The organism is Salinivibrio costicola subsp. alcaliphilus, from assembly GCF_001996185.1.
GTDB classification, from domain to species: domain Bacteria; phylum Pseudomonadota; class Gammaproteobacteria; order Enterobacterales; family Vibrionaceae; genus Salinivibrio; species Salinivibrio costicola.
The window spans coordinates 1-57,671 of sequence record NZ_MUFR01000007.1; the positions used below are offsets into that span (position 1 = coordinate 1).

Sequence of the window (57,671 nt, forward strand, 5' to 3'; positions counted from 1 at the left end):
AATAACGCCCCGTTAGCCCGGATAGCTCAGTCGGTAGAGCAGGGGATTGAAAATCCCCGTGTCGGTGGTTCGATTCCGCCTCCGGGCACCATATAATGAAATAATGGTGTGACACACAGTATTTCGCGATTTGTGTGCCGGCTTAGCTCAGTTGGTAGAGCAACTGACTTGTAATCAGTAGGTCGCCAGTTCGACTCCGGCAGCCGGCACCATTGCCTCGATAGCTCAGTTGGTAGAGCAGGGGATTGAAAATCCCCGTGTCGGTGGTTCGATTCCGCCTCGAGGCACCATTATTCCCCCATAGTTCAGTTGGTAGAACGGCGGACTGTTAATCCGTATGTCACTGGTTCGAGTCCAGTTGGGGGAGCCACTTTTAAAGAAAGCGCTAGTCCGAAGGCTAGCGCTTTTTTGAAGTTTACATGTTATAACATGTAAAACGCCCGGATAGCTCAGTCGGTAGAGCAGGGGATTGAAAATCCCCGTGTCGGTGGTTCGATTCCGCCTCCGGGCACCATATTAGAAATAGCCCTACTCTCTCGAGTGGGGCTTTTTTTATGCTAATCTATGTGCTAATTCTTTCTTCTCATGATTTCTCATCTCATGGAACGAGTGCCGTATCCACATGTCAGCTAGCATCAAACTGTCTACAGACAGACTTCAAGCCGGTCTTTATATCAAACTCCCCTTAAAATGGCGTGAGCACCCTTTTATGCTCAACCGCTTTCAAATCGAGAGTGACGCCCAAGCTAAGCTGATACGCTCTCTACCCACGAGCTTTGTTTATTACTATCCAGATAAAAGTACCGCCGTGCCCTTGCCTGCGCTGGCAGAAAAAAAAGAAAATCCAGATGAAATTGACCCAAACGCGGTCAGCCGAGACAAAGAGGCAATGGAGCGAGAAAAACAACAGCGCATAGAAGAACAGCGTCGCTTTCATGCTCGGATCCAAAAAGTACAGAAACACTATCAGCGTTCAATGGCACAACTACGTGCTATCAATATGAAAGCCTCAAACCGCCCTCAGGCAGCCAACGAGGATGTTCGTATGCTGGTTGATAGCATGATGCTATTTGGCAGTGAATCGAATGTCACCTTGCATCTGATGGATGATCCGACATTGGCGGAAGATATGTATGCGCACTCGCTAAACGTTGCCGTCTTAGCTTTAATGGTGGCACGCAGTCATGGCTATAACAACGATCAGATTCGCTCCCTCATGACAGGCGCGATATTGCATGACATTGGGACCAAAAAAGTCCCCTCTGCGATTGTCCGTAAAAAAGAGCGTTTAACCGACCCTGAAATGAACTACTACCGTCAGCACGTGAACTATGGCGCGGAATTAGTAGCAGACATGGACGAATGCACGCCCGAAGTCGAGGCTATCATTGCTCAACATCATGAATTTGCCGATGGTAGTGGGTTTCCAAAAGGTCTGAATGGTGATGAGATTGAGGAGCCTGCGCAGATTGTTGGCATGGTTAACTTTTTCGATCGCTTATGCCGCCCACAGTTTGGTGCGCCCGCTCGTATGCCCTTTGCGGCTTTGTCTCACTTGTTTAAAGAGAATAAAGCAAAGTTTAATCCGCGTCTGCTAGCGTTATTCGTCAAGATGATGGGCGTCTACCCGCCCGGTACAGTGGTTAAACTCTCTAATGAGGAAGTCGGTATTATTATTTCGGTTAACAGCACCGCACTGCTCAAACCAAATGTGATGATTTATGATCCCGACATTCCGTCGGATCAAGCGACCATTATTGACATGCGTGATAGTGAACTAGAGATAGACACGGCCGTGCCTATCTCTAAACTCCCTGAGGAGGTGAAAGCGTACTTAAAACCAAGGACACGTATTTCGTACTTTATGGATGCAGACAGTTAGTGGTTCGCGGTCTCTGTCTTGTCCGCTTTTTCCGTCGCACGCTGTAAATCGACCATGAAGTTATCAATCAAGCGTGTGGTACCGAGGTAAGCCGCCACCAAAATAACCGCTTGGCGGCTATTATCAGTGATCGTCCCTAGCGAGTCAGCATCGCGGATGTAGAACTCGTCGGGCTGAAGACCCGCAGCACGCAGCTGATCGTGCGCATCCTCAATCAGATCATCCAGATCACGCCGTCCATTACGCATTTGCGCACTCATCCAACGCATCGTTTTTGCGAGCACAGGGGCACGCTGGCGCTCATCCACGGTTAAATTGTTATTGCGAGAGCTCATGGCTAAACCATCGCTTTCACGCACGGTTGGCACACCAATAATATCAATCGGCATCGCCATATCTGTAACCATTTTGCGGATGACAGCAAGCTGCTGGAAATCTTTTTCCCCAAAACACGCTACATTAGGCTGCACGAGGTTGAATAACTTAGTCACCACGGTCGCGACACCACGAAAATGGCCCGGACGAGACGCGCCCTCTAGCATGGATGAGAGTTTTGGTACCTCAACCGCTGTATGTGCCTCAAGGCCGTGAGGATAGAGGGTATCAACGCTTGGCGTAAAGACAAGATCGACACCTTCTTCACGCAACTTGGTTAAGTCATCATCCAAGGTGCGCGGGTAGTTAGCCAGATCGTCAGCGCGATCAAATTGCATGGGATTAACAAATATACTAACCACCACCACATCTCCCTGCTCTCGGGCTTTACGGACTAAGGTTAAGTGGCCTTGATGTAAGTTTCCCATGGTGGGCACAAACGCAATACGCTTGGCCGCTTTTTGCCACTGGCCGACGTGATCGCGCAGTGGCGCAACCTCAGAAATTATCTGCATACTCGGTCTCTCTATTTAAACGTGTGGGCGGGACCGGGAAATTCGCCGCTCGCCACTTCTTGCACGTACTTGGCCACCGCTTCGCGGGCATCACCTGTTTCTGCCAAATAGTTTTTCGAGAATTTGGGCATATAGTTAGCCGATACGCCAAGCATATCGTGCATGACCAAAATCTGACCATCGGTGTCACTGCCGGCTCCAATACCGATGACAGGTACCGAGACGGTGTCGGTAATCCGCTTGGCGAGTGACGCTGGCACGCACTCAAGTAGGATGATTTGTGCACCTGCCTGCTCTAGTGCAACGGCGTCGGCCACCATCTGTTCGGCTTTTTCATCGTCACGCCCTTGCACGCGAAAGCCGCCGAAGATATTCACCGATTGCGGTGTCAGGCCCAGGTGCGCGCAAACCGGCACCGCACGTTCAGTCAACATTTTTACGGTTGGTGCTAACCAGGCACCGCCCTCAATTTTGACCATGTTGGCGCCCGCTTTCATCAATTCAGCGGCATTCGTACACGCCTGCTCGGGGGTTGTACAGCTCATAAATGGCATATCGGCCATTAACAAGCTATTCGGGCTGCCTGCACGCACGCAACGCGTATGATAGGCCAAATCGGCAACGGATACGGATAAGGTATCGCTTTTCCCTTGTAGCACCATACCTAAGGAGTCGCCCACCAGCAAAACAGGGACATCCTGTTGCTCGAACAGCTGAGCAAAGCTCGCATCATAGGCGGTAAGGGATGCAAACTTTTGTCCTTGTTGCTTCCATGTGATCAGATCAGTAATTGTGATTTTTTTCATTGTGTCTCCCAAAGCCTGAAACTGGGGCCCACCGATTAAGCGTGATCGCAGATACGGGTTAAACCGTTACGATCCACGCGCGTCAGGCACGCGGCGAGCGTACTGCCATCCGGCAAGCACAAGTCGGGGGCGATGTCGGCAAGTGGATAAAGCACGAACTCACGTACTTTCATGCCGTAATGTGGCACCGTCAGTCGTGGATGCTCGATAACACGGTCACCATAAAGCAAAATGTCGAGATCTAAGGTTCTTGGGCCCCAACGTTCTGCTTTGCGTTCCCTGCCATAATCAAGCTCAATCGCTTGCGTGGCATCCAATAGTGTCAGAGGGTCAAGGTAGGTGTCCAGCGCAGCCACTGCATTGACATAATCAGGCTGATCCGCTGGCCCCATTGGCCGACTGGTATAAAGAGAAGACACGGCCACCCAAGAACTTTGCGGCAGTGTTTTTAGTGCCGCAATCGCCTGTTGTGCTTTTTTTATCGGCTCACCTAGGTTGCTGCCAATCGCTATATACACTCGGTTCATGCGTCTGAGTTCGACTGCGGTTTGCGCCGACGCGGCGGCCCTTTACGACGGCGTGATTTAGGAGAGCGCGTGTTGCTAACCTTATTGATCGCACGCACCATTTTTTGACGCCCACCCTGATCGGCGCGTTGAAAGTCTCGCCACCACGCACACAATGCTTCCGTGTCATCACCTTCTACCGCACCGCGCATTTCTAGCAAATCAAACGCCGCGCGGAATTTTTTCTCTTCCAACGTTTTGAATGCGCGCGCTCCCGTACGACGGGTCATGCGCATTTGTAATTGCCAGACTTCTCGCACCATCGCGGTAAAACGGCGAGGGATGGCAACGGTTTTTACTTGTTCGTCAACAATATCACTCGCCGCTACCATAAAAGCATCGTAGTAACTTAAACCACTTTCAAACGCCATTTCTTCAGCACGTGTCACCAAGGGATACCAAAGCATCGCCGCAAATAAGAAAGCGGGATTGATGCGCTGATCGTTAGCAACGCGTTTATCCGTTGAACGTAACACCTGCTCAAGCATTTGTTCAGTTTGACTAGTTTGCGCTTCAGTAAAATGGGCCGCGACCGCAGGGAAAAGCTGCTGAAATAAGTTGTACTCACGCAGCATTTGGTAGGTTGCAAGCCCCTGCCCCGCTTGCAGCAGCTTTAAGCTTTCTTCAAACATACGTGCCGCGGGAATGTCTTGTAATAAGGGCGCCAACTCAACCATCGGTGCCGCGGTTGCATCATTAATGGTCATGTCCAGCTTCACCGCAAAACGCACGGCTCGAAGCATACGTACCGGATCTTCTCGATAGCGCGTTTCTGGGTCCCCGATCAGGCGAACAATGCGATTGTTTAGATCGTCCAGTCCACCGGCATAATCACGAATAGAGAAGTCAGCAATGTTGTAATACAGTCCATTAATGGTGAAGTCGCGGCGCTGCGCATCTTCATCAATGGTGCCGTAGACATTATCGCGCAGCAGCATACCGTCTTCAGAACGTGCTGTTTGCTTGTCTTTTTTGTCTGGCTCGCTTTTGCCGTGATGACCTCGAAAAGTTGCCACTTCAATCACATCTCGTCCAAACAAAATATGGGCAAGGCGAAAACGGCGGCCAATCAGACGACAATTACGGAATAACTTTCGCACCTCATCCGGTGTGGCATTGGTGGCGATATCAAAGTCTTTAGGTTCGCGATCCAATAGCAGATCGCGCACCCCTCCGCCAACGAGGTACGCTTCATAGCCCGCTTTATGCAGGCGATAGAGCACTTTCAGCGCATTTTCGCTGATACCTTTGCGCGAAATGCCGTGTGCTTTGCGGGGGATAACTTCCAACTTAAGATCCTCAATTGCTCGTGTTTTACCATCACGATTCAGAACCTTACGGCAAAAGCTGGTCACTCGATTAAAGATAGCTCACCTCATATTTGATTGTTCGGGCCATGAAACAGCGGCATATAATATATCAGGGTGGGCCATTTTAGAATGCTGTCGTCACTTCCGTTTGTTTGGGTAAGTGCGTCAACGACCACGTATTGACCGCAAGATTTAGTAATTCAGTAGGCGTTGCCACCTTTTCCTCTGCGACTGCGTGTAAACCAAGAAACCGCATCGCTGCACGTAACGCAGGCAGCGGGGCTTGATTATCAATAGCTGGCGCACGATTTTGTTTCGATAGTTTTTGCCCCTCCGCATTTAATGCCAACGGGAGGTGCAGGTAGTGCGGCAGTCGCGCGCCTAACAGACGATATAATCCAATATGGCGTCCCGTTGGAACAATTAAATCCGCTCCTCGGACAATGTCTGTGACCCCTTGGTCAATATCGTCTAACACGACGGCAAGATTATACGCATAGAGCCCATCCCGGCGCTTAATAATAAAGTCTTCGTTAGCCAATTGCTGATCAAGAGGCAACGAACCATGCAGTCGATCGTTAAACGCTAACACTTCAACCGGACTTTTTAGCCTCACCGCAGCGTGTTCAGCCGCTTTGTTTTTATCTCGGCACCAACCTGGATAGACGCCACCTGCCTGTTTAATTTGACGCCGTGTACACGTGCAATAATACGCGCGCCCTGACGCGAGCCAAGCATCAATTTGCGCCTGATAGTCACCTAGATGCTGGCTTTGATAACGAACCGCACCATCCCAATATAGGCCGTACGCCTCAAGCGTGCGCAGAATCTCACTGGCCGCGCCCGGCTTTTCTCGTGGCGGATCGATATCTTCAATCCGTACCAGCCATCGGCCATGATGGGCACGAGCATCTAAATAAGAGCCCAGCGCAGCCACCAATGAGCCAAAGTGTAAAGGTCCTGATGGCGACGGCGCAAAACGACCGATATAAGCAGCGTGCGATGTCATGATAAACGAATGAACTCGGGTCTCAGCGCCATGGGCGGATAATGAATAGCGCAAATTGTACGGGGATCTTGCATGAACACAAGCGTCTACAAACACAAAAAGGGAGCCGAAGCTCCCTTTTATTTTATGGGGTGATTACTATTTTGTGGGATGATAGCCGCCCGCGATATTTTTGCGCGCGACTCCCTCAGTGATGATTATCCCGCCATTTGCTTTTCTTTCAGCTCAGCGAGTGTTTTACAATCAATACATAGCTCGGCGGTTGGACGCGCTTCTAAGCGACGAACGCCAATCTCGATGCCACATGAGTCGCAAAAGCCAAAATCATCGTCTTCGATACGCTGGAGTGTCTTATCAATTTTCTTGATCAGCTTACGCTCACGATCTCGGTTACGTAACTCTAGGTTAAATTCCTCTTCCTGCGCTGCACGATCGACAGGATCGGGGAAATTTGCCGCCTCATCTTTCATATGATTCATGGTGCGGTCGACTTCTTCCCTGAGCTGATTACGCCATGCATTGAGGATTTTACGGAAATGCTCGAGCTGTGGCTCGCCCATATATTCCTCTCCAGGTTTCTCCTGGTATGGCTCTAATCCAGCTAAGGCCAGGATGCCCAGCGATTTCTTTTCTTTGCTTTCTGGCATTCAGCTTCTCCTAAAAAAACTTGACATGACACGTGTCTGTCAAATGAGGGCGCTATCTATAGCAGAAAGCCTTTAGGGTGGCAATCTTTGATTTACGCCCCGCAACGCCCAATGTGAACATGCTTACACTTTTGTTGTGTGAGCAACAAAAGGTACGGAATTAACCAGATTTAGCTCACTCGCTGACACCTGAGCTTGATAGCAAATGACTTCAACCCCCGAGGCCAGCGCATAATTGAGCAGCTGGTTATAATCCGGGTCGATATGGGGGGCTCCTGTGACTTTTTCAATCCCCGAGTGCAAAACAACAAACAATAAAACCGCGCGGTGTCCTTGTTCGACCATCGCAATCAGCTCACGGAGGTGTTTTTGTCCTCGCGTCGATACAGCATCAGGGAATGCGCCCCAACCATCACCCTCTAATAAAGTGACACTCTTCACTTCTATATAGCAGTCGGGTTTGTCATCGTCACGTAACAGCAAATCAATACGGCTATTTTCGCTGCCATAGCGTACTTCTGTCTGTAATTGTGCATAACCGGCTAGTTCAGGGATACGGTCAGCTTGCACCGCTTCAACGGCCAAGGTATTGGCACGCGTGGTGTTCACGCAAATCCAATCTCCCTGCTGAGTATGATTGAGCTCCCAACTGTGTGGATACTTACGCTTCGGATTATTTGACGTCGAGTACCACACAGTATCTCCGGGCGTTGCACACCCGGTCATTGCGCCAGTATTGGCACAATGGATAGTCAGGCGCTCGCCATTGTCTAAGGTCACATCGGTCAAAAACCGTTTATAACGACGTACTAAGGTTGCCGACGCTAGTGGTGGGGAAAACTGCATCTGCCGTTCCTGCTGATGATTAACAAAGGCTGAATTGATGCAGGCATTGGTATAACGCCCGCCCCTCATTGTCTCGCGGTATCGATTCATCCGACGCGGAGGAAGACGAAGCATATAAGCCAAAGCGTTGACAGGCAAATGTCTGTGTTGGCAAAGGTGGCAGGTGTAAGGCTTGTTGATGCTTAACGCCACGACGCAAGGTAATATGCGGAGTAAACGCATGACTGTCCGCTTTAGCGTGCCAAACAGGTAAGGTTTGTAAGTGATGGGCTAGATCAAACAATTCCGGCGGGGGTTGGTTGAACGTCACACACGCAATTTTCGGCTGCTCCCATACTTCAACACCTGAGGTAGTGAGAGAAAACGCAGGCAGAGCCAGGTTACTTGCCGCGGTTTGGAGCGCAGGGAGCTTAGTATCAGGGACCTCACCCAAAAACGCCAAGGTGAGATGTAAGTTCTGATCGGGCACCGCGCGCGCCTCACCACAAAGATGATGGTTGTAGCGAACAAGTTGCTCCCGAGCGGCTTGATTGGTTTTCTCGTCCAAACCTAATGCGAAAAATAGTCGCATGGGCTCTCCTTTTACACTCAGTCCGTTAAAATAGCGGCTTTGATTCTGACACAAAGGGCAAATTCTTGTCTCAGCTTCCGATTGATACCGTGATTCCTGACCTTATCGCCGGGCTATCAACGCATCCACAGATCATCGTCTCCGCGCCACCGGGGGCCGGGAAGTCAACACGCTTGCCACTCGCGCTGCTTGAGCAGACAACGCGAGAGGGAAAAATCGTGTTGCTGGAGCCGCGTCGGCTTGCGGCGCGCAATATTGCCCGCTTCCTCGCCCATCATTTGAATGAGCCTATCGGCCAAACGGTCGGGTTAAGAATGCGTGGCGAGACAAAAGTCAGTGCTAACACACGATTAGAAGTCGTGACCGAGGGGGTGATGACCCGCTTACTGCAAACTGACCCCATGCTCGACGGTGTGAACCTGATTTTATTCGACGAGTTTCACGAACGCAGTTTACATGCTGATCTTGCCCTCGCATTAAGCTTAGATTGCCAAGCAGGATTACGTGACGATCTGCGCTTGGTCGTCATGTCCGCCACCTTAGATAATCAAGCCTTATGTCAGTATTTGCCCAACGCACTCACACTCGCCACTGAGGGGCGCAGTTTCCCGATTCATTATCAGTATCACCCGCTTTCACGGCACACACCGTGGGCAAGTGCTGTTGCCAGTGCGAGCTTGGATTTTATGGCTCAGCACAGCGGCTCGGCACTGCTTTTTCTTCCCGGTATGAGCGCAATTCGACAGGTTCATGAGGCCATTAAAGGGCGCCTTGCTAATGACATGGATCTCCACTTACTCCACGGCAGCCTTGATATTTCAGCCCAGCAAGCGGCTATTTATCCCGCACCGGCTGGCATGCGCAAGTTAGTACTCACCACCAACATTGCTGAGACCAGCTTAACCATTGAAGGGATCCAGCTGGTGATTGATGCGGGGCTTGAGCGCATGATCATGCATCAAGCGCAAACGGGCCTTGATAAGCTGGTGACAAGACAAGTCACGCGCAGTGCTGCGATCCAACGAGCGGGCCGCGCAGGTCGCCTCGCACATGGACACTGCTTACGGCTTTATAGTGAAGAGCAATTTCAGCGCTTACCAGTTGCACCGACTGCACCTATTTTGCGTGAAGATTTAACCGATCTTGCCCTCAATGTGATCCAGTGGGGCTGCGACGTCAAAGATTTACATTGGCTTGACGTACCGCCCACCAAACATTGGCAAGCCGCCTGTCTAAGACTGACACAATTAGGGCTGATTGATGCACGCCACGGATTAACCACCTTGGGGCAACACGCAAGCCACTTGGCAGCCAGCCCTCGTACTGCCGCCATGTTGGCACGCGTTGAAAAAGCCGATACCTCGACGCTATCCACCGCGTGCTGGCTGGCGGCGTGGGCCGAAAAACCCATGACCTCGGGGGCCTCACTGGCACTTATCGACCAATTGCGCGTAGCGATGTCCTACAAAGACTATCAGCACCGCGCACAGTCACTAGCCCGTAGTGTTGGCATTGCCTTGCAACCTCAGTTCGATGATACCCTACTGCCGCTACTGGCCGCTAACATTTGGCCAGATAGAGTCGCACTGGCACGCGGAAAATCGGGCCGCTTTATGATGGCCAATGGCCACGGCGTCATCTTGGACAGCCAAGACCCACTCAGCCGCGCCGACGCCATCGTCATCTGTGATGTAATGGCCGGTGATCAGGGGGACAGTCGGGCCTATAGTGCGATTGCTCTCTCACTGACTGCGCTTCAAGATGCGCGTCCCGATTTATTTAGCCATCGCGATGTGGTCGCATGGGATGATAAACGTGGCACGCTGAAAGCAGAAAATCAGCAATGTTTGGGCGAATTAGTCCTCGCTTGCGAACCGCTCGACACGCTGAGTGCCGAGCAGCAAACACAAGGGCTATTGGATGCCGTTCGCCAAAAAGGCATTGATGCATTGAATTGGCAGAGCCCCAGCCAGTCCTTGCTAACGCGTGCACGCTGCGCCCAAGCATGGGGATTGGATATTGCGCTGCCGTCACTCAGCGATACAGACTTACTCGCTTCGCTCGATACCTGGCTGGCCCCTTTTATTCATGACATGTCACGCTGGCAAGCGCTCCAGCAATTGGATCTCAAACCCGTGTTGGAAGCCTGGTTCGGCTTTGCGGTGACCAAGCAATTAAATGCGGCACTGCCCACACATATAACAGTGCCAACCGGGTCGCGTTATCCACTGCGTTATACCCCGGACAGTGCACCGGTACTGGCCGTGAAAATGCAAGAAATGTATGGACAGGCACAAACTCCAATGCTCGCCAACGGCCACGTTGCCGTGCAAGTTGAGCTGCTCTCACCCGCCGGACGTCCATTACAAATTACCCAAGATCTCGCCGGCTTTTGGCAAGGGAGTTATAAAGAGGTGCAAAAGGAAATGAAAGGGCGCTACCCTAAGCACCTTTGGCCGGATGATCCGGCTAACCATGCGCCAACGCGTCAAACCAAACGCCGTTTTAACCAGAGTTAATCGATTGTATGGCCGATAAAAAAACACGTTCACACGCGAGCAATAAAAAACGTTCATCACCGAAGCGTCAGCCGAACAAAGCCGCCGCCAAACCGAGCTGGAACAAACGCTTGTTAAGCCTCGGATTGAAGTGCAGCCTGGTGGGAATCGCCGCCGTTGTCATGCTCGGTATTTATCTGGATGGTAAGATACAAGACCGTTTTAGTAGCGGCCAAATTTGGCAGCTTCCGGGCGTGGTGTATGGCCGGGTGATTAACCTCTCACCAGGTAGCGATGTATCACTCCTTCAACTACGTCAGCAATTGGATGCGCTGAATTACCAAAAAGTACGCACGCCGAAGCGCCCTGGTGAGTATTCGGCCTCACAAACACGGCTTGAAATCATTCGTCGTCCGTTTGATTTTGAAGATGGCCCGGCGCCCGCACGACATGCGATGCTGAGCTTTGGCGATAATCAAGTCAACCAGATTACTGACGTTAGCGCCAACCAATCGCTAGGGCTTTTACGCATCGAGCCGAAATTACTGGGCATGATGGAGTCTGGCATCAATGAGCAACGCCTATTTTTACCCCGAGAGCGTTTCCCAGAGTTTTTAGTCGAGGCGTTACTCACCACAGAAGATCGAGATTTTTATCACCATGAAGGCGTTTCACCCTCGGGGATCTTACGCGCATTCGTGGCTAATATTCGCGCCGGTCGTACCGTACAAGGCGGCTCTACCTTAACGCAACAGCTGGCTAAAAACCTCTTTCTCACCCGCGATCGCACCTTGTGGCGAAAAGCGCAAGAAGCCTACATGGCATTGATCCTCGATTTTCGCTACAGCAAGGATAAACTGTTAGAAGCCTACTTTAACGAAGTCTATCTGGGACAAAATCGCGGCGAACCCGTACATGGTTTTCCGTTAGGCGCGCGACTCTATTTTGGACGTCCGATTAGCGAGTTACGGGTAGACCAACTGGCGCTGCTCGTGGGGATGGTAAAAGGGCCTTCCTACTACAACCCGTTCCGCCACCCTGAACGCGCGAAAAGTCGTCGCGATCTGGTGCTACGACTGATGCTAGAGCAAAATCGACTGTCAAGCGCCGATTACCAAGCGGCAGCCAGCCGTCCGCTTGATATTCAAAAAACGCCTACCCTATCGCGTCCTCAACCGGCTTACTTTGATCAACTCAAAGAAGAAATCCGTCATAAAGTCGGTGATAAATATGCCGCTGGCGCTGGGTTACGTATTTTCACCACCCTTGATCCTGTGTCACAGCAAGCGATTGAGCGGGCGGTGACCGAAAAGGTGAAGGCGCTTAAACATCGCGCAGGAAATCAACTAGAAGCCGCCGCCGTGATCGCAGACAGACGAAGTGGCGAGGTCCGTGCCATGGTGGGTGGCGCTCGCCCGGGCTTTGCAGGCTTTAACCGTGCCTTAAATGCGAAACGCGCTATCGGTTCACTCGCCAAACCTGCGGTTTATTTGACTGCATTAAATCAGCCTGAACGCTTTCAGCTCACCAGTAATATTGACGATAAGCCCATTCGTTTAGAAGGCAGTCAAGGGAGCAGTTGGCAACCTCGCAACTATGATCGCCAATACCGCGGCACCGTGTCGTTACTGACCGCCTTGGCAAAATCCTATAACGTGCCAACGGTCAACCTCGGCATGCAACTGGGGTTAGAAAATGTGGTTAACACCTTTGGTCAATTGGGGGCAAAAACTGACACCATTCCACGCGTTCCCTCTCTGCTTCTGGGGGCATTTAGCATGAGCCCATTTGAGGTCACTCAAGTCTACCAAACACTGGGCAATGCAGGGCAAAGGGCCCCATTAACGGCTCTGAGGGCCGTTACTACCAAAGAAGGTCAAGGTTTGTATCAAAACTGGCCCAAAGCGGAACGTGTTGTGCCTGAGCAAGCCGGTTGGCTGACCTTGTATGCGATGAAGCAAGTGGTGAAACAGGGAACTGGGCGTTTCTTACAGCAACGTCATCGCCATGCAGCACTCGCAGGCAAAACGGGGACAACAGATGATAACCGTGATAGCTGGTTCGTCGGTATCGACGACAAAGAAGTCACCACGGTGTGGTTGGGCCGCGATGATAATCAATCGACAGGGCTCACCGGGGCCTCTGGTGCTTTACGTGTTTATGATGATTATTTAAACCGTCGAGGCGCGACACCCTTGGCACTCCCTTGGCCTGCCGACATCACCACCGTGGCGGTCAGCCAACAAGGTAGCCAATACGCGCTAAATTGTCGCGGTGAGACGTCGCTCCCCGTATGGGACATAAATGGCCAGTTTGCCAAGCGATGTCGCCAGCCGGATCCCGTCGGTTGGCTTAAAGGTTTATTTAATTGACACCTTGTCCACTCGATACGCGTTTGTATACCAAACAGCGAGCAAAAAAACGCCCCAGCCATACTGACTGGGGCGGTGTGGTATTTAGCTACGCAAGCCGGTGCCTTTAGAAATCAAGCGCCAAGCCAGCGCGTATAAGCCGATAATAAACAGTAACAGCACCCCAAATGATGTCATGATCCCCACATCGGATACCCCTAAAAAGCCATAGCGAAACGCGTTAACCATATACACGATAGGGTTCAGCTTAGACACCCCTTGCCAAAACTCAGGCAACAGCGACAGCGAATAAAACACGCCACCGAGATACGTTAGCGGGGTCAGTATAAAGGTCGGGATCAGGCTGATATCGTCAAACGTTTTGGCAAAAATGGCGTTAATCAGGCCTCCTAACGCAAACACGGCAGAGGTCAGCGTCACCGTGGTGACCACGATAAATGGATGCGCGATTTGCAAATCCACGAAGAACAAGGACGTCATCGTCACTAAAGCCCCCACCGCTAAGCCACGGCACATGCCTCCGCCAATATAACCGGCAATAATCACATAGTTAGGGATAGGCGCGACTAACAGCTCCTCGATATTATGCTGAAACTTGGCACTAAAAAAAGAAGACGCCACATTGGAGTAGGAGTTAGTGATCACTGACATCATGATTAAGCCAGGAACGATATACTCCATGTAACTGAAACCTTCCATCTGGCCGATACGCGACCCAATCAAATTACCGAAAATGACAAAGTACAAGCTCATGGTAATCGCGGGCGGGACCAAGGTTTGCACCCAGATCCGAGTAAAACGCGCCACTTCTTTATAAATGAGGGTACGAAATGCAATCCAATACAAGGCATTCATGCGTGCTCCTCCCCATTTTTCTGAATTAAGGTGACAAACAACTCTTCTAAACGGTTGGCCTTATTACGCATGGATAATACTTGCACTCCCTGTTGTGACAACTGCTCAAAGACCGGGGTTAATCCCATTGACTTGCTGACCTCCACCTCCAAGGTATTGGTGTCAGTGGTCTGCCAGTTCACGCCCTCAAGCGCATTGAGCTGATGCCCAGGTTGGAGGTCGAGAATAAAGGTCTCAGCATCTAACTTCGATAACAGCGCCTTCATCGAGGTATCTTCGACCAGCTGCCCCCGATTGATAATGCCAATATTACGGCACAGGGTTTCGGCTTCTTCCAGATAATGGGTGGTGAGAATAATAGTGATCCCTTGACGATTAATCTGGCTTAAAAAGTCCCACATAGAACGGCGCAGCTCAATATCGACGCCTGCGGTTGGCTCGTCCAGGATCAGCAAACGCGGCTCGTGCATCAAGGCACGGGCTATCATCAACCGCCGTTTCATTCCACCCGATAAATTACGCGCGGGCTCATGGCGCTTGTCCCACAAATCCAGTTGTGAGAGATATTTCTTCGCACGCTCTTTGGCTTGCGCTCGCGGCACCCCATAGTAGCCAGCTTGGTTCACCACAATCTGCTGCACTTTCTCAAACTGATTAAAGTTGAACTCTTGTGGCACCAGACCAATTTGCTTTTTCGCCTCCACCTTTTGGGTGTCTAAGTCATAGCCAAAAATACTGACCTGCCCTTGGGTTTTATTGACCAGCGAACTCAGTATGCCAATAGTCGTGGATTTCCCCGCGCCATTTGGCCCGAGTAGCGCATAAAAATCGCCCTCCTCGACCGAGAGCGATACGCCTTTCAATGCCTTCACATTGGACCCGTACGTTTTGACGAGATCCTTGATTTCAATTGCTTTCATAAGCTCCCGTTAAGATAAAATCAGCATCATGCTGTCTGACGCATCAATGTTGCTATGGTAACCGGTATTGGTCTGAGAAACACCGCCACAAAAAAAGGGTTAATCGCACCGAGGGCGGCGATTAACCACGATCCATGCTATCGCGACTTTGCCTTTTGGAAATAAATGCGCGTTGAGAATAAATACGCTTTGGCAGTCAATACGCTTACGCAGGCATGACTTCGACTAATCGATTGGCCGCTTCGAGTGCAGGCTTACGCGAAGCGAAGATGTGCGCGTCACGCACCCAATCGCCAATATGCAGGCGCTGAAGTTGCTCTCGCGTTTCATCATGCGGGCAAAGTAAAAATACCGTGCAATTCGCTTCACGCGCATCTTTGATTGCGTTTTCCAATGCCAGCCCTACCGTCATGTCCAGCATAGGCACATCACTTAAGTCGAGGATCATCACCCGAAACTCACTGATATGAGCGTGCTGACGGGCAATGGCCTTTGAGACACTGAAAATCATCGGGCCAGACAAGTAGAAAAAGAGTACGTGGCCATTACTGGCATCTAAAAGCGCACGCTCTTCATCATTTAACGGCACTTCATCGTCTTCCGCATCACTGATGGCCCGTACCTGTTTTGCCTGCTCGCGACTTAATCGCTCGATCACCAGTAAGTTAGCAATAAAGACACCCAGGCCCACCGCGACAATCAGATCAACAAATACAGTCAACGCCATCACACCGTACATGATACCGGTTTGCTGCAAGCTGATTTTGTGCGCGCGATGTAGAAAGCTCCAATCGAGAATATTAAAACCGACATAAAGCGCAATACCGGCTAGCACAGCCATTGGGATCGGCGCCGTTAATGCCCCCGCCACTAACACGACTGCGGCTAAAATAGCGGCACGGAATATCCCCGATAACGGTGAACGCGCCCCGACTTGCACATTGACCACAGTGCCCATGGTAGCACCGGCCCCCGGCAGTGCGCCAAACAGGCCTGCAATCATATTGGCGACGCCCTGGCCGCGCAATTCACGGTCGGAATTATGTTCTTGGCGAGTCAGCGAGTCGGCAATCACTGCGGTCAGTAAGGTGTCTATGCATCCTAACGTCCCCAGCACCAAAGCATCAATGACCATGGTGGTAAAATGCTCGGCGGTGATATGAGGCACTACCAGCGAGGGTAAACCGGTCGGGATCTCACCAATACGGCGGATGCTCTCGGCATCAAAAAGCAGTACCGACACCAAGGTAATACTGACTAAGGCGACAAGTTGAGCCGGGATAAAACGACGATATTTGGCCGGAAAGTAAAACAAAATACCCAAGGTGAGCGCACCAAGAAAAACTTCTTTAATATCGGCATTGATCACTAAATCCGGTATCGCTGTCAGGGTGCCTAAGACGCCGCCGGACGGTGCCGCTTGCCCTAATAATGGCGCGAGTTGGAGCAAAATCAAGATCACGCCAATCCCCGACATAAAACCGGACACCACGCTATACGGCATCAAGGTTACGTATTTGCCCAGCCGCAAACTGCCAATCAGCACTTGAAACGCGCCCGCCATCATCACCACAGTAAAGCCCATGGCAAGGCCACCTTCGGGATAACGCGACATCATGGCGGTGAGTACCGCGGTCATAATGACTGTCATCGGCCCCGTGGGCTCTGATATCAGCGTCGAAGAGCCACCAAATAGCGACGCGAACAGCCCCACCAAAATCGCTCCCCATAACCCGGCCTCAGCGCCAGCACCGGAGGCAACACCAAAGGCGAGCGCCAGTGGTAATGAGATAATCGCGGTGGTCACCCCGCCGAATAAATCCCCCTTTAATGACAACTGCGCAAATCGTCCTTTATCAAACACGCACTACCTCGACTGCCGTTAAGATTATGATAGAGCGAACAGTATACGAATTTTCTCGTATTAACCTATCCGAGCAGTGGTTGAAAGCGTCACAGCGTGATCCGCTGGACGCGACCGATGTAAAAAAATGTGAATATTGATCTCAGTATATTTCACCCCTCAAGAGTGCGGTATAGTGACGATTGATAACTTTGCCAACAGACTGAGTGAGCATGGCCCAGATAAAAGCGTTATTTGCCAACAATAAAGCCTGGTCAAAAGACATTCGTGATACGGATCCCCAGTTTTTTGCCGACCTAGCGAAAGAGCAGCATCCGGAATATTTGTGGATTGGTTGTGCCGATAGCCGTGTGCCTGCTGAGCGACTAACAGGATTAGACTCTGGCGAGCTGTTTGTGCATCGCAATGTCGCCAACCAAGTGATCCACACGGATTTAAACTGCTTGTCGGTCGTGCAATATGCCGTTGATGTGCTGCAAATCAAGCATATTATTGTCTGTGGTCATTACGGATGTGGCGGGGTGCATGCCGCGATTGAAAATCCCGAGCTGGGTCTTATCAATAATTGGCTATTACATATTCGCGACCTTTACCTTAAGCATAAAAGCTATCTGAGCCAATTGCCGCCCCAAGCGCGTGGTAATCGTTTATGTGAAATCAATGTCGCTGAGCAGGTTTATCATTTAGGCAACTCCACCATTTTACGCGCCGCCTGGGAACGAGGCCAAGATGTCAATATCCATGGCTGGTTTTACGACACTACTGACGGGATCTTACGCGATCTCGGTATGACAGCGAACAGCCGTGAATCGTTAGAGATACACTATCAAGCGGCGATGAGCCATTTGGTCCCCGGCGCGGCCACACATCCTCTCTATGAAAATTAACACAATGCTGACGCTATAATGCTTGTGCGCGGTGATGAATCGTCGTACAACACGACCATGACTCCGATCACACCTTCATCCCACGCTACGCATCGCTCTCCGCTACTCTTGTGGCTGATGGCGAGCCTGATGCTGTTTGCGGTGATCGCTAATGCCGTGGCGAAATCTCATGTTTCACCGTGGCAGCCAAATCAGCAAATTCATACGCTACAACACACACCGGCCCTACTGTCGACCGCAAGAGCCAGCGTTGCACTGCCAGCCCCTTTATTGGATGACGATCCCCAACCGCCACATTTAGCCACCCTTTTTCCTCCCACGCACGTTAGCCTTGCTTGGCACCTCATCGCCTTTTTGTGCGTGCTTGGGGTGTATCTCTCCCGCCAATATCTTGCATTTTCGTTCCCCCGCCTCGGAGGCTGGCGAGAACACAATCTGCAATATCGCTTTATTCATTCGCGTTAATCGTTCGCTTTCCTGAAGGCCTGTGCGCCTTAATCCCCCAGTAGCGACATCGAGTTCACACTCGATGTGAGGTTTGCTGTGCACGATGCACAGCCAAGGATAAAAAATGAATAAAGCAACTCCCGTTAATCGGTATGCGTTGTGGCACTATGCTGTATTGGTGCTGATGCTAATCGTACTCACCATGCAGGCATTACCGAGCTTTTTTGGCGATCATCCTGTAGTGAGCGTGTCTCATCACTCTCACCACGCGCTGCAAGGCTGGCTAAACGCCCATCCAGAGGCCGTCAGTGAGGTACGTTATGACTCGCAAGGGAATGTCACCTTAATCACGCCCGATATTAGCCAGCAACAGAACGTACAACAGCAATTAAAAGGCGCCCTAGGTGCCGATGCGGAGATCACTCTCGATTATTTATCCGCAGCGCCCGCGTGGCTATCACGCCTCGGCGCCGAGCCGGTTAAGCTAGGGCTAGATCTGCGCGGTGGCGTCCAATTATTACTGTGGGTCGACACCGACCAAGCACTGACCCATCAAGCAGACGCCTTGCTCCAAAGCCTCAATCTTTGGTTAGACAGTCAGCGCTTGCCGCCGACCGCGAGCCTCAACCAGCAGGATAAAACCACGGTGCAATTGCCAATGTTAAATGCCGCTGATCGTACCAAAGTGAGCGGTTGGTTTACTGAGCATTATCCTCAATGGCGCTTTACCAGTGCCACCCATCGCTGGCAAATGACAGATACCGAGCGTGAGGCCATGCGTCATCAAGCCGTACGTCAGAATATCGATATTCTGCGCAAGCGTATCGACGCGTTAGGCGTGGCCGAAGCCAGTGTGCAGCGTCAAGGCAAAGACTATATTCGTATCGAACTACCTGGCGTGCATGATCCTAAGCAAGCCAAAAGCGTGATTGGTGCCACCGCCTCACTCGCATTCTATGCCCTCGATCCTACCAGCCCCAAACCACTCTACGATGCGCAGCACAATGCCGTCCCGCTCGCACGCCATGCCATTTTAGGCGGTGAACATATTATTGATGCGCGCACCAGTGTCGATGAGATGCGGCGTCCTCAAGTCGACATTCGCCTGGATAAACAAGGTGGCGAGACCATGCTTGCGTTTACTCGTCGGCACTTGGGCGATCCAATGGCGACCGTTTATCGCGAGTACCAAGCTAATGCGCAGGGCGATCTGGTGGCTCACGAGCGCGTGATCAACGTAGCGACCATCCAAAGTGCGCTCAGTGATCGCTTTCGGATCACGGGGCTATCGAGCCCAGAAGAAGCGCGTAACCTCTCGATGCTATTGCGTGCCGGCGCATTAACCGCCCCCATTAAAATCGTCGAAGAGCGCGCCATTGGTCCCACCTTAGGTGCTGAGAATATTAAAGCAGGCTTTTCCGCACTGGCTGTCGGCATGATCGGCATGGCTATCTTTATGGTGCTTTGGTATCGCCGTTTTGGCTGGGTGGCGATTGTGTCGCTTACTGCCAACCTCATGATGCAAGTCGGCCTTCTCGCGCTACTGCCCGGTGCTGTGCTGACGTTGCCAGGCATCGCGGGCCTTGTACTCACGGTAGGCATGGCGGTCGATACCAATGTGCTTATCTTTGAGCGTATTCGCGATCGCTTGCGAGCGGGCGCAAGCCTAGCCAATGCCATTGATACCGGTTATCGCGCGGCGTTTAGCACAATTTTTGACGCCAATATCACCACCTTGATTTCTGCGGCCTGTTTGTACGCCGTCGGCTCTGGCCCCTTACAAGGGTTTGCTACCACTCTGATTCTGGGGCTGTGCGCCAGCATGATAACCGGCATTGTTGGCACCCGAGCCATCATCAATCCGATTTGGGGGCGTGATCGCCGCCGCGCGGTGACCATTTAAGGAATGAATACCATGAACTTAACCCAAGTCCGCTATACCAGCTTCGCTCTCTCCGCGCTGCTAATGACCATGAGCATCTGGGCGATTACTTATTATGGCCTGAACCTAGGCATCGACTTTACCGGCGGTATCGTGATTGACTTCGCGCTACCAAGCTTGGCTGGCAGTGATACGCTGATCCCAGCCCTGCACAGTCAGTTTGGCGATCTGGCCACGCTCAAGGCAAGTACCACGCAGGGACAGTGGCAGTTAGTGTTGCCCCACACCTCCCAATGGCAAGATCCTCAACGGGTGATGGTACAAATCAGTACTGCGTTATCGATGCCAGTGAGTTTGATTCAAGCGGACGTGGTCGGCCCTCAGGTCGGTCAGGTCCTGTTTGAGCAAGGTGGCTTAGCCCTGCTAGTTGCCTCGTTGGCGATCGTGCTTTATTTGGCGATTCGCTTTGAGTGGCGACTCGCCCTAGCAGCCATAGGCGCGCTTGTACACGATGTCACCCTCACCTTGGGGCTACTCGCCATTCTCGCCGTGCCCATGGATCTCAATGTGATTGCCGGGTTGCTAGCTGTAATCGGTTACTCGCTCAATGACTCGATTGTGATCGGCGACCGGCTGCGCGATGTCCTAAGAGCCAAACCGAACCAATGTGTTTATATCAGCACCAATATTGCGGTCTGCGAGACCTTCTCGCGTACCTTGATCACTGCCGGGACGACGCTGTTTACCATCGGATGCTTGTTGATACTGGGTGGCGATGCGCTGTATGGCTTTGCCCTAACGCTGTTTGTGGGGGTGCTCACTGGAACTTGGTCATCGGTCGCCGTCGCATCTTGCCTACAAGAAATACTGGGGCTATCGGCTTCGCATTATCAGCGTGCGCCAGAGCATGAGGGGACGTGCTAACCCACCGAACCCGCTATGTTTCCTACAAAAGTCGCTACAAAAAGTGCCTACAAAAAAACCGAGCAAGCGCTCGGTTTTTTCATTTATCGTAATAACCACCGGCCACTCTGTGATGACAGGCGTTACGCGTCGCTGCGGAGATTAATCCAATGGAATCACTTTACCGATATACGGCAAATGGCGATATTTCTGAGCGTAATCAATCCCAACCCCGACAACAAATTCATCCGGGATGGTAAAGCCAAGCCAATCGACTGTCACATTCACTTCGCGGCGCTCGGGTTTATCGAGCAGGGTACAAATACGTACCGAGTTTGGCTCACGCAGCGATAAGATTTCGCAGACTTTACTGAGCGTGTTGCCAGTATCAATGATATCTTCAACCAAAAGAATGTCTTTTCCTTTGATGTCGTCATCCAAATCTTTAAGAATGCGCACGTCACGCGTGCTTTCCATGCTATTGCCATAGCTTGATGCGGTCATAAAGTCGACCGAATGTGGCAAGTCAATCGCGCGACATAAATCAGCCATAAAGACGAACGAGCCGCGCAGCAACCCGACCAAAACAAGGTCGTTTGAGTCTTTATAATGCTCATTGATCTCGGCGCCCAGGGCTTTTACTCGCGCCTGTACGTCCTGTTCTGAAATCATCACTTCAACGGTGTGTTTCATATCTGCCCCGATGGTTTGTCCCCACGATCGCGAGGGTCACTAACAAAGGTGGCATAGTCTAGCACTAAATCGATTGCGGATCCCAGTCACGCCGGTTGTCAGCCATTTGCATCCGCACACTAGTTAACTATCACGCTGATTGATAAGAAAAAATAATCCATGCCTGTCTTTTTAATAATGAATGACTTTTTTTGCAGACAAAATTACCGTTTTACGGCCTAGATCAGCTTTACGCCCGTTGTCAGACGATAAATAGCTGGTATAAACTCAATATCGCTAATAAGAAAATTGTTAGCACAAACAATAATTAATTTGTACAAACCAAAAATAAGTTGGCAGGTTTTAGGATGGCTCAATCAAATGAAAGAACAAGGACGCGACTGTCGCCGGAAAGACGTAAAGAGCAGTTATTAACTTGTGGTTTAGATGTCTTTGCGAAACGCGGTATTGGCCGCGCTGGGCACGCGGATATCGCAGACATGGCGGACGTTTCCGTCGCGACCGTCTTTAACTACTTTCCTACGCGCGAAGATCTTGTGGAAGAAATCCTTGCACAAACCGAAAAGCACTTTATTGCGTTGATTAATGAGTGTACCGAGCAAGATCAATCGATGCGCGGCGCATTAAACTGTATCACATCACAGATAATTGATACCGCACTCGCCGATAAAGCGTGGATGAAAGTCTGGTTTGAGTGGAGTACGTCGATTCGCGAGGATATTTGGCCACGTTTTGTCAAAGGCAGTCGAGATGCGGTTGATCAGTTCGAGAACGTATTTAAACGTGGCATCGAAAAAGGCGAAATGACAGATCGTCATCAATCCAGAGAGCTCGCCAGCATGCTAGCAGGGGTCTGCTATGTGCTATTTTTACAAGCCCACCAACAACCCGATAAAGCGGCGCTTAATGCCATGGCCCAGCATTACATTGATGTATTATGCCAGCATGGCTAAACGTCATGGCACGATAGAAAGCCAACGTCACGTTGGCTTTTTAATGCGTCATCCATGCGCGTTAGGGATCGATAAAGCTCGGCCCATCATTGAACAAGACGGGCTCATGAGAACGAATATTTAAACGCACTTTTTCTCCGACCGACAGCGGCTCTCGAGCGTGAACCGACAACTTCTGCCCATGAATATCAATGGTGTAGCGGCTGCTATCTCCCATAAACTGCTGTGACAAGACCTGTCCCTCGCCCTGATCGTCTGCCCGAATACTTAAAAATTGTGGCCGGAGTAACCACCAATGCGGGCCGGGATGACAATGTACAGGACGCGGCCAAGGGCCAAGTGGCGTCTGCATTTGCTCTTGCTCAGACACGGTTACAGGAACATAAGACCCTTGACCAAGAAAATCTGCCACAAAGCGGCTTGCAGGCTGATAATAGACCTCTGTGGTATCACCGAACTGTTCTATAAGGCCTTGATTCATTACGGCCAATTTATCGGCAAAGGCAAAGGCTTCTTCGCGACTGTGAGTCACCAAAATCGCTGTCACACCCTGTGATTTAAAAATACGCCGGATCTCTTCAATCAAGTCGTGGCGTACCTGGGTGTCAATGTTAGAAAAAGGCTCGTCCAGTAATAATAGATCGGGTTCATAGGCAAGCGCACGGGCAATCGCTACCCGTTGCTGTTGACCACCGGATAATTGATGCGGATAACGATCCCCAAGGTCAGTTAAATGGACCAATTTAAGCATGTCAGCCACTTTGCTCGCTCGCGCTTGAGTGGCCAACTGTGAAAGTCCAAACCCGATATTCTCTGCAACGGTTAGGTGCGGAAAAAGCGCATAATCTTGAAAGATCATACCGATATTACGCTGCTCAGGTGGCACAGAGTGATGCTCATTATCCATGACTTTACAGCCAATCGATAGCGTCCCTGCCGATAGCGGCATTAAACCTGCCATTGCTTTTAACAAGGTGGTTTTTCCGCAGCCACTGGCGCCGAGTAGGCAAACAATCTCTCCAGGTGCCACTTGCAGCGATAAATCTTTTAAGACAGGCGTGCCATTATAGCTGCAGGTCAGGTTTTTAATCGACAAGGCGCACTTCATTGATATTTCTGCTCCAATGACCGGTTAATCAAGATAAGCGGAATTAATCCAACCACTACCAGTAAAATTGCCGGTAATGCGGCGTACTCTAAGTGTTCATCAGAGGTAAAGTTGTACACATAGGTGGCCAGTGTTTCAAAGTTAAATGGGCGCAGTAAAATAGCCGCATTAAGCTCTTTCATCGACTCAATAAACACCAGCAGCATCGCAATAAGCGTACCACGACGAATTAAAGGCAGGTGCACGCGGCGAATGACCCCCGTGGTGGTGCAGCCCATGGTTCGCGCCGCCATATCGAGCGAAGGGGGGATTTTGGCCATGCTTGATTCGATACTACCAATGGCAACGGCACTAAAGCGCACTACAAATGCTGCCAGCAAGGCGACCATGGTCCCTGACAGTACCAGCCCTGGCCGGCCCCATCCGTAGGCGGTGGCAACATCATTAATGACATGATCACCGCGCGTAAGCACCAGCATTACCCCGATAGCGAGCACGGTGCCGGGTACCGCATAGCCCATAGATGCCAGACGCATTGGTGCAACACTAATACCATCACCACGTAAGCGACGATAGACATTCACTGTCCACGCAATAGCCACCGCAATAACAGCCGCCAACGTCGAGGTATAAAAGCTGTTATAGCTAAACGCGGCGAAATCACTGATGGCATTTTTTTCATAGTAGTGCCATGCGTACATCACCAACTGTAAAAGCGGTAAGATAAAAGCCAATGATAATAGGCTCCAGCACCAGACTACTACGCCTACTTTACGCCAGCCTCGCAAAGGCGTTTTCTCGATTGCGTCACTGCTTGAGCTTGGACTAAATTGAGCTTGTTTACGTCGTCCATAACGCTCAGCACTGATTAAAAGAAAAATCGCCATCAGCATTATCGAGGATATTTTAGCTGCTGCCGTTAAGCTTGAATAACTCAACCAAGTATCATAGACCGCCGTGGTCAGTGTGCTAACGGCAAAATAATTGACTGTACCAAAGTCGCCCAACGCCTCCATCGCCACCAGCGACGCGCCAACGGCAATGGCGGGCCGGGCTAGCGGCAAAGAAATTCGGCGAAAACTCTGAAGTGGCGAGCAACCCAACAGGCGGGCAGAATGGGTCAAGGTCACACTTTGCTCCATAAAAGCAGCGCGTGTTAATAAGTAAATATAAGGGTACAGCACCAGCGCTAAGACAAAGCAAGCCCCCGTTAGCGTGCGCATATCGGGGAACCAATAATCGGTCACGCTTTGCCATTCAAAGGCATACCGTAAAGCGCGCTGCAATGGCCCAGCATAATCAAACCAGTCCGTATAGATATAACCGATAATATACCCGGGCATCGCCAGCGGTAGGACCATCGCCCATTGCAATTGTCGGCTGCCAGGTACCTGATACATCGCCAGCATCCACGCTGTCGGGACACCCAGTATCATCGCAATCACGACCACACCAACCACTAACAGACTGGTATTTAGGGTATAGGTAGGGAGCACGGTCTGGAACAGGTGAGGAAAAATATCACCTGTATCACCAACCGCGGTGTAAAAGATCGCTAAGATCGGCAAAACCAGCAACAGGGCTAGGCCCCAGCTGCTGGTTTTTATAATGGGTAATCTATCTCGCATGGCCTACTACATTAAGGCGTCAGAGAAAGACAACAGGAGCGGTCGTCGCCCCTATGCGATGGTTTACAGGTCGAACTGAACTTCATCCAACAGCTTCACTGATTGGGCATAGTTATCAGCAATCGCCTCTAACGGCATTGGGTCGTGCTTATAATCCCCCCAAGATGCCACTAGCTCAGACTTCTCGACACCCGCTTTCACCGGCTCTTCGAAGTTAACCTCAGCATACATATGCTGCGCTTTGTCTGACGTTAAAAATTCCATAAGTTTAAGCGCGTTTTCTTGGTTCGGTGCGTACTTCGCCATCGCCATACCACTCACATTGACATGTGTCCCATGAGTATTCTGGCCCGGATAATTTAGATAAACCGCTTCCGCCCACGCTGTTTGCTCTTCATCGTTTAGCATCTTACCTAGGTAATAGCTATTCCCTAGAGACACATCACAGAGCCCTTCTTTAATCGCTTTTACTTGCGCGCGATCGTTACCTTGTGGTTTACGCGCGAGGTTATCTTTAACCCCTTCTAGCCATTCTTTGGCTTTCGCTTCACCATGATTTTCAATGATAGCGGACACAAGAGAGACATTATAAGGGTGTTTGCCTGAACGGGTACAAATCTTGCCTTTCCATTCGGGTTTTGCCAAGTCAAGATAGTCAAAATCGTCACCTAACTCGCCAACTCGCTCCCGAGAAGAATATACCGCACGTGCACGCGTTGTCAGCGCTACCCACTTATCTTCACTATCACGAAACTGTTCAGGCACATTACTATCAATCACATCGCTTTGAACCGCTTGCACCACATCTTGGTTTAACAGCTCTTTAAGGCGTGAAATATCAACCGTAAGAAGGACATCTGCTGGGCTATATTCGCCTTCCTGCTTAACCTTTTCTGCCATGCCTTTTTTAGCAAACTTAACGTTTACCTTGATGCCAGTCTCTTCAGTAAACGCATCAAACATGGGTTCAATCAAAAACGGTTGGCGATACGAGTAGACATTCACTTCTTCAGCCGCGAACGCAGTACTTGTTCCTAGCAGGCTAGCCGTCACAGCCGAGGCAATCAGCAGTTTTTTCATCGTAACAGTCCTTAAATATGATGATAAATGATAACGAATCTCACTTTCGTTAGTATACAGAGAATGACTGAATGCTCAATATCGATAGGATCAAAAAAAAACGAAACCCTACTGTAAAAATGTAAGGTTTCGTTTCAGAGTTTAACGATGTCTTATACGCGTGGCTATTTTACGCTGACAAATTCGGGATACGCATCAATACCGCAATCGTGTAAGTCCATACCCGACATCTCTTCTTCTTCGGTCACGCGAATACCCATGGTTTTCTTCAATATCCACCAAACCACGCAGCTTGCACCGAATACCCAGGCAAAAATAACGGCCGCTCCCAGAAGCTGGGCACCAAAGGTCGCTGCTGTGTTACTTAAAGGCACAACCATGAGGCCAAAGAAACCACACACACCGTGGACGGAAATCGCACCGACAGGATCGTCAATTTTTATCTTGTCGAGACCGATAATACTGAACACGACGATGGCCCCAGATACCACACCAATGATCAGTGCCGCCACTGGTGAGGGTGACAGCGGATCGGCGGTAATTGCCACCAAGCCAGCCAACGCGCCATTTAAGACCATGGTCAAATCCGCTTTCCCCCATAGGGTTTTGCATACCAGTAAGGCTGCAATAGCACCGGCCGCCGCCGCCGCATTCGTGTTGAGGAAGATTTGTCCCACCGCTGTCGCATTCTCAAAATCTGAGACCATCAACTGCGAGCCGCCATTGAAACCAAACCAGCCGAACCAAAGGATAAACGTCCCCAAGGTCGCTAACGGCAAGTTAGAGCCAGGAATCGGGTTGATTTTACCGTTTTTGCTGTACTTGCCTTTACGCGCACCTAACAAGAGCACACCGGCTAATGCCGCGGAAGCACCGGCCATGTGAACAATTCCTGAGCCGGCAAAGTCACTGAAACCGGCCTCAGATAGGAAGCCGCCGCCCCAAGTCCAATATCCTTCAACTGGATAGATCACCGCCGTCAAGATGACAGAGAAAACCAGGAACGCCCACAGCTTCATTCGTTCCGCGACGGCACCAGACACCACTGACATAGCGGTAGCAACAAACACGACTTGGAAGAAGAAGTCTGATTCCAATGAATGATCAGCCTCTGCGCCCTGTGTGCCAATCAAGGTGCCAAATGAAGGTATAAAACCCCCACCCGCATTGTCGACATACATGATGTTGTAACCGACCAGTAAATACATGGTGCACGCAATGGCATATAAGCAGATATTTTTGGTCAGGATCTCCGTGGTATTTTTAGATCGCACCAAGCCGGCTTCTAACATCGCAAAGCCCGCGGCCATCCACATCACCAACGCGCCGGATAAAAGAAAGAAAAAGGTGTCGAGCGCGTAGCGCAATTCTGTCACCGTATTAACCAGTTCCATTGTCTATACTCCCTGTATTAAATTGCTTCCAAATCCATTTCACCGGTACGAATACGCACCGCCTGCTGAAGATCGAAGACAAAGATTTTGCCATCGCCGATTTTTCCAGTCTGTGCAGCATTAGAAATCGCTTCAACGACAGAATCCACATTCTCGCTCTGTACCGCGATTTCAAGTTTCACTTTGGGTAAAAAATCGACTTGGTATTCGGCGCCACGATATAATTCTGTGTGCCCTTTTTGGCGGCCAAAGCCTTTGACTTCCGAGACCGTCATGCCATCAATACCGGCATCCGCCAACGCTTCACGAACGTCATCAAGCTTAAATGGCTTGATAATGGCGCTAATCAGTTTCATATCCTTCTCCTGAGTCCTTGTGTTTGCTTCACACTGTAGGTATCAAGAGCCGTGCCAATATTTGATGGCTTTAAAATCATGTAGTTAGAAAACAAGGAGGGGTAATTCGAGGAGTTTGCACTATAAAAGTGCGAGGTATTCACCAAGACAGCGCATCGGCAATGTGTTATTGCTCAACTGCACCATCAGCGATCATCGAAAAAACGCGAGCCGATTCCCCGCTCCGCGTTTATCTCGAGTTATCGTCGACCATAACGGATAATAAAGTCGCGATAGGCCGATAACATTTCCATAAAGTCATCATAGCCACACGCGGCACAGCTTTCTTGATCATAAAACGTCAATGCCTGCGCACTGAGGGTTGCTTGCGCCTCATCCGATGGTGTTTGTAGCATGGCATTCGCCATCACCACCACTTCATCTTTATTGGCTGTTAAGGTAAAAGTATGCCCGCGCCATTGCTGTTCGTTTTCCAGCTGAGCGAGGGCCTCGACATATTGCTCAACGTGGCTAAGCTCAGTGCCTACTTCATCGAACAACCAGCGACCAATCGCTTCATGGCCCATTGAGAACACAATGCGATAACTGTCATCAAAACTATTGCGAGAAAATTCGTAATCCACATCCACCTCCAATCTTCGCGCGGCATTGTCCGGCTTTTGCCACGAATTGCCAAGCCCAAGCTGTTATCAAGGTAGCACTTCGCTCATACTGTTTACTTCAGTTCGACTTAATGGACGACCGTCATATTGCCAAGGATAAGCCATGCATATTGTGATCGCACCGGACTCATTCAAAGAAAGCCTCAGCGCCCCACAAGTCGCTAACGCTATTCAAACAGGCATGGCAGCCGCACTGCCTAATGCCACGTTTTCACTGTTGCCCATGGCAGATGGTGGTGAGGGATTTGCACAAAGTATGCTCGAACGACTCGGTGGAGAACGTTTTCACTGTGACGTCACGGGGCCAGATTTTCGCCCGGTGACGGCCAGTTTTGTGATTAATCGTGAGCAACGACTGGCCGTGTTGGATGTCGCCAGTGCCTCAGGTTTACCATTAATGCCAAGCACCGCAAAAAATCCGCTCCATACCACCAGCTTAGGCACCGGTGAGCTGATCCGTGCAGCTCTTGATCATGACATCGATGAAATCATTATTGGTTTAGGTGGCAGTGCCACCAATGACGCGGGTGCCGGGATCCTGACCGCCTTAGGCGCGCGCCTGCTTGACGGTGCAGGCAAACCAATTATTCCGACTGGACACGGATTAGGTGCATTGATGACACTGGATCTCAGCACGCTCGATTCACGCTTGCGCGCTGTCACACTCACCGCGGCCTGTGATGTCGATAACCCGCTATGTGGACCCGATGGCGCTGCTACCGTATTTGGTCCGCAAAAAGGCGCCACGGTCAGCCACATTCGCAGTTTAGAGCAACACCTTCACCGTTTTGCCCGTATTTGTCACTATCAACTTGGCCATGCCATTGCGCACTTTCCAGGCGCAGGCGCAGCAGGCGGAATCGGTGCCGCTTTAGGCGGTTTACTCAATGCCCAGCTCGTACCCGGGGTGGAGTTGCTACTAACACGGACCCACGCGTATTCGACTCTGGCACAAGCAGATTGGATTATTACCGGTGAGGGACGGGTCGATGGTCAAACTCAGCACGGAAAAGTCCCCATGGCGCTCGCCCGGATTGGCCAATCACATCACATTCCCGTGGTGGTGATCGCCGGCAGTGTCGGTGACAACTGTGATACGCTTTATCAACACGGCGTCAAAGCGATTTTCCCCATTCAGCCAGGGCCCTGCTCATTGTCTGAGGCGCTGGTCAACACGGCAAGCAACGTCACGCGCACGACTGAGAATATTGCGCGATTAATGGATAACCCGATTAATTAATCAACCATAACACGAAGCCAGTTGGCGCTCTTTCACTCGGTCACGCACACGAAAAAAAGCGCCTCCCATAAAGATGGAAGGCGCTTTTCTTGGCGCCATGCCGAACGCTATCGGCCATCAGCGCGTCCTACACTGCGGTTTTAACAATCACATCATTGGCGATGTTGGTGTAGGCATCCATTTGATGGAAGTTAAGATAACGATAAGTATCACTTGCCGTCGCATTGATTTGCTCAGCGTACTCTAGATATTCCTTTTGAGTCGGGATCCGGCCGAGAATCGCACCGACTGCCGACAGCTCAGCCGACGCCAGATACACATTCGCGCCCGTACCGAGACGGTTTGGGAAATTACGTGTCGAGGTCGACAACACAGTCGATTTTTCCGCCACACGCGCTTGGTTACCCATGCACAAGGAACATCCCGGCGTTTCGATCCGCACCCCAGCACGACCGTAGATACCGTAATAACCTTCAGCGGTCAGCTGATCTCTATCCATCTTCGTCGGTGGTGCCACCCACATCCGAGTCGATAAGCTGCCACCGAATTTATCCAGCAATTTACCGGCTGCTCGGAAGTGACCAATGTTGGTCATACAGCTTCCGATAAAGACTTCATCGACACTGTCGCCTGCCACGTCCGACAAGGTACGCGCATCATCCGGATCGTTCGGTGCACACAAGATAGGCTCTTTGATCTCGGCCAGATCGATTTCAAGTACGTGGGCATACTCGGCATCTTTGTCCGCTTCCATCAAACTTGGGCTGTCTAGCCATTGCTGCATCGCTTGAATACGGCGCTCAATGGTACGGCGGTCGCCATAGCCTTCGGCAATCATCCACTTGAGCATCACAATGTTCGACTCAAGGTATTCGGCCACTGAGTCTTGTGACAACTTCACGGTACAACCAGCCGCAGAGCGCTCTGCGGATGCATCTGATAGCTCAAACGCCTGTTCAACCGTGAGGTGTTCAACCCCTTCGATTTCGAGAACACGACCGGAAAATTCGTTGATTTTTCCTGATTTCTCAACCGTTAACAGACCTTGTTTGATGCCGAAATACGGAATGGCATGGACTAAGTCACGCAAGGTAACACCGGGCTGCATTTCGCCTTTAAAGCGCACCAAGACCGACTCAGGCATATCCAGCGGCATCACCCCGGTTGCTGCAGCAAAGGCCACCAGACCCGAGCCGGCAGGGAAAGAAATCCCCAGCGGGAAACGCGTATGTGAGTCGCCACCGGTACCCACGGTATCAGGCAGCAGCATACGATTGAGCCAAGAGTGAATCACCCCATCGCCTGGACGCAGTGCCACGCCACCACGATTCATGATGAAATCGGGCAAGGTATGGTGTGTTTCCACGTCAACTGGCTTTGGATATGCTGACGTATGACAGAAAGACTGCATGGTCAAATCGGCGGTAAAACCAAGACACGCCAAGTCTTTAAGCTCATCACGGGTCATGGGTCCGGTGGTGTCTTGTGACCCTACCGTGGTCATTTTAGGCTCACAATAGGTATTCGGACGCACACCTTCGACGCCACAGGCTTTACCGACCATTTTTTGTGCCAGCGTAAAGCCTTTGGTGGATTCAGCCACTGGACGGGGACGGCGGAAGACGTCAGATGGCTCAAGGCCGAGACATTCACGGGCTCGATCGGTCAAGCCGCGACCGATAATCAATGGGATGCGGCCACCGGCACGTACTTCATCATACAAAATGTCGGTTTTGAGCTGGAAGGTCGACAGCACGTCATCGGTGCCATGCTTGCACACTTTACCGTCAGCGGGGTACAGGTCAATCACATCGCCCATATTGAGCGAAGTCACATCGAGCTCAATCGGCAATGCGCCCGCGTCTTCCATGGTATTAAAGAAAATAGGGGCAATTTTTCCGCCTAAACAGAAACCGCCGAAGCGCTTGTTCGGCACATTCGGAATGTCTTGGCCCATAAACCACAACACCGAGTTGGTCGCTGATTTACGTGACGAGCCAGTGCCAACCACATCACCGACATAAACCAGTGGGTGGCCTTTTTCTTCCAGCGCCTTCATTTGCTCAATGGGGCCAATGTCACCGGGTTTATCCGGTTGAATACCTTCGCGCTCGTTTTTAAGCATCGCAAGGGCATGTAAGGGAATATCTGGACGTGACCATGCATCAGGGGCGGGAGACAAGTCATCGGTGTTGGTTTCACCCGATACTTTGAACACTGTCAGTGTCACTTTTTCAGGAATCTGCGGTTTTTCCAGGTACCAATCTGCGTTGGCCCACGATTCCATCACTTGTTTAGCGTAAGCATTCCCTGCTTTCATTTTGTCTTCCACGTCATAGAAAGCATCAAACATGAGCAGGGTATGTGACAGGGCTTTGGCTGCAATTGGCGCCAGTTTTTCATCCTCTAACAACGCGATCAGAGGCTGGATGTTATAACCGCCTTGCATGGTACCGAGTAGCTCTGTGGCGCGCTCAGGGCTGATTAACGGCGATTGCGCCTCACCATTTGCCAACGCAGCTAAAAAGCCTGCTTTTACATAGGCGGCTTCATCCACGCCGGGGGGAATTCGGTTTTCCAGCAAATAAACAAGGGTTTCTTCTTCGCCAGCGGGCGGGTTTTTCAACAGTTCTATCAGACTGGCGGTTTGCTCAGCGTTCAGCGGTTTAGGCACAATACCCTGAGCGGCACGTTCTTCGACGTGTTTACGGTAGGCTTCAAGCACGACTATTTCCTCTTTTCTCGGTCAGATCGTATGATCCAACATCCTTGGAAAGTGTTAGTACTCGTATCACGCTTATCCGGCGAAGTTTATTAAAATTTTCCAGCAAGACGAGGGTTCGAGCACGTAACCGCTGCGTGAGGATAGCATTTTTAACTTAAAATTAAAATCTACCCGTTTTATGAAACATACGACCAAGGTCTTAGTGACGCAGCCCTCTATTCCCTCGTTCTCACGATCCAATTAACCGTGATTGTCGCGTTCTGTTTGATTCTATACGGTTTTTTATCACGATACAGTTAGCCATAAAAGATAACGCGATATCGATCAGGCGATGCGCCCTCCATCCCTTTTTATCGGTTTGTGTTGAAAGCGCGAGCTAAGTGTCATTTTCATCAATAATTATGGGCAAGGGCTTCAATTTTATCATTTCATCGCCGATACATTAGAAACGGTAAATGTAATTCTGCTAACTTAGATGTTGGTGCCATACACATCGTCACTTTTTTGTCACGCTAACTTGTCAACTTATCGATGATTACAAAATAGCGCGTGATAGACCACATAGAGAGAAAGGCATGAAGCTAAAACAACTCACGATTAAACAAAAGCTCGTGTTGGCATTTGTCTCAGCCGTGATCGCATCGACAGCGATCGTCAGCTACATGAGCTTAAGCCAAGCGCGCGATATTATGGAAAAGCGCCTGTTAGAGAATGAGCTTCCAACCACCCTCACTCAGTTTAGAGATACCATTGATAGTGAAGTTAACCAGCTGCAATCTGCCGCGCGTCAGCTCGCGTCAAACCCGGTGACACTCGATATTCTCAACCAAGGGATCACCCCGAGCGAAGAAGCCCGCGTGGTCAAGCAGCTTAACGTGCTACGTGACCAATACGATCTCAATGATGCCTCTATCGCTAACCGAGAGACCGGCCAATATTGGAACCAAGATGGTTTTTTACGCGTCCTCACGCGAGAAAAAGACGGTTGGTTTTATAACTTTCTCGACAGTGGCAATGCCACCATGGCGCAGGTATTCCAAGAGGATAATGGCGAGCTCAAACTTTTCGTCAACTTTCAACAGCTTAACGGCAAAGGCTTGGCTGGGTTTTCGCGTTCACTCGAAGAGATGACCCGCTTTTTGAATCAATTCAAAATCGAGCAGTCGGGCTTTGTTTTCTTAGTCAATGCCGATGGCACGGTCCAATTGCACCGTGACACCGATCTCATGGGCGAAAAAACATTGAGTGATGTGTATGGAGCACAGGCACGGAGCTTGCTCCAAAAAGGTGACTTTAACCTCCTCGATACACACATTAATGGCAAGGAAGTCCTGCTCGCCTCAAGTTATGTTCCCTCCATGGACTGGTATGTCATCGCAGATGTTCCAGCAGAAGAAGTCTTTGCACCACTCAATCAAACCCGCAATCAGATCCTGATGGTGTCTGTGGTCGTTGGGTTAGTGTTTATTGTGGTGGCCGTTTGGCTTGCGACGACCATTACCAAACCGATTCAATACGTGGCGAATGTGTTCCGTGAGATCGGCGAGGGTGAAGGCGATTTACGCCAACGAGTCGACATCGATAGCCAAGACGAAATTGGTCAGTTAGCGTCTGGGTTTAATAGCTTTGTCGACAAGATTCATCGCTTAGTCTCAGACGTTGCCAGTACCGGTGGTGAGCTTCGTCATGCCGCAGAGCAAGTCTCGTCACAAGCTAGCGCCACGCAATCTCAGAGTGAGTATCAGCGTGATCGCACCGTACAAGTGGTGACGGCGATTAATGAAATGGGCGCGACGGTGAATGAAATTGCCGGCAATGCCGCTAATGCCGCCAGTGCCGCTAACCAAGCGTCCGATGATGCAGCCAATGGCCAAGGTGTGGTCACCCAAGCGCGAGACACCATCGCCAGCCTTGCCGACGATATGGAGAATATGTCGAAAGTGATCAGTGCGCTGGCTGAAAACACCGACTCGATTGGTGGCATTTTAGATGTGATTCGTGGTATTTCAGAGCAAACCAACCTGCTCGCATTGAACGCCGCCATTGAAGCGGCACGTGCGGGCGAACAAGGACGAGGCTTTGCGGTCGTTGCCGACGAGGTGCGTAACCTGGCTAGCCGTACCTCCGATTCAACCGATGAAATCCAGACCATGATCAACCGCCTGCAGCAAGAGGCCCATAATGCTGTCAACGCAATGGAGCAAAGCCGCACCATGACAGCCGAAGGGGTCAACGCATCGGATGAGGCGTCGCTGTCACTGAACGCGATTAATGAGCAGATTATCCAAATCTCAGACATGAATACACAAGTAGCGACCGCGACAGAAGAGCAATCAACGGTGGTCAATGACATCAATCAGAATATTGAAGAGATTAATCACAGCTCGCAACAGACCGCGGATACCGCCAATACCATGGCTGAAGCCAGCGAGTCACTGCGTGATCTGTCTAAACGTCTCGATACCTTGGTGGGCAGCTTTAAGCTTTAAGCGTTAACGCTTGACCATCATACTGACTAAGCGGGCCGAGGCCCGCTTTTTTCTTCTCAATCGATATATCACCGATATAAAAAAGCCCCGCAATGCAGGGCTTAAGAAGAAACATATAAACGCGCAGTTTATTTCTTTTTCTTCGCTTTTGGATTCGGCATATCCGTGATTGAGCCTTCAAACACTTCAGCGGCCAAGCCAACAGACTCATGGAGTGTTGGGTGAGCGTGAACAGTCAACGCGATGTCTTCGGCATCACAGCCCATTTCAATCGCAAGACCGATTTCGCCCAACAGCTCACCACCGTTGGTACCGACAACGGCACCCCCGATGACACGGTGCGTATCTTTATCGAAGATAAGCTTGGTCATACCGTCAGCGCAGTCAGACGCAATCGCACGACCAGAAGCCGCCCATGGGAAGGTAGAGGCTTCGTAGTTGATGCCCTCTTCCTTACATTCTTTCTCGGTTTTACCGACCCATGCTACTTCTGGCTCAGTATAAGCAATCGATGGGATCACTTTCGGATCAAAGTAATGTTTCTTACCAGAAATGACTTCCGCAGCCACATGGCCTTCATGCACACCTTTATGCGCAAGCATTGGCTGACCAACAATATCGCCGATCGCATAGATGTGTGGCACGTTAGTGCGCATTTGCTTATCAACATTGATGAAGCCGCGATCGTCAACTTCAACCCCGGCTTGGCCGGCGTCAAGCAGTTTGCCATTCGGGCTACGGCCAATCGCAACCAATACAGCATCATAACGTACTGGCTCTGCTGGCGCTTTTTTGCCTTCCATCGTCACGTAAATACCATCTTCTTTGGCTTCTACTGCGGTGACTTTGGTTTCCAGCATCAGGTTCATTTTCTTGCTGATACGCTTGGTAAAGACTTTAATCACGTCTTTATCGGCCGCCGGGATCACCTGATCACACATTTCGACCACATCGACCTGTGAGCCTAATGCGTGATAGACAGTACCCATTTCTAGACCAATGATACCACCGCCCATCAGCAGCATTTTCTCTGGTACTTCTTTGAGCTCGAGCGCGTCAGTAGAGTCCCAGATACGTGGATCATCATGCGGGATAAATGGCAGCTCGATAGGACGAGAGCCGGCTGCGATGATCGCGTTATCAAAATTAATGGTGGTGCTTTCTTCACCCTCGACCAACAGGGTGTTGGCGCCAGTGAAACGGCCGGTACCGTTAACCACGGTCACTTTACGCTGCTTGGCCATGCCACCTAAGCCACCGGTCAACTGACCGATCACCTTGTCTTTCCAAGAGCGGATTTTGTCGATATCGGTTTGTGGCTCGCCGAAAACCACGCCATGATCAGCCATCGCTTTGGCTTCTTCGATCACTTTGGCAACGTGTAGTAGGGCTTTAGAAGGGATACAGCCAACGTTTAGACACACACCCCCTAGGGTGTTGTAACGTTCAACCAGCACTGTTTCCAAACCTAGGTCGGCACAGCGGAAAGCGGCGGAGTATCCAGCAGGACCAGCGCCAAGAACGACGACTTGCGCTTTGATTTCTTTACTCATTCTGACCTCGTTGTAGTCTTATTCCCTGACAGGCTAAGAGCGGTAGTTTTTATTGTTGTGGGTGTTTGGTGCCACAGTTTACAGCCATGTTAATGGGCTGAAAAATAAAAACCCATAGCCTGTGAGCTGCACAACAATTCCCAACCGACCCTTCACGGGCCGGTTGGGTTGTCGATGTTGCGATTACAGTACCAAACGGCGGATATCGGACATTAGACCGTTGAGGTAGCTGATAAAGCGCGCACCCTCAGCACCGTCAATCACACGGTGGTCATAAGACAGAGACAGTGGCAGCATCAGGCGAGGTTCAAAGTCCTTACCGTTCCATACTGGCTTCATTTCTGACTTAGAGACACCCAAGATTGAGACTTCTGGTGCATTAACGATTGGCGTAAACGCGGTACCGCCCAAACCACCGAGGCTTGAGATGGTAAAGCAACCGCCCTGCATATCAGAAGCAGTGAGCTTGCCCGCACGCGCTTTCTTCGAGACTGCCATCAGCTCTTCAGATAACTCGTAGATGCCTTTTTTGTTCACGTCCTTAAAGACAGGCACAACCAGACCATTTGGCGTATCAACCGCAATGCCGATGTTGACATATTTTTTCATGATCAGGCTTTCACCGTCTTCCGACAGTGATGCGTTGAATGAAGGGAAAGCTTCCAGCGCTTTAGCAGCGGCTTTCATGATGAACACCAATGGGGTGATCTTCATGCCAGACTCTTTCTTCTTCTCAATCGCGTTTTGCTCTTTACGGAACGCTTCCACTTCAGTGATATCAGCGTTATCCCACTGCGTCACGTGCGGGATCATCACCCAGTTACGTGCCAGGTTCGCACCCGAGATCTTCTTAATGCGTGACAGTGGTTTGACTTCGGTTTCACCGAATTTGCTGAAGTCCACTTTAGGCCAAGGGAGCAAGCCAAGTGCACTGCCGTCGCCTGAGCCAGATGCTGCACCCGATTCAAGGCGTTTTAGCGCGTCTTTGACAAAGCTCTGAACGTCTTCTTTCAGTACACGTCCTTTACGACCCGATCCTTTCACCTTCGCAAGGTTCACGCCAAATTCGCGGGCAAGACGACGAACAACAGGCGACGCATGCGCGTATTCTTTGTTCTCTACAAACTCGTCTTTACCGGCGTCAGCTTTAGCCGCTGGGGCGTCTGCCTTAGCCGCAGGTGCGGGTGCCGCCTTTTCAGCAGCAGGTGCCGCTGCAGGTGCAGGCGCTGCTGGTGCGCTACCAGCAACCTCGAACACCATGATGTGCGAGCCGGTGGACACTTTATCGCCCGCCGCAATTTTGATCTCTTTGACCGTACCCGCAAACGGTGCCGGTACTTCCATTGACGCTTTGTCGCCTTCAACGGTGATCAGTGACTGCTCTTCTTCAATGGTATCGCCAACGGCAACCATAATGTCAGTCACTTCAACTTCATCGCCACCGATATCAGGGACGTGAACGTCTTTGGCTTGTGCTGCTGCCGGCGCCGCTGGTGCCTCGGCTGCTGCTGGGGCGTCTGCAGCTGGAGCACTGCCACCCACTTCGAACATCATGATCAGTGAGCCAGTTGACACCTTGTCACCTGCCGCGATCTTGATTTCTTTAACGGTACCCGCAAACGGTGCAGGCACTTCCATTGAGGCTTTATCGCCTTCAACAGTGATCAGTGACTGCTCTTCTTCAATGGTATCGCCAACCGCGACCATGATCTCGGTGACTTCAACTTCATCCCCACCGATATCAGGCACGTGAACTTCTTTGGTTTCTGATGCGGCCGCTGGTGCTGCAGCAGGGGCGGCTGGCGCCGCCTCTTGAGCTGGGGCGCTTTGCGCTGGCGCATCGGCTTCGAAGATCATAATCAAAGAGCCAGTGGTGACTTTATCACCCTCGGCAATTTTGATTTCCTTGACCACACCCGCTTGTGACGCAGGGACTTCCATGGATGCTTTATCACCTTCAACGGTGATTAACGACTGTTCTTCTTCTACCTTGTCGCCAACGCTAACAAGGATCTCAGTCACTTCTACTTCATCCGCACCGATGTCAGGTACATTAATCTCGATTGACATTGTTTCAGCCTCTTACGCGAACAGCGGGTTTACTTTGTTGGTATCGATGTCGAATTTCTTAATCGCTTCTGACACGACTTTCTTATCAACATCACCACGCTTAGCCAGCTCGTTCAGTGCCGCAACCACCACATAGCCTGCGTTCACTTCAAAGTGACGACGTAGGTTTTCGCGGCTGTCAGAACGACCAAAGCCGTCTGTACCCAGCACTTTATAAGACTCAGCTGGGATAAACGCACGAACTTGGTCAGCGTAGTTTTTCATGTAATCAGTCGCAGCAATCGCAGGCTCAGATCCCATGACCGTTTGGATATAAGGCACTTTGCTTTCTGCATCTGGGTTCAGCATGTTGAAACGATCCACATCCTGACCGTCACGTGCCAGTTCGTTGAACGAGGTCACGCTGTAAACGTCAGACGCCACGCCGAATTCATCGCTGAGCAGTTTCGCTGCCTTGCGCACTTCGGTCATGATAGTGCCCGAGCCCATTAACTGAACTTTGGCTTTGTCGCCCGTGTAGGTTTCTAGTTTATAGATACCTTTACGGATACCGTCTTCCGCGCCCTCAGGCATGGCTGGCTGATGATAGTTTTCGTTCATCAGCGTCAGGTAGTAGTAGATGTTTTCTTGGTCAGGACCGTACATACGACGGATACCGTCTTGCATGATCACCGCCACTTCGTACGCGAAGGTTGGGTCGTAAGACACACAGTTAGGTACAGTGCTTGCCAGAATATGGCTGTGACCGTCTTCGTGTTGCAGACCTTCACCGTTCAGGGTGGTACGACCTGCGGTGGCACCCAATAGGAAACCACGTGCTTGTTGGTCACCCGCCATCCACGCCATGTCGCCAACACGTTGGAAGCCGAACATGGAGTAGTAGATGTAGAATGGGATCATTGGCAGATCATTAGTGCTGTAAGAGGTCGCCGCCGCTACCCACGATGACATCGCGCCTAGCTCGTTAATCCCTTCTTGCAGTACTTGGCCGCCTTGGTCTTCTTTGTAGTAAGACACCACGCCACGATCTTCTGGGGTATAGGTTTGTCCTTGCGGGTTATAGATACCCACCTGACGGAACAGACCTTCCATACCAAAGGTACGGGCTTCGTCAGCAATGATTGGCACTACGTTCTTGCCAATGCTCTTGTCTTTCAGCAATACGTTCAATGAGCGTACAAACGCCATGGTGGTAGAGATATCACGCTTCTGCTCAGACAGCAGAGCAGAGAAATCATCCAGTTTTGGCAGCGTCAGTTCTTCAGTGAACTTAGGTAAGCGCTGCGGAGTGTAACCGTGCAGGGCTTTACGGCGCGCGTGCAGGTATTCGTGTTCCGCAGATCCTTCTTCCAGTTTTAGGTAAGTCAGGTTTTGCACATCATCGTCAGACAACAAGTCTTGTAGGCCAAGACGATCACGCATAGCGTGAACATGGGTCATGTCCATTTTCTTCACTTGGTGCGCGATGTTTTTACCTTCAGCCGCTTCACCCATGCCGTAACCTTTAACGGTTTTCGCCAAGATCACGGTTGGACGGTCGTTGCACTCTTGTGCCGCTTTGAACGCAGCAAACAGTTTTGATGGCTCATGACCACCACGCTTGAGCGCAAAGATTTCTTCGTCGGTCATATCGGCAACCAGGGCTGCAGTTTCAGGATATTTACCGAAGAAGTGTTCACGCACGTAGGCGCCGTCTTTTGATTTGAAGGTTTGGTAATCGCCGTCGATGGTTTCGTTCATCAACTGCAGCAGTTTACCGGAGGTGTCTTTGGCCAGCAGTTTATCCCAGCCAGAGCCCCAAACCACTTTGATCACGTTCCAGCCAGCGCCTTTAAATAGGCCTTCGAGCTCTTGAACGATTTTACCGTTACCCATTACAGGACCATCAAGGCGCTGCAGGTTACAGTTGATCAAAAAGCACAGGTTATCCAGTTTTTCACGGGCGGCAAACGATAGCGCACCACGTGATTCTGGCTCATCCATCTCACCGTCGCCTAAGAACGCGTAAACACGTTGCTCTGAGGTGTCTTTCAAGCCACGACCGTTCAGATACTTAAGGAAACGCGCTTGGTAGATAGACGCAATAGGCCCCAGACCCATAGAAACGGTTGGGAACTGCCAGAACTCAGGCATCAGTTTCGGGTGCGGGTAAGAGGAAATACCGTTACCGTCAACTTCTTGGCGGAAGTTGTCGAGCTGCTCAGCAGTGAGACGACCTTCCACAAACGCACGCGCGTAGATGCCTGGAGAGATATGACCTTGATAATAAACCAGATCGCCACCATCTTTCTCGTTTGGCGCACGGAAGAAGTGGTTAAAGCAAGTTTCATAGAACGCAGCCGATGACTGGAACGAAGCCATGTGGCCACCCAGCTCTAAATCTTTCTTGGACGCGCGCAACACGATCATGATTGCGTTCCAACGAATGATAGAACGGATACGACGCTCCAAGTTCACATCACCTGGATAAGCAGGTTCTTGATCTGCAGGGATGGTATTTACATAGTTGGTGGTCACGCCAGTTGGCATGTCAACACCGTCTAAACGTGCTTGCCCTAAGACTTGCTCCAGAAGGAACTGGGCACGTTCTACACCTTCTTCACGAACGACTGACTCAAGAGCTTGCAACCACTCTTGGGTCTCAAGTGCGTCCACGTCATTTTTCATGACTTCAGACATGGCGATCTATCCTTTCGTTGATTGACTCGTACAAAACAAACGTTGTCGCAGCTGCAGTGGCCCCTCGCCTTTATTTTGGCGGCGAATAGGGATTACTCCAGCTCGTCCTTGCGTTGTTGAATTCGACGTAGAGACCGTTCTCGACGGCTTTCTTCTCGGCCAAGATCCAACAGAGTTTCCTCAATGTAAGCTAAGTGTGCATGCGACGCCTGTCTCGCTTTTTCTGGCTCGCCAGCGGTGATTGCATCCACGATCTCAGCTCGGTGTCGGCTGACATTTTCCACCGTCTCTTGACGGCGATAAAGTAGCTCAAAGTTTTGGTAAATATTCTGTTCCAGTAACGGTGCGAGGCTACGCATGATATGCAGTAGCACCACATTGTGCGCCGCTTCCGTTACGGCAACGAGATATTGCATGACGGCGGAAGCTTCTGCCTTTAAGTCCCCATCTTTCTGCGCTTGTCGAATCGCATCATGGCAATCTTCAATCCGAGAAAAATCCTCTTCCGTGCCCCGTAAAGCGGCGAAATAAGAAGAAATACCTTCGAGCGCATGCCGTGATTCCAACAAATCAAGCTGGGTTTCCGGATGGTCCGCCAATAACTCTAGCAGGGGTTCAGAAAATCGCTGCCAAAGTCGTTGACTGACAAAGGTGCCACCACCTTGTTTGCGAGTGAGCAGCTTTTTTACTTCAAGTCGCTGAATCGCCTCACGGACTGATGGACGAGACACATCAAACTGGACCGCTAACTCTCGCTCAGGCGGTAGCTTCTGGCCTGGAGACAATGTCCCTTCCAGAATTAAACCTTCGAGCTCTTTCTCGATAACATCTGAGAGTTTTGGTTGACGAATTCGCTGATATGCCATTGTATTTATTGACCATCTGCCCCCCAAGCTTGGCGCTTAGCTGCAGAAACTGACTGATTGTAAATTGGTAAGACCAATTACTTTATTATTCTCTAAAGTTACCAGACAGCGGATATTCTGTCCACCTGAACTTTGATTGACATCATGGAAACCCCTGTATTCGTCACCTGACAGTTGTTTTTTCACGGCGCTCTAAAATTGGTCAGACCAAACAGAGTGACTGCTTTGTCAGGCAGTATAGAGCAGTAGGTGTAATCTTTCCCAGTCAAACACATGGCCAGGATCGGTCTTCCGTCCGGGCGCAATATGTTGATGTCCTGTGATCCGATCACGAGTGATGGCTGGATAGTACTGCATCAGCGTCTGCGTGATCGCCGCTAACGATTGATACTGCTGGTCGGTGTATGGAAGTGTGTCCGTGCCCTCAAGCTCAATACCGATAGAAAAATCGTTACATTGCTGCCGACCGTCAAAACACGAGATGCCAGCATGCCATGCGCGTTCGTTGAATGGTACAAACTGGATCACACTTCCATCTCGTCGGATCAGTAGGTGTGCAGACACGCGAAGATCACGGATCTGGGCAAAATAAGGGTGCGCGTCAGCGTCGAGGTTGCCCTGAAAAAATTGCTCAATATAAGGACCGTCGAACTGGCCGGGGGGCAGGCTGATATTGTGAACCACCAGCAAGGAAATATCCTCGCTATCCGGGCGTGAGTTATAATGGGGAGAAGGACAGGCGCGCGCGCCCGCTAGCCAATGATCGTCGATACGGGAAAAAGACATGCAAGCTACTCGTGTCGCAAAATTCGTTACTGTATCCGCTCGGCAGGCAGATTGGAATATAAGCAGTGCCGCTCGTTAGCATGTGTTTTCGCGTAATACATGGCCGCATCGGCTTGATTCATCATTTGTTGCAACTCCAATCCGTCGGTAGGAAAGCAACTGACGCCAATACTACTCACCAGTGATAACTCTGCTTTCTCGGTTAATATAGGTGCATGGACATCATCTTGAATACGGCGAATAACTTCATTCAATGCATCTTTATCTGTCAAAAGATCCAACCACACGATAAATTCGTCACCGCCTAAACGCCCGACTAAATCAGAACGACGGACGGCGTGCTTTAGACGTTGGCTCACAACCCTGAGCAACTCATCCCCGACCCCGTGGCCGTAGGTATCATTGACTTGTTTAAAGTTATTCAAGTCGATAAACAGTAACGCAGCATTCGTTTGTGCTCGGTTGGCCCGCATCAAAGCCACATCGACATGCGATTCAAACGCACGTCGGTTAAATAAACCTGTTAATTCATCATGCTCCGCTAAAAATTTAAGCTGGTGTTGTTGCTCGCGAAGCTGTTGTGTTTGCCGTGCGACTTCTTCACTCAGTTGGTTTTTATCCACCATGGTATGGCTAAGCGCATGCTTCATTTCATTGACATGATCCGCCAGTTCGGTCAGTTCATCTTTATCGGTCATGATTAATTCAGTGGTTAAATCACCTTTTTTAATCTGAGTAACCGTGCTGTGTAATGTTTTTAAGCGTTGTCTTAAACGTCGTCGTAAACGGGTCGCAAAAATCGTTACTAATAAGGCCAACAGCACCAAAATACCACCATGGACAACAAGCAACATTTTCTGCTGTTTAGATGCATCATGCATCGCTTGCTGACGCACAGAAAATGCCGCCTCGCTCATGGCTTGTAGTAAAATATTAAATCGTGAAAAAAGCATCAGCCGCCCTTCATCAACGCTCTGCTCCCGACCAAATTGGTCTGTTGTGGTATCCAGCAAACGGTCAATACTGTCCGCCGCTTGCGTCATAGACTGCACTGACTGGGGAGGAATCGCATGCTGGTCACTGGATAGCTGAGCCCGCAACGCATTGGTTGATTGATATACATCTTGGCGGGTTTGCGCACTGGGGTATTGACGATATAGCCACAAACGACCGCGTAAACTGTCGATTTGAGAATGCACCGCAACAATTCTATCTAAGCGTACTTGCGTCTGACTTTGTTTCTGAAAAAGCTCTACCGTGATCAATAGTGTTACCAGCGTCAATGCCGCACATGCGTAAACAACGATGTTTAACTGCTGACCGATTTTCATTCTAATAGACTCACTTTTTGAGTTGCTTCAACCAAGGGGCCAGGGTTAAGTAAATGACGATACGATGGTGTTGGTCCCGTAACCAATCCCGCGCGTTGCGCCCACCGAGCTTGGTTTTTTAAACGCAACAGTAAAGAGTCGTTTAACGACAGGCGAAATAAATAGTCCTGCCAAAGCCAGCCGAGCTTGTCGTCGGACATTGAAAGATACGCAGCGACCTGGGCTTTCGCTTGCTCAGGCCGTTGATGAATAACATCTACCGCTTCATCCAAGGCTCGAATGACGCGACGCATATCTTGGTGCTGCTTTTTCGCAACTAAACGATCACTTACCAATAAAAAAGATAAGCTATGTAAGCCTTTACTATCGAGTGCTTGTACTGACTCATGGGCTCGTTTTACTAGTTGATAGCCGTAAGGTTCCCAAATAGCAATCGCATCAACTTCATTGTCGAGCAGTGCCGACGGCAACGCCTCAGGCGAGTAATAAACCTTCTCTATTGTCTCAGTTGGCATATCATACAGCTGGAGCAATGAGTCGAAGAAGTACTCACTCGCGCTTGACGCGACCACTCCAACACGTGCGCTCCGAAGCGCATCAGGGAGCGAGTGACCAATTGCACGATGGATAGACCACAGTTTCACACCATTGTCTGACTCAACAAAGCTAGTCAGAATGTTAAAATCCTCTCTTTCAAAGCTATTAAACATCGCCACTGTTTCTGACGTCGTGGCTAAGTCCGCCTCTCCCGCAACCAGTGCTTGAAAACTTTTCACTCCGCCATGAACCGGTTTTAGCGTCATGTCTATGCCATGTTTTTTAAATAAACCTTGTTCTTTGGCAACGATGATAGGCGCTGACAACGGCGTTAATGAAACCGCAATCGTCAATGGTGACAATGAGGTAGACGCGGGTAAACGTAGGTGCTGCCAGACACTAAAACCTGCCAGTGCAGCGAATATCATCGTCATCAGTGCCAATCCGCGTTTCATGACGCTACCTCTTTACTAGAACTGATCAAAGTGTAGACAAATGAGCAGGCAATGCATGGGTAATTTTCTAGTCAGGGTGTCGATAATAAAATGGACGCCGACGCGGAAACCGGAGAGAAAAGCTGCATTTCCCCCCAACCAGCGTTATCATTTCGCCACGTTTTTTCATCACCGCGGTAAGCCATAATGATATCGACTCCTTTTCATGCTGTTCATGACAGCAAAAGCCGTCTTGCCTATCTCACCTCTCATCTAAAAACGGATGTGCCCCGTGCCGTCAGCGACGCATTGCGTGAAGATTTAGGGGGCGATCTTGACGCGCGTAAAGATATTACCGCCAGCCTGATTCCGGCCGATTCGGTGTCGACCGCGGTACTGATTACGCGTGAAGATGGCGTATTTTGTGGCCAAGATTATGCTAACGAAGTATTCAAACAACTGGGTGGCGAGGTCTCCTTAACCTGGCATGTGACCGATGGCGACGCGATCACTGCCAATCAAACCTTGTGCACCTTAAAAGGACCGTCACGCGTGTTATTAACGGGTGAGCGCAATGCGATGAACTTTATCCAGACCTTGTCAGGCTGCGCCAGTAAAACGGCAACTTATGTGGCACAGTTACAAGGGACGGAGACCAAGCTATTGGACACCCGCAAAACCGTGCCAGGCCTGCGTAGTGCACTCAAATATGCAGTCGCTTGTGGCGGCGGACACAATCACCGTATTGGTGTGTTCGATGCGTATCTCATTAAAGAAAACCACATTCTTGCCTGCGGCGGGATTGCCAATGCGGTGCAAGAGGCTCGTCGTCTGAATCCAGATAAACCGGTGGAAGTAGAGACAGAAAATCTGGATGAGCTAAAACAAGCCATTGAGGCCGGCGCCGACATTGTGATGTTAGATAATTTTAGCGTGCCGATGATGCGCGAAGCGGTTGCACTCAACCAAGACCGTGTGGCGCTTGAAGTCTCGGGCAATGTCACCTTGGATACTCTGTCTGAATACGCGTCCACAGGCGTAGATTATATTTCCGTGGGCGCGCTTACCAAGCACGTGACCGCGCTCGATTTATCCATGCGTTTTCAATAACACGTACGCTCACCCAGAGTCGACCAGGCCGCCCACGATGGGCGGCCTTTTTATCGCGCTTTCGTGACAAAAAATTTGTGGTGAGTCGAACACTACAACAGAAAAAACAAAATCTTACATCCAGCTTTTACCCTTCACTCTCAAACTCATGTTGCCCCTCTTTTTTGTGCCACGCTCACAAGCGTAAAGTCGCTGCACTCGCGGCCACCGAGTTGGCGGCCGACCATCATTGAGAGGAGAGACATAGGATGCAAAAGCAACAAGGGTTTAGTTTGATTGAGTTACTCGTGGTCATTGGCATTATTGGCGCCCTGACTGCCATCGCTATTCCGCAATACCAAAAGTATCAAGATAAAGCCAAAGTTACTGCCGCAATTGCCACATTAACCAATATGCGCTCGGTCATCGAAGCGTCGATAATGGAAGAAGGCAAGTTCCCTGAGAACTCAGACACGATCGAGATAAATGGCGAATCAAAAACGATCGAAGAGGCCCTAGGCATCCCCGACAATGTCAAACTCGAAAGAGATAGTGAAGTCGAGGGCAAACTATCCATCAGCGTTGAGGGGCTCCCGGGTGACGATGGCAGCGATAAAGTTGTTCTAAAACGTAATGAGTTCGGTGGATGGTCTTGCACGCACCCCGCTAAACTCGATGTCAATGGTTGCGAAAAAGAAGAAGGCAGCGGCGGAAACGCCTAACCCGCTGTATTAAATATATCTAGCATAATTTTTACTCGCACCAACAATGATCCCAACTGCTCAGTTGTATCAAGCCGGCTTATTGACCGATGTCCAGCGCCATGCGTTGGGCATTGGCGATGGCACACCGCTTAGCGTCTCCCGTTTACTCGATGCCGGGGTTGACCCCACCGCGCTCGCCCACACCCTCGCGAGTCAGCATCACCTACCTTTTTCGGAAAGCCATCAGTATCCGTTTAAAGCTACCTGCTATGCCCTCGACCGGCGCGATTTGATTCAGCGCCATCAAGTGTTGCCGCTTGCCCAGCAAGGCAAAGAGCTGTTGCTCGGCGTCAGTGACCCAGATAACACAGAGGCGGTGGCTGATTTTCGCTTTTCAACCGGACTCAATGTCCGTTTGGTGGTGTTAAGCCAGCCGGATTTAGACGCAGCGCTGCGCCATTTATACGGCGCAGATATTGAGGGCACCGGCGATGGCATCACCATCAGTGATCAGGATTTAGCGGCCCTGACCGTCACCGATAGTCCGCAAGAAGATAGCGCGGAACTGCAAAGCGATCAGGCGCCCATTAGCCGCTATATCCAGCAAATATTAGTTGATGCGGTACGAAAAAAAGCGTCCGACGTGCATTTTGAACCGTTTGAGGATCACTTCCAAATACGGTTTCGCCAAGACGGTTTACTGCAAACCTATGCCCATCCGCCCGCGGGCGTCTCGCGGCGGTTATCCACGCGACTCAAGATCTTAGCCCAACTCAATATTGCCGAACGACGCTTACCGCAAGATGGGCGAATCAAATTGACCCTTACTGCCGAGCATACGGTCGATATGCGGGTATCGACCTTACCAACGGTCTGGGGTGAAAAAGTGGTGGTTCGCTTATTGAATAATGATCAGCAGCAACTGACGCTGCATGATTTAGGCTTAACCGAGTGGCAGCGCCAGCACTATCAAGCAGCGCTCGATCAACCACAAGGAATGATTTTATTCACCGGGCCAACCGGGAGCGGTAAAACTGTCTCATTATACAGCGGTTTGCACTATCTCAATCAGCCGCAGCGAAACATTGCCACCGTTGAAGATCCGGTCGAGATCCAGCTTAATGGGATCAACCAAGTTAATGTCAATACGCGGATCGGACTCGATTTTGCGACCGCCCTCCGCGCCTTTTTACGCCAAGATCCCGACGTAGTCATGGTGGGAGAAGTACGCGATACCGACACCGCAGAGATCAGTATTAAAGCCGCACAAACTGGCCATTTGGTGCTCTCAACCTTACATACCAACTCTGCCGCAGAGAGCATCACGCGTTTAGCACATATGGGGATCGCGCCATACAACCTCGCCAGCTCATTGACCTTGGTAGTGGCGCAAAGGCTGGTGCGCCGGCTCTGTTCCGTCTGTAAGCAGCCTCACCCGCGTGATGACCCAAGCTTGACCCAGCTGATGCGCCTTTATCCGCGCTGCGACCCCACTCAAATCTATCAAGCCAATCCTCGCGGCTGTTACCGCTGTGACCAAGGTTATCAAGGTCGAACCGGCATTTATGAGGTGCTGCCTATCGACGACACCATTACTGACGCGATTTATCGCCATGCCAGTGCTAGCGAGCTCACCCAACTCGCTTGCCAACAAGGCATGTGGCGGCTGGCAGAGTCCGGCATTGCCAAACTCAATCAAGGGATCACCAGTGTGCAAGAACTCAGTCGCGTGATCCAACTGGCATAAGGAATGATCATGGCCAAGCAAACGTTATTCGTCTTTCATTGGCGTCAAGCCGTGCCGTTTGGGCGACACCAGAAAGGCCAAGTATTTGCGTATTCTGAGCACGATGCCCGCCAGCAACTCGCCGGCCAAGCTATCTTGCCAACACGCTTAATACGTCGACGCCTTTCTAGCTGGCAACAACGCCAGCACAAAGCCAAAGCGGCCGATATTACCCAGTTTTCACGCGAACTCACTACCTTGTTAGAGTCTGGCATCCCGATTGTTCAGGCACTCAACCTGATAGAAGAGAATCAAGTCAAAGCAGAAATGCGCTTGGTGGTTCGCTACCTTCGTCAACAACTAGAAGCTGGCACCAGCTTAAGCACGGCCTTGGCGCAAGCCAGCCCCCTATTTGATCGCTTTTACTGTGATCTGGTCGCCACCGGCGAACAAACCGGTCAACTTCCTTTGGTATTTGCTCGCCTTGCACTATATCGGGAAAAACAAGCCTTGCTGCGCAGTAAGGTGATGAAAGCCATGATTTATCCCACCATCGTCGTCAGTGTTGCGCTCGGTGTTAGCACTTACTTACTTTTGTTCGTGATCCCAAAATTTAAGCAGATTTTTGACTCTTTTGGTGCGCCCCTACCATGGCTCACACGGCAAGTGCTGGCATTGTCTGATTGGATGACCACCCATGCGCCGACCATTGCCGCTATCTTGATTGTCCTGATGTTATCGCATAAATGGCTACAACGGCATCACCCGCGCTATCGGTACCACTATCACCGCTGGCTACTTAAACTGCCTATCATCGGTGAGGTGCTGAGCAAAGCCTGTATCGCGAAGTTTTCCCGCACACTGGCCACAACCTTTAGCGCTGGGATCCCACTGATCTCCGGACTTAAATCGGCAACCAATATTCTCACCAACGACTATTATGCACACGGACTCATTCGAGTATCTGCACACACAGCTACCGGGATCCCGCTCTATCAAGCGTTACGTGAAAGTGGTCGTTTTCCCAATATGATGACGCAAATGATCATGATTGGTGAAGAGTCTGGCGCGTTAGACACCATGCTTAATCGGGTGGCAGTGATTTACGAGGAAGAGGTTGATAACACCGTCGATAATCTGGGTAAGATCATTGAGCCACTGCTGATTTTAGTACTCGGATTACTCATTGGTGGCTTGGTGGTTGCCATGTACCTTCCTATTTTTAATCTGATGTCCGTTCTCGGCTAAGCCAAGATAGAGTCTCGATACGTAACGCGCTATGATTTGCGCACAACAAGCAACAAGTAATAAGCAGGTGTCATGTTGGTGTTCTCCTCCCCGTTTTTTATCGTGATAGCCGGCCTGCTGGGTCTGGTTTTTGGCAGCTTTTTAAACGTGGTGATCGCCCGTTTACCGACAATGATGGAACGCCAGTGGCGCCAAGAATGCCGGCTTAGCTTTCCTGACGCCAATATCGATGCGCCAGACGACACGCGCTTTGATTTAAGCTTACCCGCTTCGCATTGCCCACATTGCCACACAGCGATTGCTTGGTACGACAATATCCCGCTGATTAGCTGGCTCGCATTAAAAGGCCACTGCCGGCATTGTCAAACCCGGATCAGTAAGCGGTATCCGTTAATTGAGCTGATGGGCGCCCTCGTCTGCATACTGCCCGCTTGGCTCATCACCTCACCTGGGTGGGCCATCGCAGTGATGGGCGCAAGCCTGACATTACTTGCGCTGACGATGATCGACTGGGACACCATGCTGCTCCCCGATCAAATCACGTTGCCGCTTCTTTGGGCCGGGATCGCACTCGCACTCATCGGCGTCAGCCCAGTATCATTGGCAGACAGCGTAACAGGCGCCATGATTGGCTACCTCAGCCTTTGGAGCTTATTTTGGACATTCAAACTGATCACTGGCAAAGAAGGCATGGGCTACGGTGATTTTAAGCTTTTTGCTGCCTTGGGCGCTTGGGTGGGCTGGCAAGCGTTACCCCTGTTAATTTTAATGGCCTCCATGAGCGGGGCCGTTGTCGGCGCGCTATGGCTTCGTTCTCAGCGGCAAGGTATGCAACATGCGTTTGCCTTTGGCCCTTTCATTGCCACGGCTGGCTGGCTAAGTCTGCTTTGGGGCGATAGCCTGTTACACTGGTATCTGTCACACATTTTAGGAGTCATCTAATGGCATGGGTAGTCGGATTAACCGGCGGGATTGGTAGCGGTAAAACCACAGTAGCGGACCGGTTTGCCGCAAAAGGGATCGATATTGTCGATGCTGACGTGATTGCACGTGAGGTAGTAAAACCTGGCAGCCAAGGACTGGATGCGATTGTGGCGCGCTTTGGTGCGTTGGCATTAAATCATGATGGTAGCCTGGCGCGGGCGTGGCTTCGTGAGCGTGTATTTAGCCAACCAGACGACAAGCAATGGCTTGACGATTTACTCCACCCGTTGATTCGTACCCGCATGATTCAAGCTTGCGCCGACGCGCAATCTCAGTATTGTTTGCTTGTCGTGCCCTTATTAGTAGAAAATAACCTGATGACATTAGCCGATCGCATCCTTGTGGTGGATGTTGACCCGGCCACCCAGATAACCCGAACCTTGGCGCGCGATCAGGTCAGCCAACAACAAGTTCAGGCAATCTTGGCCGCGCAAGCCAGTCGTCAACAACGCCTCGACGTGGCTGATGACGTGATCGACAATACCCACACGGAGGCGGAACTTGATCGACAAGTTGATGCCTTACACCACACGTATTTAACCTTGGCAACCCAGGCAAACGCCGGTGTATAGCCGGACAGGATAGCTCAACGCTTATGACCAGCCTCACTGTGTATGAACACCCACTCAATGAACAGGTGCGTATTTATTTGCGCCTGGAGTACCTGCTCGACCAACTGGACGAAGTGAGCGGCCTTTCAGCACCCTGCCACCATATTCAATTTTTCCGCAGTTTATTCGATTTATTGGAAATTTTAGAGCAGGTGCAAGTAAAAGCAGACTTAGCCAAGGATTTGGATAAACTGAAGAAAAAGCTCAACGCATGGGCAAACGTACCGCAAGTGGATCAAACCCAGCTGAATCAGCTACTCGATCAGGTGGCCGCGCACCAACGTTCGGTGCTCCAGGCCAAACGCTTTGGTCAGCCACTGCGGGAAGATCGCTTCTTAACCAGCATCAAGCAACGCTTCTCGATTCCCGGAGGCAGTTGCAGTTTTGATTTACCCGTTTTCCATTATTGGTTGCATCAGCCGCTCGCGGCCCGGCAAAATGCGATTCAAACTTGGATGGCTACCCTATCGCCGCTGCGTGATGCACTCGCTTTTTGGCTGCAACTAACACGCGAAAGCGCACACGGTGGCACCGCAACAGTAAAACAAGGGTTTTATCAACAAGAAGCCGATGGCGCTTGTTTAATTCGGCTAAAACTGGCACCGGATCTGGGCGTGTATCCTTTGGTATCAGGCCATAAAAACCGCTTCGCCATCCGGTTTATGCCATTTGACGATGATCATGAGGTCGCCGACAATATGCCTGTTCATATCAGTGTCTGTTAAGGAGAAGTACGTGAGTAATACCCCCACTGTGGTGAAATGCCCGACCTGTCAACAGCCTGTGGTTTGGGGAGAGGTGAGTCCACACCGTCCATTTTGTAGTAAACGCTGTCAACTGATCGATTTAGGCGAGTGGGCCAGTGAAGAAAAAGCCATCCCCGGTGCACCTGATATCTCGGATGATGACTTGTGGTCAGAAGAGCAGCCCGACTGAGCAGGCTGCATTCACTTCACTGAGCAGGCTGCGCTCACTTCGCGTAGCAAACTGTATTAACACAATATCGAGCGTCCTTCGCCCCGCTCGCGTGTTAGTCTTGGTGTTAGTGCTAGTGCTAGTGCTAGTGCTAGTGCTAGTGCTAGTGCTAGTGCAACCGAGTCAAAATCGGGCGTGAATTTTCTCAAGTACGGCGTCATTCGCGTCTGGAAACGTATAGTTATCCAGCTCAGCGATAGGCGCCCAAACCCCCTCTTGGCCTTCACAACCAGCCGGCTCACCATCAAAACGACACACTAAGAAAAAATCTAAGCTCAAGGCTTTGTCTGGAAAATCAAAGTCTAACGAAATAAACGGACTGACCTCGGTGGCATCAATACCCACTTCTTCTTTGAGTTCACGGAGCAGAGCGCGTTTAGGCGTTTCACTGCCTTCAATTTTCCCGCCCGGAAACTCCCACTTTCCTCCTTGGTGGGCCTGATCGTGACGACGTGTAATAAACACCTGATCTTGTGCCGAATTGACAATAATGCCCGCGGCAATACTTACCCGTTTCATGCACTCTCCTAATAATAAAAAAAAGGCCGCGAAAACGGCCTTTTTGCTAACACAGGGTCAGGGGCTAGATTCTACCGTGACACTGTTTAAATTTCTTCCCTGATCCGCAAGGACAAGGCTCGTTTCGGCCAACTTTTCGCCCATCACGTACCACGGTTTCGTTGCCGCTGTCGTCACGTTCAGCGCTTTCACCATCATCAAACTGGTTTTCAGCCTGTGCATGATTAACCTGTTGCTGACGCGCCGCTTTCTCAGCACGTGCTTGACGTTCAGCTTCCATGCGCTCAACGTCGTCAGGCTGTTGAACCCGAACACGACTCAAAGCAGTCACGACATCGGTTTTTAATGCATCTAACATGCCTTCAAACAGCTCAAACGACTCGCGCTTATACTCTTGTTTCGGGTTTTTCTGGGCATAGCCACGCAAATGAATGCCTTGACGCAGATGATCCATCGCCGCCAAGTGCTCTTTCCAAAGGGTGTCGAGCGTTTGTAGCATGACCGCCTTTTCAAAGTTACGCAGCGTTTCCGCGCCAACGGCTTCTTCTTTACCTTTGTACACCTCAATTAAGGCAGTCAGAATACGTTCACGCAGCAACTCTTCGTAGAGCTTGTCATCTTCATCCAACCATTGTTGAATCGGCAGCTCGATATCAAAATCGGCTTTCAAGCGCTTCTCAAGCCCAGCAATATCCCACATTTCTTCTAACGACTGTGGCGGGATATATTGGTTAACAATGGTATTAACCACGTCTTCGCGGTTGTGCTCAATCATCTCACTGATGTCATTTGAGACGAGCAATGCATCACGCAATTCATAAACCACTTTACGCTGATCGTTGGCGACGTCATCGAACTCAAGCAGCTGCTTACGAATATCAAAGTTACGGCCTTCAACTTTGCGCTGCGCATTCTCAATGGCTTTGTTAACCCAGGGGTGTTCAATCGCTTCCCCTTCAGCCATCCCGAGGCGCTTCATCATATTGGACACCTTCTCTGATGCAAAAATGCGCATCAGTGAGTCGTCCATGGATAGATAAAAACGGGTTGAGCCCGGATCACCTTGACGTCCAGCACGACCACGTAATTGGTTATCAATACGACGCGATTCGTGACGTTCGGTACCAATGATGTGTAAGCCGCCGGCTTCGACCACTTGGTCGTGCAGCTGTTGCCATTTTTCTTTCGCCGCTTCCACTTGGGCATCGGTGGGGTTTTCGACATCACCGAGAACCTGTTTCCAGCTTCCGCCCAGAACAATATCCGTACCACGGCCCGCCATGTTGGTCGCAATGGTGACTGCGCCTGGATAACCGGCTTGCTCCACAATATCCGCTTCGTGCGCGTGGAACTTCGCATTCAGTACCTGGTGCTTAATGCCATCTTTGTTAAGCGCATCAGACAACAGCTCAGACTTTTCAATCGATACCGTGCCCACCAATACAGGCTGACCGGCTTTTGCACGTGCTTTGATGTCTTCAGCAATCGCGACAAACTTTTCTTTCTCGGTCATATAAACCTGATCCGCATGGTCTTTTCGCACCATCGGACGGTTGGTGGGGATCACAACGGTATCGAGTCCATAAATCGACTGGAACTCGAACGCTTCGGTATCAGCGGTCCCGGTCATGCCTGAGAGTTTGTCATACAAACGGAAGAAGTTTTGGAAGGTAATCGAGGCCAGCGTTTGGTTCTCGTTTTGGATTTTCACCCCTTCCTTGGCTTCTACGGCTTGGTGTAAGCCTTCAGACCAGCGACGACCTGGCATAGTACGCCCAGTGTGCTCATCAACAATAATGATCTCGTCGTCTTTAATGATGTAGTCAACATCACGCTCAAACAAAACATGCGCGCGCAGGGCGGCATTAATGTGATGGATAAGGCTGATGTTGGCGGGCGAATAAAGGGTATCATCCTCTCCCATCAAGCCGTTTTTCTTCAGCAAGTCTTCAACAAACTCTTGACCGTTTTCGGTCATGTAAACCTGCTTCGCCTTTTCATCGACCGTGAAATGGCCATCACCTTGATAATCTTCGGTGTCTTCTTCTGCTTGCTGCTTTAAGCTCGGAATCAAGGCATTAATGCGCTGATACATTTCGGAGCTATCTTCTGCCGGCCCCGAGATAATTAATGGCGTTCGCGCTTCATCAATTAAGATGGAATCGACCTCATCGACGATAGAGAAGTAGCGATCACGCTGAACGCGGTCTTCGGCGCGAAACGCCATATTGTCACGCAAATAATCAAAACCGAATTCGTTATTGGTGCCGTACAGCACATCGCACGCATAGGCGGCTTTTTTCGCTTCCGGCGGCATATTCGGTACATTGACGCCAACCGTCATCCCTAGAAACTCAAACAAAGGACGGTTGGTTTCAGCATCACGCTCGGCCAAGTAATCATTGACGGTGATAATGTGAACCGACTTGCCGGTTAACGCGTTCAGGTAGGAAGGCAGGGTCGCCGTGAGCGTTTTACCCTCACCGGTACGCATCTCGGCAATTTTGCCGTTATGCAGCACAATGCCACCAATCATCTGCACATCAAAATGGCGCAGACCGAAGACACGCTTCGAGGCTTCTCGTACTGTTGCAAAGGCTTCTGGAATAAGCTCATCCAGTTCAGCGCCTTGATCTAGGCGCTCGCGGAACTCAACGGTTTTAGCTTTTAGCGCATCGTCGTTCAACGCTTCAAATTGGGGTTCGAGTTTGTTGATTTCATCAACAACTTTTCGCAGCCGACGCAAGGTGCGGTCATTTCGGCTTCCGATAACTTTAGTCAGGACTTTCGATAACATGGCGTTGCCGGTACTCTTTTTAATGGTCTTCCCACATGGGCGGCCGCTACACTGCCACTCTGTTGGCGTGTTTCAGTTCAACGCGGGTTGGCTTAAGCTCATCGATTCAACATGAGATAACAAGGCTTATCTCTTTTAAGTGGAGCCAAATCGGACAGAATTCAAGGGCGATCACGCCGCTTCACAACAATTTCCACGTAACTGATAATGTGATAGACGGAATGGAAAAAGGTTCTCCCTTATCGCCGTACCCATGCGACACTTACCTGTGAATGATTCGCGCACTGTATATTGTACTCCCCCAGCAATCCCTAATTGATCAAATGGGTTAGCTTACATGCTGGGGTCACGCATGTATGATAAGGTAAAATAGTCTCACATCCTATGACAAATCTAGGACTCAAGGGATCAATTAGCGAAAATTAGACGCTGTGCGCCCGTTCCCACACCGAATTGATGACAAAAAAGGCAGTTATTGTGCTATGAGAGACCATCGTCCTCGCTCAACGCTACACCTGCTAGAGAGCGACTCCAACAACATTGCCCAACGCGCGGTCGAGCTTGCCAAGCTAAACAAGCTGATCTTAGCATTGTTGCCCGGTGAAACCTCAAAGGCATGTCGCGTTGCCAATTATCGTGATGGCGTATTAGTGATTGAAGTAGGTAGCGCCGCTTGGGCCATGCGGCTTAACTATGAGCGTCAGCACCTGCTCTCGGTGTTACGCACCAAAGGCCTCGCGAGCTTGACGACCATTGAGGTGAATATTAATCCAGCATTAGCCGCCGCGGACAGAACAGACCACGAGAAGGCCCCTTCTCGTCATCTTAGCCAAGCCTCTGGCGAGTTGCTTCGCGCGTTAGGGGAAGGCGCTTCCCCAACATTAAAAGCACGATTTGAAGCATTAGCTAACCTGGCCCATGATCAAAAAAAGCCAGAGTAAACTCCGGCTTTTTTATCTTAATCTCGTATTTGGTTACGATGCCTAGCGGTTAGGCTTCATACCGCTTTCTGTCAGCGGTCACACCATCTGGTGGCGTATACGCAAGTAGTAGCTTATGCGCAAGTAGTAGCTTATGCGCAAGGATATCGCTTAGGCCAATACCATTCCCGGTTCAGCAAATGCCACAGGAGAGGTTTCAGTCTCTTCAAATGTGACCCACTCCCACGCTTCTTGATCGGCCAACACCGCGCGTAACAGCTTGTTGTTTAAGGCATGGCCTGATTTGTAGGCGCGCATTTCACCAAGAATACTGTGTCCACACATGTACAAGTCACCAA

General features: G+C 50.6%; 48 protein-coding genes and 5 tRNA genes (1 of these 53 running past the window's edge). 24 read left to right on the top strand and 29 right to left on the bottom strand.

The features are described 5' to 3' along the window. Positions 1-15 precede the first annotated feature (15 nt). The 6 genes from BZJ21_RS03565 (at position 16) to BZJ21_RS03590 (ending at position 1,882) form a co-directional block, all read left to right on the top strand. A tRNA-Phe gene (locus tag BZJ21_RS03565) sits at positions 16-91 on the top strand. 45 nt (positions 92-136) lie between these two features. Continuing rightward, positions 137-212, top strand: a tRNA-Thr gene (locus BZJ21_RS03570). 2 nt (positions 213-214) lie between these two features. Then, positions 215-290: transfer RNA gene (locus BZJ21_RS03575), tRNA-Phe, on the top strand. 4 nt (positions 291-294) lie between these two features. Further along, positions 295-370: transfer RNA gene (locus BZJ21_RS03580), tRNA-Asn, on the top strand. A gap of 68 nt (positions 371-438) precedes the next feature. After that, positions 439-514, top strand: a tRNA-Phe gene (locus BZJ21_RS03585). Positions 515-622: 108 nt separating this feature from the next. Continuing rightward, positions 623-1,882, top strand: a complete 1,260-nt coding sequence (locus BZJ21_RS03590; protein WP_077669140.1) for an HD-GYP domain-containing protein — start codon at positions 623-625, stop codon at positions 1,880-1,882. Here BZJ21_RS03590 and panC read toward each other — a convergent pair. The 8 genes from panC to thpR form a co-directional block, all read right to left on the bottom strand. Next, a complete protein-coding gene (gene panC / locus BZJ21_RS03595; RefSeq protein WP_077660093.1) occupies positions 1,879-2,772 on the bottom strand; it encodes a pantoate--beta-alanine ligase in 894 nt (297 codons plus the stop codon). The genes BZJ21_RS03590 and panC overlap by 4 nt on opposite strands. 11 nt (positions 2,773-2,783) lie before the next feature. Continuing rightward, positions 2,784-3,578 (bottom strand): 3-methyl-2-oxobutanoate hydroxymethyltransferase, encoded by a 795-nt coding sequence (panB, locus tag BZJ21_RS03600; protein ID WP_021024199.1) that lies wholly within the window; start codon positions 3,576-3,578, stop codon positions 2,784-2,786. Positions 3,579-3,613: 35 nt separating this feature from the next. Next, positions 3,614-4,105 carry a 2-amino-4-hydroxy-6-hydroxymethyldihydropteridine diphosphokinase gene (gene folK / locus BZJ21_RS03605; protein WP_077459828.1) on the bottom strand — a complete coding sequence of 164 codons (492 nt, stop codon included), beginning with the start codon at positions 4,103-4,105 and terminating at the stop codon, positions 3,614-3,616. Then, positions 4,102-5,499: a polynucleotide adenylyltransferase PcnB gene (gene pcnB, locus BZJ21_RS03610; RefSeq protein ID WP_077576185.1), complete on the bottom strand. Its 1,398-nt coding sequence runs from the start codon at positions 5,497-5,499 to the stop codon at positions 4,102-4,104. Before pcnB ends, folK begins: the two co-directional genes overlap by 4 nt. Before the next feature lie 79 nt (positions 5,500-5,578). Further along, positions 5,579-6,463: a tRNA glutamyl-Q(34) synthetase GluQRS gene (gene gluQRS / locus BZJ21_RS03615; RefSeq protein ID WP_021024196.1), complete on the bottom strand. Its 885-nt coding sequence runs from the start codon at positions 6,461-6,463 to the stop codon at positions 5,579-5,581. A gap of 197 nt (positions 6,464-6,660) precedes the next feature. After that, complete coding sequence (dksA, locus tag BZJ21_RS03620) at positions 6,661-7,110, bottom strand: RNA polymerase-binding protein DksA (protein ID WP_021024195.1); 450 nt, start codon at positions 7,108-7,110, stop codon at positions 6,661-6,663. Positions 7,111-7,233: 123 nt separating this feature from the next. After that, positions 7,234-7,956, bottom strand: coding sequence for a DNA/RNA nuclease SfsA (gene sfsA / locus BZJ21_RS03625; protein WP_077576186.1), 723 nt, complete (start codon positions 7,954-7,956; stop codon positions 7,234-7,236). Between the two features lie 19 nt (positions 7,957-7,975). Further along, the gene (gene thpR / locus BZJ21_RS03630) at positions 7,976-8,527 is read right to left on the bottom strand and encodes an RNA 2',3'-cyclic phosphodiesterase (RefSeq protein ID WP_077669141.1); all 552 of its coding nucleotides are present in this window, start codon (positions 8,525-8,527) and stop codon (positions 7,976-7,978) included. Between the two features lie 65 nt (positions 8,528-8,592). Here thpR and hrpB point away from each other — a divergent pair, with 65 nt between their 5' ends. Then, positions 8,593-11,046: an ATP-dependent helicase HrpB gene (gene hrpB / locus BZJ21_RS03635; RefSeq protein WP_077669142.1), complete on the top strand. Its 2,454-nt coding sequence runs from the start codon at positions 8,593-8,595 to the stop codon at positions 11,044-11,046. 8 nt (positions 11,047-11,054) lie between these two features. Next, positions 11,055-13,397 (top strand): penicillin-binding protein 1B, encoded by a 2,343-nt coding sequence (mrcB, locus tag BZJ21_RS03640; protein ID WP_077669143.1) that lies wholly within the window; start codon positions 11,055-11,057, stop codon positions 13,395-13,397. An 84-nt stretch (positions 13,398-13,481) separates the two neighbouring features. Here mrcB and BZJ21_RS03645 read toward each other — a convergent pair whose 3' ends face one another. The 3 genes from BZJ21_RS03645 to BZJ21_RS03655 all read right to left on the bottom strand — a co-directional run bounded on the left by BZJ21_RS03645 (position 13,482) and on the right by BZJ21_RS03655 (position 17,036). Continuing rightward, on the bottom strand, positions 13,482-14,252 hold the full coding sequence (locus BZJ21_RS03645; RefSeq protein WP_077459834.1) for an ABC transporter permease: 771 nt from the start codon (positions 14,250-14,252) through the stop codon (positions 13,482-13,484). Then, positions 14,249-15,172: an ABC transporter ATP-binding protein gene (locus BZJ21_RS03650; protein ID WP_021024189.1), complete on the bottom strand. Its 924-nt coding sequence runs from the start codon at positions 15,170-15,172 to the stop codon at positions 14,249-14,251. The genes BZJ21_RS03645 and BZJ21_RS03650 overlap by 4 nt, the downstream gene beginning before the upstream one ends. A gap of 205 nt (positions 15,173-15,377) precedes the next feature. After that, entirely contained in the window at positions 15,378-17,036 is a 1,659-nt protein-coding gene (locus BZJ21_RS03655; protein WP_077669144.1) for a SulP family inorganic anion transporter, read from the bottom strand. A gap of 212 nt (positions 17,037-17,248) precedes the next feature. Here BZJ21_RS03655 and can point away from each other — a divergent pair, with 212 nt between their 5' ends. From can to secF, 4 genes are all read left to right on the top strand, one after another. Beyond that, complete coding sequence (can, locus tag BZJ21_RS03660) at positions 17,249-17,923, top strand: carbonate dehydratase (RefSeq protein WP_077459835.1); 675 nt, start codon at positions 17,249-17,251, stop codon at positions 17,921-17,923. Positions 17,924-17,980: 57 nt separating this feature from the next. Then, a complete protein-coding gene (locus BZJ21_RS03665; RefSeq protein ID WP_131826061.1) occupies positions 17,981-18,388 on the top strand; it encodes a hypothetical protein in 408 nt (135 codons plus the stop codon). Positions 18,389-18,494: 106 nt separating this feature from the next. Then, complete coding sequence (secD, locus tag BZJ21_RS03670; protein WP_077669145.1) at positions 18,495-20,273, top strand: protein translocase subunit SecD; 1,779 nt, start codon at positions 18,495-18,497, stop codon at positions 20,271-20,273. A gap of 12 nt (positions 20,274-20,285) precedes the next feature. After that, complete coding sequence (gene secF / locus BZJ21_RS03675; protein ID WP_158075497.1) at positions 20,286-21,176, top strand: protein translocase subunit SecF; 891 nt, start codon at positions 20,286-20,288, stop codon at positions 21,174-21,176. 141 nt (positions 21,177-21,317) lie between these two features. Here secF and hpt read toward each other — a convergent pair whose 3' ends face one another. Further along, a complete protein-coding gene (hpt, locus tag BZJ21_RS03680) occupies positions 21,318-21,848 on the bottom strand; it encodes a hypoxanthine phosphoribosyltransferase (protein ID WP_021024183.1) in 531 nt (176 codons plus the stop codon). Positions 21,849-22,195: 347 nt separating this feature from the next. Here hpt and BZJ21_RS03685 point away from each other — a divergent pair, with 347 nt between their 5' ends. Next, positions 22,196-22,801 (top strand): TetR/AcrR family transcriptional regulator, encoded by a 606-nt coding sequence (locus BZJ21_RS03685; RefSeq protein WP_077669147.1) that lies wholly within the window; start codon positions 22,196-22,198, stop codon positions 22,799-22,801. A 61-nt stretch (positions 22,802-22,862) separates the two neighbouring features. On the opposite strand, the gene BZJ21_RS03690 is transcribed toward BZJ21_RS03685, so the two are convergent. The 6 genes from BZJ21_RS03690 to BZJ21_RS03715 all read right to left on the bottom strand — a co-directional run bounded on the left by BZJ21_RS03690 (position 22,863) and on the right by BZJ21_RS03715 (position 28,990). Next, complete coding sequence (locus BZJ21_RS03690) at positions 22,863-23,909, bottom strand: ABC transporter ATP-binding protein (RefSeq protein WP_077669148.1); 1,047 nt, start codon at positions 23,907-23,909, stop codon at positions 22,863-22,865. After that, a complete protein-coding gene (locus BZJ21_RS03695; protein ID WP_077669149.1) occupies positions 23,906-25,537 on the bottom strand; it encodes an ABC transporter permease in 1,632 nt (543 codons plus the stop codon). The genes BZJ21_RS03690 and BZJ21_RS03695 overlap by 4 nt, the downstream gene beginning before the upstream one ends. Positions 25,538-25,600: 63 nt before the next feature. Beyond that, complete coding sequence (locus BZJ21_RS03700; RefSeq protein WP_021024179.1) at positions 25,601-26,617, bottom strand: Fe(3+) ABC transporter substrate-binding protein; 1,017 nt, start codon at positions 26,615-26,617, stop codon at positions 25,601-25,603. A 164-nt stretch (positions 26,618-26,781) separates the two neighbouring features. Next, entirely contained in the window at positions 26,782-28,011 is a 1,230-nt protein-coding gene (locus BZJ21_RS03705) for an ammonium transporter (RefSeq protein WP_077669150.1), read from the bottom strand. Between the two features lie 17 nt (positions 28,012-28,028). After that, entirely contained in the window at positions 28,029-28,367 is a 339-nt protein-coding gene (locus BZJ21_RS03710; protein ID WP_025673127.1) for a P-II family nitrogen regulator, read from the bottom strand. A 239-nt stretch (positions 28,368-28,606) separates the two neighbouring features. Beyond that, the gene (locus BZJ21_RS03715; RefSeq protein WP_158009957.1) at positions 28,607-28,990 is read right to left on the bottom strand and encodes a YacL family protein; all 384 of its coding nucleotides are present in this window, start codon (positions 28,988-28,990) and stop codon (positions 28,607-28,609) included. Positions 28,991-29,132: 142 nt separating this feature from the next. On the opposite strand from BZJ21_RS03715, the gene BZJ21_RS03720 reads away from it, so the two are divergent. Further along, positions 29,133-30,269, top strand: a complete 1,137-nt coding sequence (locus BZJ21_RS03720; protein ID WP_077669151.1) for a glycerate kinase — start codon at positions 29,133-29,135, stop codon at positions 30,267-30,269. A gap of 127 nt (positions 30,270-30,396) precedes the next feature. Here BZJ21_RS03720 and acnB read toward each other — a convergent pair whose 3' ends face one another. Further along, positions 30,397-32,994 (bottom strand): bifunctional aconitate hydratase 2/2-methylisocitrate dehydratase, encoded by a 2,598-nt coding sequence (acnB, locus tag BZJ21_RS03725; RefSeq protein ID WP_021024174.1) that lies wholly within the window; start codon positions 32,992-32,994, stop codon positions 30,397-30,399. Positions 32,995-33,569: 575 nt separating this feature from the next. Here acnB and BZJ21_RS03730 point away from each other — a divergent pair. Continuing rightward, positions 33,570-35,483 carry a methyl-accepting chemotaxis protein gene (locus BZJ21_RS03730; RefSeq protein WP_077669152.1) on the top strand — a complete coding sequence of 638 codons (1,914 nt, stop codon included), beginning with the start codon at positions 33,570-33,572 and terminating at the stop codon, positions 35,481-35,483. Positions 35,484-35,611: 128 nt separating this feature from the next. On the opposite strand, the gene lpdA is transcribed toward BZJ21_RS03730, so the two are convergent. The 7 genes from lpdA to BZJ21_RS03765 all read right to left on the bottom strand — a co-directional run bounded on the left by lpdA (position 35,612) and on the right by BZJ21_RS03765 (position 45,760). After that, entirely contained in the window at positions 35,612-37,036 is a 1,425-nt protein-coding gene (gene lpdA, locus BZJ21_RS03735; RefSeq protein ID WP_077660109.1) for a dihydrolipoyl dehydrogenase, read from the bottom strand. A gap of 183 nt (positions 37,037-37,219) precedes the next feature. Continuing rightward, a complete protein-coding gene (gene aceF / locus BZJ21_RS03740; protein WP_077669153.1) occupies positions 37,220-39,106 on the bottom strand; it encodes a pyruvate dehydrogenase complex dihydrolipoyllysine-residue acetyltransferase in 1,887 nt (628 codons plus the stop codon). Between the two features lie 12 nt (positions 39,107-39,118). Beyond that, positions 39,119-41,785, bottom strand: coding sequence for a pyruvate dehydrogenase (acetyl-transferring), homodimeric type (gene aceE, locus BZJ21_RS03745; RefSeq protein ID WP_077660111.1), 2,667 nt, complete (start codon positions 41,783-41,785; stop codon positions 39,119-39,121). A gap of 92 nt (positions 41,786-41,877) precedes the next feature. Continuing rightward, a complete protein-coding gene (pdhR, locus tag BZJ21_RS03750; RefSeq protein WP_021022598.1) occupies positions 41,878-42,651 on the bottom strand; it encodes a pyruvate dehydrogenase complex transcriptional repressor PdhR in 774 nt (257 codons plus the stop codon). A gap of 228 nt (positions 42,652-42,879) precedes the next feature. Then, positions 42,880-43,437, bottom strand: a complete 558-nt coding sequence (gene ampD, locus BZJ21_RS03755; protein WP_021022599.1) for a 1,6-anhydro-N-acetylmuramyl-L-alanine amidase AmpD — start codon at positions 43,435-43,437, stop codon at positions 42,880-42,882. 26 nt (positions 43,438-43,463) lie between these two features. Beyond that, complete coding sequence (locus BZJ21_RS03760; protein ID WP_077669154.1) at positions 43,464-44,768, bottom strand: diguanylate cyclase domain-containing protein; 1,305 nt, start codon at positions 44,766-44,768, stop codon at positions 43,464-43,466. Further along, positions 44,765-45,760 (bottom strand): ABC transporter substrate-binding protein, encoded by a 996-nt coding sequence (locus BZJ21_RS03765; RefSeq protein ID WP_077669155.1) that lies wholly within the window; start codon positions 45,758-45,760, stop codon positions 44,765-44,767. Before BZJ21_RS03765 ends, BZJ21_RS03760 begins: the two co-directional genes overlap by 4 nt. Before the next feature lie 186 nt (positions 45,761-45,946). Here BZJ21_RS03765 and nadC point away from each other — a divergent pair, with 186 nt between their 5' ends. The 8 genes from nadC (at position 45,947) to yacG (ending at position 53,037) form a co-directional block, all read left to right on the top strand. Beyond that, positions 45,947-46,849: a carboxylating nicotinate-nucleotide diphosphorylase gene (gene nadC, locus BZJ21_RS03770; RefSeq protein ID WP_077669156.1), complete on the top strand. Its 903-nt coding sequence runs from the start codon at positions 45,947-45,949 to the stop codon at positions 46,847-46,849. A 248-nt stretch (positions 46,850-47,097) separates the two neighbouring features. Further along, on the top strand, positions 47,098-47,550 hold the full coding sequence (locus BZJ21_RS03775; protein WP_077669168.1) for a prepilin-type N-terminal cleavage/methylation domain-containing protein: 453 nt from the start codon (positions 47,098-47,100) through the stop codon (positions 47,548-47,550). Positions 47,551-47,596: 46 nt separating this feature from the next. Beyond that, positions 47,597-49,279 carry a type IV-A pilus assembly ATPase PilB gene (gene pilB, locus BZJ21_RS03780; protein WP_077669157.1) on the top strand — a complete coding sequence of 561 codons (1,683 nt, stop codon included), beginning with the start codon at positions 47,597-47,599 and terminating at the stop codon, positions 49,277-49,279. A 3-nt stretch (positions 49,280-49,282) separates the two neighbouring features. Beyond that, positions 49,283-50,506 (top strand): type II secretion system F family protein, encoded by a 1,224-nt coding sequence (locus BZJ21_RS03785; protein WP_077576198.1) that lies wholly within the window; start codon positions 49,283-49,285, stop codon positions 50,504-50,506. Positions 50,507-50,578: 72 nt separating this feature from the next. Further along, positions 50,579-51,448, top strand: a complete 870-nt coding sequence (locus BZJ21_RS03790) for a prepilin peptidase (RefSeq protein WP_077459854.1) — start codon at positions 50,579-50,581, stop codon at positions 51,446-51,448. Further along, positions 51,448-52,062, top strand: coding sequence for a dephospho-CoA kinase (gene coaE, locus BZJ21_RS03795; RefSeq protein ID WP_077660117.1), 615 nt, complete (start codon positions 51,448-51,450; stop codon positions 52,060-52,062). Before BZJ21_RS03790 ends, coaE begins: the two co-directional genes overlap by 1 nt. Before the next feature lie 23 nt (positions 52,063-52,085). Further along, entirely contained in the window at positions 52,086-52,826 is a 741-nt protein-coding gene (gene zapD / locus BZJ21_RS03800; RefSeq protein WP_021022609.1) for a cell division protein ZapD, read from the top strand. A gap of 10 nt (positions 52,827-52,836) precedes the next feature. Then, the gene (gene yacG, locus BZJ21_RS03805) at positions 52,837-53,037 is read left to right on the top strand and encodes a DNA gyrase inhibitor YacG (RefSeq protein WP_021022610.1); all 201 of its coding nucleotides are present in this window, start codon (positions 52,837-52,839) and stop codon (positions 53,035-53,037) included. Positions 53,038-53,199: 162 nt separating this feature from the next. Here yacG and mutT read toward each other — a convergent pair whose 3' ends face one another. Continuing rightward, a complete protein-coding gene (mutT, locus tag BZJ21_RS03810; protein ID WP_021022611.1) occupies positions 53,200-53,595 on the bottom strand; it encodes an 8-oxo-dGTP diphosphatase MutT in 396 nt (131 codons plus the stop codon). Positions 53,596-53,659: 64 nt separating this feature from the next. Further along, a complete protein-coding gene (gene secA, locus BZJ21_RS03815; protein WP_077669158.1) occupies positions 53,660-56,392 on the bottom strand; it encodes a preprotein translocase subunit SecA in 2,733 nt (910 codons plus the stop codon). Positions 56,393-56,874: 482 nt separating this feature from the next. Here secA and BZJ21_RS03820 point away from each other — a divergent pair, with 482 nt between their 5' ends. After that, positions 56,875-57,333, top strand: coding sequence for a DUF721 domain-containing protein (locus tag BZJ21_RS03820; RefSeq protein ID WP_021022613.1), 459 nt, complete (start codon positions 56,875-56,877; stop codon positions 57,331-57,333). A 150-nt stretch (positions 57,334-57,483) separates the two neighbouring features. Here BZJ21_RS03820 and lpxC read toward each other — a convergent pair whose 3' ends face one another. Then, positions 57,484-57,671: the 3' end of a UDP-3-O-acyl-N-acetylglucosamine deacetylase gene (lpxC, locus tag BZJ21_RS03825; RefSeq protein WP_025744297.1), read on the bottom strand. The gene runs 730 nt beyond the window's last position; 188 of the gene's 918 nt are visible here — the last part of the coding sequence; its start codon lies beyond the right edge, outside the window; it ends in the stop codon at positions 57,484-57,486.

Excerpts from the sequence above, each read along its gene's own strand:
- hpt (WP_021024183.1), bottom strand. The coding sequence starts at position 21,848 with ATGAAACACACCGTTGAAGTGATGATTTCAGAACAGGACGTACAGGCG.
- panC (WP_077660093.1), bottom strand. The coding sequence starts at position 2,772 with ATGCAGATAATTTCTGAGGTTGCGCCACTGCGCGATCACGTCGGCCAG.
- mrcB (WP_077669143.1), top strand. The coding sequence starts at position 11,055 with ATGGCCGATAAAAAAACACGTTCACACGCGAGCAATAAAAAACGTTCA.
- BZJ21_RS03775 (WP_077669168.1), top strand. The coding sequence starts at position 47,098 with ATGCAAAAGCAACAAGGGTTTAGTTTGATTGAGTTACTCGTGGTCATT.
- BZJ21_RS03720 (WP_077669151.1), top strand. The coding sequence starts at position 29,133 with ATGCATATTGTGATCGCACCGGACTCATTCAAAGAAAGCCTCAGCGCC.
- pilB (WP_077669157.1), top strand. The coding sequence starts at position 47,597 with ATGATCCCAACTGCTCAGTTGTATCAAGCCGGCTTATTGACCGATGTC.
- zapD (WP_021022609.1), top strand. The coding sequence starts at position 52,086 with ATGACCAGCCTCACTGTGTATGAACACCCACTCAATGAACAGGTGCGT.
- BZJ21_RS03700 (WP_021024179.1), bottom strand. The coding sequence starts at position 26,617 with ATGAAAAAACTGCTGATTGCCTCGGCTGTGACGGCTAGCCTGCTAGGA.
- BZJ21_RS03590 (WP_077669140.1), top strand. The coding sequence starts at position 623 with ATGTCAGCTAGCATCAAACTGTCTACAGACAGACTTCAAGCCGGTCTT.
- secA (WP_077669158.1), bottom strand. The coding sequence starts at position 56,392 with ATGTTATCGAAAGTCCTGACTAAAGTTATCGGAAGCCGAAATGACCGC.
- sfsA (WP_077576186.1), bottom strand. The coding sequence starts at position 7,956 with ATGCAGTTTTCCCCACCACTAGCGTCGGCAACCTTAGTACGTCGTTAT.
- secF (WP_158075497.1), top strand. The coding sequence starts at position 20,286 with ATGAACTTAACCCAAGTCCGCTATACCAGCTTCGCTCTCTCCGCGCTG.
- lpdA (WP_077660109.1), bottom strand. The coding sequence starts at position 37,036 with ATGAGTAAAGAAATCAAAGCGCAAGTCGTCGTTCTTGGCGCTGGTCCT.
- BZJ21_RS03645 (WP_077459834.1), bottom strand. The coding sequence starts at position 14,252 with ATGAATGCCTTGTATTGGATTGCATTTCGTACCCTCATTTATAAAGAA.
- BZJ21_RS03705 (WP_077669150.1), bottom strand. The coding sequence starts at position 28,011 with ATGGAACTGGTTAATACGGTGACAGAATTGCGCTACGCGCTCGACACC.
- BZJ21_RS03690 (WP_077669148.1), bottom strand. The coding sequence starts at position 23,909 with ATGAAGTGCGCCTTGTCGATTAAAAACCTGACCTGCAGCTATAATGGC.
- panB (WP_021024199.1), bottom strand. The coding sequence starts at position 3,578 with ATGAAAAAAATCACAATTACTGATCTGATCACATGGAAGCAACAAGGA.
- BZJ21_RS03685 (WP_077669147.1), top strand. The coding sequence starts at position 22,196 with ATGGCTCAATCAAATGAAAGAACAAGGACGCGACTGTCGCCGGAAAGA.
- coaE (WP_077660117.1), top strand. The coding sequence starts at position 51,448 with ATGGCATGGGTAGTCGGATTAACCGGCGGGATTGGTAGCGGTAAAACC.
- pdhR (WP_021022598.1), bottom strand. The coding sequence starts at position 42,651 with ATGGCATATCAGCGAATTCGTCAACCAAAACTCTCAGATGTTATCGAG.
- aceE (WP_077660111.1), bottom strand. The coding sequence starts at position 41,785 with ATGTCTGAAGTCATGAAAAATGACGTGGACGCACTTGAGACCCAAGAG.
- BZJ21_RS03790 (WP_077459854.1), top strand. The coding sequence starts at position 50,579 with ATGTTGGTGTTCTCCTCCCCGTTTTTTATCGTGATAGCCGGCCTGCTG.
- BZJ21_RS03760 (WP_077669154.1), bottom strand. The coding sequence starts at position 44,768 with ATGAAAATCGGTCAGCAGTTAAACATCGTTGTTTACGCATGTGCGGCA.
- secD (WP_077669145.1), top strand. The coding sequence starts at position 18,495 with ATGAATAAAGCAACTCCCGTTAATCGGTATGCGTTGTGGCACTATGCT.
- gluQRS (WP_021024196.1), bottom strand. The coding sequence starts at position 6,463 with ATGACATCGCACGCTGCTTATATCGGTCGTTTTGCGCCGTCGCCATCA.
- can (WP_077459835.1), top strand. The coding sequence starts at position 17,249 with ATGGCCCAGATAAAAGCGTTATTTGCCAACAATAAAGCCTGGTCAAAA.
- BZJ21_RS03665 (WP_131826061.1), top strand. The coding sequence starts at position 17,981 with ATGACTCCGATCACACCTTCATCCCACGCTACGCATCGCTCTCCGCTA.
- thpR (WP_077669141.1), bottom strand. The coding sequence starts at position 8,527 with ATGCGACTATTTTTCGCATTAGGTTTGGACGAGAAAACCAATCAAGCC.
- BZJ21_RS03730 (WP_077669152.1), top strand. The coding sequence starts at position 33,570 with ATGAAGCTAAAACAACTCACGATTAAACAAAAGCTCGTGTTGGCATTT.
- BZJ21_RS03785 (WP_077576198.1), top strand. The coding sequence starts at position 49,283 with ATGATCATGGCCAAGCAAACGTTATTCGTCTTTCATTGGCGTCAAGCC.
- nadC (WP_077669156.1), top strand. The coding sequence starts at position 45,947 with ATGATATCGACTCCTTTTCATGCTGTTCATGACAGCAAAAGCCGTCTT.
- folK (WP_077459828.1), bottom strand. The coding sequence starts at position 4,105 with ATGAACCGAGTGTATATAGCGATTGGCAGCAACCTAGGTGAGCCGATA.
- ampD (WP_021022599.1), bottom strand. The coding sequence starts at position 43,437 with ATGTCTTTTTCCCGTATCGACGATCATTGGCTAGCGGGCGCGCGCGCC.
- BZJ21_RS03765 (WP_077669155.1), bottom strand. The coding sequence starts at position 45,760 with ATGAAACGCGGATTGGCACTGATGACGATGATATTCGCTGCACTGGCA.
- BZJ21_RS03710 (WP_025673127.1), bottom strand. The coding sequence starts at position 28,367 with ATGAAACTGATTAGCGCCATTATCAAGCCATTTAAGCTTGATGACGTT.
- dksA (WP_021024195.1), bottom strand. The coding sequence starts at position 7,110 with ATGCCAGAAAGCAAAGAAAAGAAATCGCTGGGCATCCTGGCCTTAGCT.
- BZJ21_RS03695 (WP_077669149.1), bottom strand. The coding sequence starts at position 25,537 with ATGCGAGATAGATTACCCATTATAAAAACCAGCAGCTGGGGCCTAGCC.
- BZJ21_RS03650 (WP_021024189.1), bottom strand. The coding sequence starts at position 15,172 with ATGAAAGCAATTGAAATCAAGGATCTCGTCAAAACGTACGGGTCCAAT.
- aceF (WP_077669153.1), bottom strand. The coding sequence starts at position 39,106 with ATGTCAATCGAGATTAATGTACCTGACATCGGTGCGGATGAAGTAGAA.
- mutT (WP_021022611.1), bottom strand. The coding sequence starts at position 53,595 with ATGAAACGGGTAAGTATTGCCGCGGGCATTATTGTCAATTCGGCACAA.
- BZJ21_RS03820 (WP_021022613.1), top strand. The coding sequence starts at position 56,875 with ATGAGAGACCATCGTCCTCGCTCAACGCTACACCTGCTAGAGAGCGAC.